We start from the raw sequence: 57,671 nt of genomic DNA, 5'->3' as shown, positions 1-57,671 counted from the left end.
GTTCTGGTACCAGAGCGGGATGACGGGCATCTGCGCCACCAGGACCCGCTCCGCGTCCTGGAAGGTCGAGACGGCCTTGGCCTTGTCGGACTCGGCGTTGGCCTTGTTGATGAGGCCGTCGAACTGCTTGTTGCTCCACTTGCCGTCGTTGGACGAGGCGTCGGTGTAGTACACCGGCTGCAGGAAGTTCTGGATGAGCGGGTAGTCCATCTGCCAGCCGGCCCGCCAGGCACCGGTCAGCTTCTGCTGGGAGACCTGGCTGCGGAAGTCGGCGAAGGTGCCGACGGGCCCGCCGACGCACGCATTGTTGTTGCCCATCACCTTGTTGATGCTGTTGCAGACGGCGTCGACCCACTCCTTGTGCGAGCCGGTGTCCGCGTTGTACGAGATCTTGAGCTGGCCGCCGGGGATGCCGCCGCCCTCCTGGATCAGCTTCTTGGCGTTCGCCGCGTCGTACTCGCAGGGCGCGCCGCACAGCCCCTTCTTGAAGCCGCCTGCCGCGCCGAGGACCGGGGAGGTCCAGTCGGAGGCGGGGGTGCGGGTCTTCTGGAAGATCTGGTCGGTGATCTGCTCACGGTTGATGGCCATCGACAGTCCCTGGCGGACCTTGATGCCGCCGGGGGTGTCCCACCTCTTGTCGTAGAAGGGGAAGGCGAGGGTCTGGATGATGCCCGCCGGGGTGTTGATGTACCGGTCGCCGAGGTCCGCCTTGACGTTCTTCAGCTGCGAGGCGGGCACATCGTCGACGAGGTCGAGGTTGCCGGCGGTCAGGTCGGTGTAGGCGGTGTTGTTGTCGGTGTAGACCTTGAGATCGATGCCACCGTTCTGCGCCTTGTCGGCCCCGGGGTACTTGTCCCACTTGCGCAGGCTCATCGACGAGCCCTTGGTGTACGTGTCGATGGTGTACGGGCCGTTGCCGATCGGCTTGGACAGCCAGGCGGCGTGGTCGGTGAAGAAGGCCTTGGGCAGCGGGGCGAAGGCCGGGTAGCCGAGGGTTTCGGGCCAGAGGGAGAACTTCTGCGACAGCTTGACCGTGAACGTCCTGTCGTCGACGAGCTTGAGGCCGGAGAGCGTGTTCGCCCTGGAACCGCCGGTGAGGGGGTGGACCTTGTCGTATCCGTCGATGTACCCGAAGAAGTAGGCGTTCTTCTGATTGTTCTTCAGCAGCGCCCCGTAGTTCCAGGCGTCCACGAAGGACTTCGCGGTGACCTTCTCGCCGTTGCTGAAGGTCCAGCCGTCCTTCACGGTGATCGTGAAGTTCTGGTTGTCCTTGGACTCGATCTTCTCGGCGAGCATGTCGATGGCCGCGCCGGTCTTCGGGTCGTACCTCTTGAGCCCCCGGAAGACCATGTCGAGGACCTTGCCGCCCTGCACCTCGTTGGTGTTCGCGGGTTCCAGCGGGTTCTGCGGGTCACCCCAGGAGGAACTCACGATTCCGTTGACCCCACCGCCGCCACCGCCGCCGCCCCCACCGCCACAGGCCGTCGCCGTCAGGGCGACGGCGACCGCGCATGCGGCCCACTTGGCCTGTGTGGCTCCGCGCATGGACTGCCTCCTCTTGGTGCTTCGTCTCACTTGGAGTCAAATATCACCGCATAAAGCGCATTGCGCATATTTTCTCCACCCATTCGGGCGCGAGGGAAGCGGTCCGAGTGGCGCGCGGGGACCGGATCCCGCAGGGATCGACTCCGCCGCCGCACAGCGACGCCCGACCGAACACCGCCCCGACGGACATCGGAGCGATAACGGCCCCGCATCGAATGCGCATCGACGAGGTACCCACCTGACCGGATGTACGAATTCCGAGACATCGCCGCCCGGATATCGAACTCATTGCCGGAATTGACCCCTTTGGCGGCGAACATTTCTTCGAAAATGAAGAAACGGAAGCAAGGATACGCCCATGTAAAGGTAATGGATTGGCCAAATCTCCAAAGAGCGGCTCAAGGGCGACAGACATTCATTGACCCTGCATGAATTGCGTTGAAAAAGTCCGGGTAGCCCGTAGGTGTGCCCTGCGGAGTCCTTCGACCCTCCGGGCCAGGAGCACCATGACGATTCCAACACCGCACGCAGCCACTCCCCTTGAGGTGGAGGACGCGAAGCCGCAGCAGGCACCGGACCCTTCGGCGCTCAAGGGCGGTGACGGCCGTTCACCGGGCAAACTGGCCTGGCGACGCTTCAAACGCGACCGTGCCGGCGTGATCTCGGCCTATGTGGTCATTTTCTTCTTCCTGGTGGCCATCTGCGCGCCGCTGATAGCCAAGCTGTACGGCAAGAATCCGTACACGACGTACGGCCAGGACCAGGACGGCCTGCTCAACGACTTCGGTTTTCCGATCAAGCCCAACGGCGGTATCAGCGGCGACTTCTGGTTCGGCATCGAACCGCAGCTCGGCCGCGACCTCTTCACCTTCCTCCTCTACGGCATACGCAACTCGCTGTTCATCGCGGGCGTGACGACGCTTCTGGTGACCGTCCTGGGCATCGTCATCGGCATCACCGCCGGGTACCTCGGAGGGAAGACCGACTACTTCATCGGCCGGGTCATCGACATCCTGCTGGCGTTCCCCTCGACGCTCTTCTTCATCGCGTTCTGGCCGGTGCTCATGTCGATCCTGGTCTCGCCCGAGGAGAACACGCCTACCTGGCTCGTCGTCACCAGTCTCATCCTGGTGATGACCGCGTTCGGCTGGGCGTCCATCGCGCGCCTGCTGCGCGGCGAGGTACTGGCCCTGCGCGAACGGGAGTTCGTCGAGGCGGCCAAGGTGACCGGCGCTTCCCCGACGCGGATCATCTTCAAGGAACTGCTGCCCAATCTGTGGACGCCGATCCTGATCCAGGCGACCCTCGCTCTCCCCATGTTCGTGACCGCGGAGGCCGGTCTCGCCTTCCTCGGTGTCGGACTGACGGCGAAGACGCCCGACTGGGGCGTGATGCTCCAACGCGGCGCCGACGTCTACCAGGACGACATCACCTTCATGCTCTTCCCGGGGGTGACGATGGTGGTCTTCGTCCTCGCCTTCAACCTCCTCGGGGACTCGGTCCGCGACGCTCTCGACCCGAAGACCAAGCGCTGACAGTTCCGCCCCGGCCCGGAGCGACGGGGCTCCGCCGGATCATTCGTCCCTCTTCATCGACCAGGGCAGGTTGCCATGTCTCTCTCCCGCAGAAACTTCGTCATAGCCACATCCGTCGCGGCGGGCGGCTCCTTCGTTCTCTCCGCGTGCAGCAGTGGTGACGCGGGCGGAGGCGGCGGCAAGGACACGCCGCACGCGGGCGCCACCGAGTACACCGGTGCCACCGTCAAGATCGGCACCAAGGAGGACTCGACCGGGCCCGCGCCGGAGGTCCCCGGCGCCAAGAAGGGCGGGACGATCTACGGCGTCTCCGAGGACGACTTCTCCCACCTCGACCCGCAGCGCATCTACTTCGCGTTCAACTCCAGCGGGGCGCTCATGTTCGCCCGTGGCCTCACCGGCTACAAGATCGACATGAAGGGTGCGATGACCCTGGTCGGCGACCTCGCCACCGACGTCGGCACCGCGTCCGCCGACAACAAGACCTGGACCTTCACGCTGAAGGACGGGCTCAAGTGGGAGGACGGCAGCGAGCTGACCGTCGAGGACGTCCGCCACGGCATCGAGCGCTCCTGGGCGCCGTTCATCACGGAGGGCGCCGCCTACGTCCAGCAGGCGCTCACCGGCAAGGGCGACTGGCGCAAGGGGTACGAGGGTCCGTACGGCGGCAAGCACCTGGACTCGATCGTCACCGACAAGGCGAAGAAGACGATCACCTTCAAGCTGGCGGAGGCCCGCCCGGACTTCAACTTCACGCTGGCCATGAGCTCCTACGCGGCCACGCCGGTGAAGCTGGACACCAAGGAGAAGTACGACAAGCAGCCCGTCTCCTGCGGCCCGTACATCGTCAAGCACCGCTCCATCGACAAGTCGATGACGCTGACGCGCAACAAGCACTGGGACCCGGCCACCGACCCGATCCGCAACGCCTACCCGGACAGCTTCGAGTTCGAGTTCGGCCCCACCTCGCTGGAGTCCGCGGACCGCTTCATCGCGGACCAGGGCAAGGACCAGCAGATGGTCTCCATCTACAAGTCCGTGCCGGCCGAGCGCATGCAGAAGGTGCTCACCGACCCGGAGCTGAAGAAGCGCACCTTCAACGGTCTGCTCACCGGCACGTACTACTACGCCATCAACTGCAAGCGCGTCACGGACCTCGAGGTGCGCAAGGCGCTCAACACCGCCTGGCCGCTGGAGCAGATCCGCAAGATCTACGGCGGTCCTTCCGCGGGCGACTACGCGACCACCATCCTCAGCCCCGACATCCTCGGCCGTGAGGAGTTCGACCTCTACGGCAAGCTGAAGGCGCCCCAGGGCGACGCGGAGGCGGCCAAGGCGATCCTCAAGAAGGCCGGGAAGCTCGGGCAGAAGGTCGTCTACAGCTACCCGCAGAGCCCGACCTACGACAAGACGGCCGTCGTCATCGAGAACGCGCTGAAGAAGGCCGGCTTCACGCCGGTCATCAAGCCCGTCGACTCGACGTCGTACTACGACCAGATCCAGCAGGTCGACAACAGCTTCGACGTCATGTGGTTCGGCTGGTCCCCGGACTGGCCCACCGCCTACACGATGATCCAGCCGCTCTTCGACAGCGCCTCGGTCGGCAACGGCCAGAACAACGTCTCCCAGGTGAAGGTCGACTGGATCGACGCCGCCATCAAGGAGAACGTCGTCATCGGCGACCAGAAGAAGGCCGGCGCGGCCTGGGCGGCGCTGGACAAGCGGATCATGGACGAGGTCGCCCCGATCATTCCGGAGACCTTCCAGCGGCGCTTCTACCTGTTCGGCTCCAAGGTCGGCGGCGCCATGATGGACCCGCAGTTCTCCGCGACGCTGCTCTACAAGACGTACGTCAAGGCCTGACGAACGGCCCCCGCGGGGACCGGGCGGCCCTCCACCAAAGGGCCGCCCGCTCCCCTCCTCCCTCTCGGCATCCGTCAGGAAAACCCACTGCCATGCTGCGCTTTCTTCTCCGCCGTATCGTCGGCGCCGCGGTCATCCTGCTGATCATCAGCGCCCTGGTCTTCGTCCTCTTCTACACCGCCCCGCGCGACCCCGCCCGGGTAGCCTGCGGCAAGGTCTGCACCCCCGAGACACTCGCGCTGGTACGGCACAACCTGGGGATAGCCGACCCGATTCCGGTGCAGTACTGGCATTGGCTGCAGGGGATCTTCGTCGGCCGCGAGTACCAGTCGTACGGGCACTGCCCCGCTCCCTGCCTGGGGTACTCGTTCATCAACCGCGAGCCGGTCTTCGGCACCATCGTCGACCGCTTCCCGACCACCCTCTCGCTCTCCGTCGGCAGCGCCGTCGTCTTCGTCATCTTCGGCGTCGGCACCGGCATGCTCGCCGCGGTCAAGCAGGGCAAGATGCTCGACAAGGTCGCGTCCTCCGCGTCGCTCGTCGCCTCCTCGCTGCAGATCTACATCGTCGGCGTGGTCGCCATGTACTTCCTCACCGACCAGTTGCACCTGCTGGACCGGCCGAGCTACACCCCGCTCAGCGAGAATCCGGGCGCCTGGTTCTCCGGACTCCTGCTGCCCTGGCTGGTCCTCTCGGTCATCTTCACGGCCAACTACACGCGTATGGCCCGGTCCCAGCTGGTGGAGTCGCTGAGCGAGGACTACGTGCGGACGGCGCGGGCCAAGGGCCTGTCCCGGCGGACCGTCTTCTTCAGATTCGCCTGGCGCGGGGCCATGGGCCCGATCGTCACCATCTTCGGCCTCGACCTCGGCGTCCTCCTCGGCGGCGCCATCATCACCGAGAAGACCTTCAGCCTCCAGGGCATCGGGGCGCTCTCGGTCAAGGCCGTCTCCACCAACGACCTGCCGACGCTCCTCGGCGTGATGATGGTGGCCGCCGTCGCGATCGTGGTCCTCAACATCGTCGTCGACGCCGTCTACGCCCTCATCGACCCACGCGTCCGCCTCGCCTAGGGAGAGATCCAGTGAGCACCCCCTTCCTCTCCGTACGCGATCTGCGCGTGCACTTCTCCACCGAAGACGGCATGGTCAAGGCCGTCGACGGGCTGTCCTTCGACGTCGAGCGCGGCAAGACCCTCGGCATCGTCGGCGAGTCGGGCTCCGGCAAGTCCGTCACCAACCTGACCATCCTCGGCCTGCACCACCCCGACCACACCGAGATCGAGGGCGAGATCCTGCTCGACGGCCAGGATCTGCTGGCCGCCTCGGAGCGGGAGCTGGAGCGGCTGCGCGGCAACAAGATGGCGATGATCTTCCAGGACGCGCTGGCCTCGCTCTCGCCGTACCACACCGTCGGCAAGCAGATCGCCGAGACGTTCCGCAAGCACACCGGCGCCTCCAAGCGGGACGCCAGGACGCGGGCCGTCGAGATGCTCACCAAGGTGGGCATCCCGCAGCCCGACCTGCGGGTGGACGACTATCCGCACCAGTTCTCCGGCGGTATGCGCCAGCGCGCGATGATCGCCATGGCACTGGTCTGCAACCCGGCGCTGCTGATCGCGGACGAACCGACGACCGCGCTGGACGTCACCGTGCAGGCCCAGATCATGGACCTGCTCAAGGATCTCCAGCAGGAGACCGGCACCTCGATCATCTTCATCACCCACGACCTCGGGGTCATCGCCGACATCGCCGACGACGTGCTGGTGATGTACGGCGGCCGGTGCGTGGAGCGCGGCACCAAGAAGGAGGTCCTGCGGGCGCCCCAGCACCCGTACACCTGGGGCCTGCTGGGATCCATGCCGAGCCTCGAAGGCCCGGTCGACGTACCGCTGTCGCCGATCCCCGGCTCGCCTCCGAGCCTCCTCAACCCGCCGTCCGGCTGCCGCTTCCACCCGCGGTGCTCCTTCACGGAGCAGGTCGGCGGCAAGCGCTGTGCGACCGACCAGCCGCCGCTGGAGCTGGTGGCCGGGCGCGGGGCCGCCTGTCACCTCACCGCGGAGCAGCGCACCGAGTTCTTCGCCGACTTCGCCGGCACCCGGCCCAACTGACGTACAAGAGACGGGACTTCCCTACGATGAGCAGCACAGATCCCCTCCTGGACGTCTCCGGACTCACCAAGCACTTCCCGATCAAGGGCGGCTTCCCCATCCGGCGGACGGTCGGCGCGGTGCAGGCCGTCGACGGGCTGGACTTCACCGTGCACGAGGGCGAGAGCCTGGGCCTGGTCGGCGAGTCCGGCTGCGGCAAGTCGACGACCGGCCGGCTGATCACCCGGCTCCTGGAGCCGACGGACGGCCGGATCTCCTACCGCGGGCGGGACATCACCCACGCCACGCGCAAGCAACTGGCGCCGGTCCGCTCCGAGATCCAGATGATCTTCCAGGACCCGTACGCCTCGCTGAACCCGCGGCAGACCGTCGGCAAGATCATCACGGCGCCGATGGAGATCAACGGCATCGACCCGGCCGGCGGCCGTGAGGCGCGGGTGCGGGAGCTGCTGGAGACCGTCGGCCTCAACCCGGAGCACTACAACCGCTTCCCGCACGAGTTCTCCGGCGGCCAGCGCCAGCGCATCGGGGTGGCCCGCGCCCTCGCCCTGGAGCCGAAGCTGATCGTGGCCGACGAGCCGGTCTCGGCGCTGGACGTCTCGATCCAGGCGCAGGTGGTGAACCTGCTGCAGAAGCTGCAGAAGGAACTCGGCATCGCGTTCCTCTTCATCGCCCACGACCTGGCCGTCGTGCGCCACTTCTCGCAGCGCGTGGCGGTCATGTACCTCGGCAGGATCGTGGAGATCGCCGATCGCGAGGACCTGTACGGCAACCCGCGTCACCCGTACACCAGGGCGCTGCTCTCCGCCGTGCCCGAGGCGACCGCCGACGAGGCACCGGCCCGTGAGCGCATCCGTCTGGTCGGCGACGTGCCCTCGCCGGTCAACCCGCCGTCGGGCTGCCGCTTCCGTACGCGGTGCTGGAAGGCGACGGACAAGTGCGCGAGCGAGACGCCGCCGCTGGTACGGGTGGAAGGCAGCCGGGAAGGCCATCTGACGGCCTGCCACTACCCCGAGGACTCCCAGGCCGTGCCGAGCGTCCCGAAGGCCCGTGAGGCCTCGCAGGGGCCGGAGGCCGACAAGGCCACCGACGACCCCGGAGCCGGGGCCTGACAGTCCACCGGCTCCGGCCCCGGGGCGCCGTCGCCGACACGGACCCGACCGGTCCGCGGACCGCGGGGCTCCCCCCGGCCCGAGGAACCGAGCCCGTGAGCCCCTTGACCCGAGCCACCCGCGAGCCCGGTTCCCGGACATACGGGAAGGGCGCCCGGAACCGACCGGTTCCGGGCGCCTCCGCCTCCGCGTCAGCGTCAGCGTCAGCGTCCGAACGGGCCGCCGGGCACGACGGTGCGCGCGGCCGCCGGGCACGGCTCAGGGCCCGGCACCTTGGCAGGTTCCGGGCCCTGAGTGTCACACGCTCCGTACTACGAAGCAGCGCGTCCTACGAAGCCGCGCCGACGACGTCCTTCTCCTCGGCGAAGTGGCATGCCGACTCGTGCGCGGCCGGCGTGTCCGAGCCCTTGAAGCGCTCGGGGATGGCCAGCAGCGGTATCTCCGTGGCGCACTTGTCCTGGGCCTTCCAGCAGCGCGTACGGAAACGGCAGCCCGACGGCGGGTTCGCCGGCGACGGGACGTCACCGGTGAGGATGATCCGCTCGCCGCGCTCGCGGGCCTCCGGGTCGGGGACCGGGACCGCCGACAGCAGCGCCTGGGTGTAGGGGTGCGTCGGGTGGTCGTAGATCTCCTCGTCGGTGCCGATCTCGGCCATCTTGCCGAGGTACATCACGCCGACCCGGTCGGAGATGTGCCGGACGATCGACAGGTCGTGCGCGATGAAGACGTAGGAGAGGTTGAACTCGTCCTGGAGCTTCTCCATCAGGTTGATGACCTGTGCCTGCACCGACACGTCGAGCGCGGAGACCGGCTCGTCGCAGATGATGATCTCCGGGTTGAGCGCGAGGCCGCGGGCGATGCCGATGCGCTGGCGCTGACCGCCGGAGAACTGGTGCGGATAGCGGTTGATGTACTCCGGGTTGAGACCCACGACGTCCAGCAGGTCCTGGACCTTGCGCCGCCGGTCGCCCTTCGGGGCCACCTCGGGGTGGATCTCGTACGGCTCGCCGATGATGTCACCGACCGTCATCCGCGGGTTCAGCGACGTGTACGGGTCCTGGAACACCATCTGGATGTTGCGGCGCACCGCCTTCAGGGCACGCCCCGACAGCCGGGTGATGTCCTGGCCCTTGTAGAAGACCTCGCCGGACGTGGCCGTCTCCAGCGTCATCAGCAGCCGCGCGACCGTGGACTTGCCACAGCCCGACTCGCCGACGATGCCGAGCGTCTCACCCTGGTAGAGGTCGAAGGAGACCCCGTCCACGGCCTTGACGGCGCCGATCTGGCGCTTGAAGAGGATGCCCTGGCTCAGCGGGAAGTGCTTGACCAGATTGCGCACCTGGAGGATCGGCTCACCGCGTTCCACCGGGGCCTCGATCGCCGCGACCGCCGCCGTCTCGTCGGCGGCCTCGACCTCCACGACGTCGGTGACGTTCGGGGTGCTGTCCAACGATCCGTCCGTCTTGTCGAGCTCAGCCATGGATCGTCTCCTTCCAGAAGTGGCAGGCGCTGCCGCGGCCGGGCAGTTCGCTGCCGTCCTGCTCGGAGACCGGCACCAGGGCCGGAATCTCCGTGCGGCAGATGTCCTCCGCCTTCGGGCACCTGGGGTTGAAGGCGCAGCCGGACGGAATCTTGAGCAGGTTGGGCGGCAGCCCCTTGATCGCGTAGAGCTCCTGGCCCTTCTGATCGAGGCGCGGGATCGAGTCGAGCAGACCCCGGGTGTACGGGTGCGCGGGCCGCTTGTAGAGCTCGTGCACCGGTGCCGTCTCGACGATCCGGCCCGCGTACATGACCGCGATCTTGTCCGCGACGTCGGCGACGACGCCGAGGTCGTGGGTGATCAGGATCAGACCCATGTTGAACTCGGTCTGAAGCTCCTTGAGCAGGTCCATGACCTGGGCCTGGACCGTCACGTCGAGCGCGGTGGTCGGCTCGTCCGCGATGATCAGGTCCGGCTCCAGCGCCAGCGCCATGGCGATCATGATGCGCTGGCGCATACCGCCGGAGAACTGGTGCGGATAGTCGTTGACCCGCTCCTTGGCGGCGGGGATCTTGACCCGCTCCATCAGCTCGATGGCCTTGAGCTTCGCCTGCTTCTTGGAGAGTCCCTGGTGGACACGGAACATCTCGCCGAGCTGGTAGCCGACCGAGAGCACGGGGTTGAGCGAGGAGAGCGCGTCCTGGAAGATCATCGCGATCTTCTGGCCACGGATCTTCCGCCGCTCCTCGTAGCCCATCGTGAGCATGTCCTGGCCGCGGTACAGGATCTGGCCCTGCGGGATCTTGCCGGGCGGCATGTCGAGAATGCCCATGATCGCCTGAGCGGTCACGGACTTGCCGGAGCCGGACTCACCGAGCACGGCCAGGGTCTCGCCCGCGTCGACGCTGTAGTTCACACCGTTGACGGCCTTGGCCACTCCGTCACGGGTGTGGAACTCCACGTGCAGGTCGCGCACTTCGAGGAGCGGGCTGTCGTCCGGTCCCCCGGCACGGGGCGCCGGGATGTCTGCTGTCTTGTCCATGATGGTCACGTCGTACGCCCTCCTCAGCGCAGCTTCGGGTCGAGGGCGTCGCGCACCGCGTCGCCGAGCATGATGAACGCGAAGACCGTGAGGCTGAGCATTCCTGCCGGGAACAGCAGCACATGCACGTTGTTACGGATCTCTTCGCTGCCCGACGCGATGTCGATGCCCCACGAGATGGTCGGGTCGGCGAGACCCAGGCCCAGGTAGGAGAGCGTCGCCTCGGCCGAGATGAAGCCACCGAGAGCGATGGTGGCGACCACGATGGTCGGTGCGAGGGCGTTGGGCAGAACATGGCGGAACAGCATCCGGCCGGTCCCCGCGCCGAGAGCGCGTGCCGCCGTCACGTAGTCCGCCTGCTTCGCGGTGATCACCGATGCACGCATCACACGGCAGATCGAGGTCCAGCCCAGGAAGGCGAGGGCCGCGATCACGACGTACACCTTGCGCTCGGAGAAGGCGTTCAGGACGACCATCGTGCCGAGCAGGAAGGGCAGACCGAAGAAGATGTCCGTGATGCGGGAGATGATCGCGTCGAGCCAGCCGCCGAAGTAGCCGGCGAGCAGACCCAGCAGACCACCGATGATGGTGATCGCCACGGTGACGCCGACGCCGACGAGGATCGAGGCGCGGGTTCCGTAGATCACCCGGGCGTAGATCGAGCGGCCCTGAACGTCGTAACCGAACCAGTCCGCCTGGAAGAGGTGCCCGAGCTCGGGCTTCGTCAGGTAGTGGTGCGTCAGGTCGCCGGCCCGCGGGTCGGCGCCGGTGAACAGACCGGGGACGATCGCGATCACCAGCAGCAGGGTCAGCAGGCTCGCCGACACCCAGAACATGGGGCGGTGGCGCAGGTCGAACCAGGCATCACCCCACAGGCCGCGAGGCTTGCCGGTGGATTCCCTGACGGGACTCTCCGCGTCCGCCGCCGCAGACGCGACCGCGTCCACTCCGGCGTCGTTGATGCTCTGGTCCTTGGTCACGTCAGGCATACCGGATCCTCGGGTCCAGGACCGCGTACAGCAGGTCGACAATCAGGTTGATCACGAGAATGATCAGAACGAATACGGTGACGACACCGACGATGGTGGAACCTTCACGCTGCTGGAGCGCCCGGTAGAGAAGGTTGCCGACACCCTGGACATTGAAGATGCCCTCGGTGACGACCGCGCCGCCGATGAACCCGCCGACGTCCGTACCGAGGAACGTGACCACCGGGATGAGCGAGTTGCGCAGCAGGTGCACCCCGACGATGCGACGTCGCGGCAGCCCCTTCGCGAGCGCCGTGCGCATGTAGTCCGCGCGCAGGTTCTCGGCGAAGGTCGTACGCGTCAGTCGGGCGACGTATGCCATGGAGAGCATGGCCAGGACGAAGCCCGGCAGGAACAACTGCGTGATGTCCATCGAGTCTTCGACGTTCGGCGCGACCCAGTGGAGTGTGTCCGCGAAGACGAACCGGGCCACATAGCCGAGGATGAACACGGGGATCGAGATGACGACCAGGGTGAAGATCAGCACGCCGGTGTCCGGCGCCTTGCCCGCCTTCAGTCCGGCCCACGCGCCGAGGCTGAGACCCACGATCATCTCGATGACCATCGCGACGATCGTGAGACGGATCGTGACGGGGAAGGCCCTCGTCATCTCGTCCCAGACCGGACGGCCGCCGAAGGTCTCGCCGAAGTCCAGCTGGAACAGGTCCTTCATGTAGTTGATGTACTGCATGGGAAGGGACTGGTCCAGCCCGAACTTGTGACGCAGCTCCGCGACCTGTGCGGGGTCCGCGGCCTTGTCGCCCCACATCGCCCGGATGGGATCACCGGGAAGGATGTGGACCATAAGGAAAATCAACAGAGTAGTCCCGATGAAAACCGGGATCATCTGGAGCAGTCGCCTAGCGACGTAACGCCCCATCATGCCTCCATGCCGTGAGGGGTCGGCGATGGCCTACACATGGTCTCCACCGCGGGGTTGTGGGGGGAGGTTGCCGGGCCAACGCCCGCGAGCCGGTGCCGCCATCCGTTCCGGAGGGCGGCACCGGCCGGCAGGTCCCGAAACTTACTTCTTCGACTTCACCTGAACGTCGGTGAAGATGGGGTCGCCGTCCTGACCGTAAACGATCTTGCCGAACACGTTCTTCGACTGGCCGGAGTTGACCTTGTAGAACCACAGCGGGATCGCCGGCATGTCCTTCGCCAGGAGCTGCTCCGCCTCCTGGTACATCTTCACGGTCTCGTCAAGGGTCTTCGCCTTGTCAGCCTTGGAGGTGAGCTCGTCGAAGGCCTTGTTCGAGTAGCCACTGGTGTTACCGGCGGCCGTCGTGCCGTACAGGTCGCGCATGAAGTTCGAGTTGACGGGGTAGTCGAGCACCCAGCCACCGCGGTACATGGACTTGACCTTCTTGCCGTCACGGGCGTTCAGGTCGGTCGCGAAGTCCGGCTTGGAGTCGCCGACGCACTCGACATTGGTGGCCTGGCGGATGCTGTTGCAGACCGCGTCGACCCACGCCTTGTGCGGCTGGTCGGCGTTGTACTGGATCGAGATCTTGTTGCCCGGGACACCGCCACCCTCGGTGATGAGGGCCTTGGCCTTGGCCGGGTCGTACTTCACGATGTCGCCGAGGGCGCCGGCCTTGTAGCCGAGCACACCGCGGGCGACGTACGAGTCGGCCGGGGTACGGGTGCCGTTGAGGACGGTCTTCGTGATCGTGTCACGGTCGATCGCCATCGACAGGCCCTGGATGACCTTGGGGTTGATGTTCTTGAACTGCTTGGTGTAGAACGCCGGGACGATCGACTGGACCGCGGAGTACTCCTGGTCGATCGCACGGTCGCCGAGGTCCTGCTTGTAGTTCTTCAGCGCGGTCACGGGGACCTGCTCGATCCAGTCGAGCTGGTCCGAGCGCAGGGCCGAGTAGGCGGCCTCGGCGGTGGTGTAGTTCTTGAAGTCGATGCCACCGTTCTTGGCCTTGTTCGGGCCCTGGTAACCGTCGAACTTCCGAACCTTGATCATCTTGTTGTGGTCCCACGAGACGAACTTGTAGGGACCGTTGCCGATCGGGTGCTGACCGGCGGCCTTCGGGTCCTTGAAGAAGGACTCGGGCAGCGGCGCCCAGACGTCGTAGCCCAGCTTGTACGCGAAGTACGAGACCGGACCGCTGAGGGAAATCGTGAAGGTGTTGTCGTCAACGACCTTCAGACCTTCCATCTCGGTCTTCTTCGGGTCACCCTTGTCCGGGTGGACATCGGAGTAGCCCTTGATGTCCTGGAACCAGCTGGAGTTGGTCTGGTTGTTCTTGACGTTGGCGGACCAGTTCCAGGAGTCCACGTAGGACTTGGCGGTGACCGTGGTGCCGTCGTGGAACTTCCAGCCCGGCTTGAGCTTGACGGTCCACACGGACGAGTCGGCGTTGGGCGTCACGGACTCGGCGTTGATGTACGTGAGCTTGCCGGTGCCGGGCTCGTAGCTGACGAGGCCGGAGAAGATGGCGCCCAGGACACGGCTGCCCTGGCTCTCCTTGGCGTTCGCCGGCTGCAGCGGGTTCTGCGGCTCGCTGAGCTGGGCGGTCAGGATCCCGTTCGGGTCCGCCTTGCCCGAGTTCATGCTGCTGTCGCTGCCCTTGTCGCTACCACCACAGGCGGTCGCGGCCAGGGCGATGACGGCCGCTCCCGCGACCCACTTGGCGCTCTTGGCACCACGCATGGGTTTCCTCCTCATGAGTCCACTTTTGACTACAAGAAGGGCACTGGAGTGATACACCGACACCCCTGACGGTGATCGTTTCAGTGCCCTGAGTGTGCTCGTGAGTCGGCACTCCCCACAGTGCGTGACCCATTGACCCGAGCTCAATGGAGCCAACTATTGAGTACGAGCGGGCCATAAACCACACTTAAAGGGTCTCGGTTTGACAACATCAGCGGGGCACCGTTGACCGAAATCCGGACAAAGCGATCCCAGACAGACACGCCCGAAACGGACCGTTAACACATGTTCCGGAGAGCGACGCTCGATAACCGGACACCTCGGGCAGGAAATCGAGTTGACGAAAAGACCGGGCCCCCACAGTGTCTGCGGGGGCCCGGGTCTCATGTCAATGGCTCGAACGGCTCTTGCCGAGGAGCCGTCGGCCTGTGCGGCGTCAGCGCTTGGCGCGGGACGCGGCGCGGCCGCGCTCCTTCTGGTCCAGGACGACCTTGCGGATGCGGACCGTCTCCGGAGTCACCTCGATGCACTCGTCCTCGCGGCAGAACTCCAGGGACTGCTCCAGGGAGAGCTTGCGGGCCGGGACCACGTTCTCCGTGGTGTCCGCGGAAGCCGCACGCATGTTGGTGAGCTTCTTCTCCTTGGTGATGTTCACGTCCATGTCGTCGGCGCGGGAGTTCTCGCCGATGATCATGCCCTCGTAGACCTCGGTGCCGGCCTCGGTGAAGATGACACCGCGCTCCTGGAGGTTGACCATCGCGAACGGCGTCACGGAGCCCGCGCGGTCGGCGACCAGGGAGCCGTTGTGACGGGTGCGCAGCTCGCCGAACCACGGCTCGTGGCCCTCGAAGATGGAGTGCGCGATGCCCGTGCCGCGGGTCTGGGTCAGGAACTCCGTACGGAAGCCGATGAGGCCGCGGGACGGAACGATCCACTCCATGCGGACCCAGCCCGAACCGTGGTTCGTCATCGTCTCCATACGGCCCTTGCGGGTCGCCATCAGCTGGGTGATCGCGCCGAGGTGCTCCTCGGGGGAGTCGATCGTCATGCGCTCGATCGGCTCGTGCGTCTTGCCGTCGACCTGCTTGGTGACGACCTCCGGCTTGCCGACCGTGAGCTCGAAGCCCTCACGGCGCATCTGCTCGACGAGGATGGCCAGGGCGAGCTCACCGCGGCCCTGGACCTCCCAGGCGTCCGGGCGCTCGGTGTCCAGGACGCGGAGCGAGACGTTACCGATCAGCTCGCGGTCGAGGCGGTCCTTCACCTGGCGGGCGGTGACCTTGTGGCCCTTGCCGCCCTTGCCGACGAGCGGCGAGGTGTTCGTGCCGATGGTCATCGAGATGGCCGGCTCGTCGACCGTGATCAGCGGCAGCGCGACCGGGTTCTCGGGGTCGGCCAGGGTCTCGCCGATCATGATGTCCGGGATGCCCGCGATGGCGCAGATGTCGCCGGGGCCCGCCTTCTCGGCCGGCTTTCGGGTGAGCGCCTCGGTCATCAGTAGCTCGGTGATGCGGACGTTGGACATCGTGCCGTCGCGCTTGATCCAGGTGACGGTCTGGCCCTTGCGCAGCTCGCCCTGCTCGACGCGGCAGAGCGCGATACGGCCGAGGAAGTTGTCGGCGTCCAGGTTGGTGACGTGGGCCTGCAGCGGGGCCTCGTCGTCGTACTCCGGGGCCGGGACGTGCGACAGGATCGTGGAGAAGAACGGCTCCAGGTTGTCGCTGTCCTGCGGGACGGTGCCGTCCTCGGGCTTGGTCAGCGAGGCCACGCCGTCACGGGCGCAGGCGTAGACGATCGGGAACTCGATCTGGTCCTCGTCCGCGTCCAGGTCCAGGAACAGGTCGTACGTCTCGTCGACGACCTCGGCGATCCGGGAGTCGGGGCGGTCCGTCTTGTTGATGCAGAGGATGACCGGCATCTTCGCGGCGAGCGCCTTGCGCAGCACGAAACGGGTCTGCGGAAGCGGGCCCTCGGAGGCGTCGACGAGCAGCACGACCGCGTCCACCATCGACAGACCGCGCTCGACCTCGCCGCCGAAGTCGGCGTGGCCGGGGGTGTCGATGATGTTGATCGTGATCGGGTCCCCGCCGTCCTTGGGGTGATACTTCACCGCCGTGTTCTTGGCGAGGATCGTGATGCCCTTCTCACGCTCCAGGTCGTTCGAGTCCATCATGCGTTCGTCGAGGTTCTCGGCGGCGTGCGCGGCGAAGGCGCCGGCCTGCCTGAGCATGGCGTCGACCAGGGTGGTCTTGCCGTGGTCGACGTGGGCGACGATGGCTACGTTACGGATGTCGTGGCGCGTGGGCATGGGTGGCTAGCGCTTCTCTCGGGTCGTGGGATCAGGCGTCTCAGTCGGTCTCGGGTCCTCGTACGCCCGCCGGGCGGACGCGCCACGGCTACCCACCATGGTACGGGGCTGGCGCCGTGGCGGCTTCCCGGGCGATTCCCGCCGGCCTCGGGACGGGCGCACGGCCGCGCGGGCGCGGGCTCGCGTGCCTGCGCGACGGCTCGTCGCGGTCGGGCATCGTGCCGCCCGGACCGCCCCATGTCCTCGCACGCCCGGCGGCCGGCTCCGGGTCGGCCCGGTGCGCTCCGCCCGGCCGTCGTCGAACCGGCCGTCCGCGGGCTCTCGCCGGTGATTCCGTCGCGGCGCACGGGCACTCGCACCCGGCCCCCGCACGGCAGCGAGGGCCGGGTGCGACGTGTCCGCCGCATGTTTCCGCCCCCGTGGTCATGTCTTCCGGCGAATTTCACCGGTGGCGGGACCACGGCCGCGGGAACGGGGACGGCGGACACGGGGCGTGCGCGACTTCGGAGGTGGGGCTCCGAAGCGGCGGCTCCGAGACGTGCCCCGGAGCCGGGGCTCCGGGGTGGGGGCTCGGAGGTGGGGGGAGTGAGCGGCCACCCGGGTCAGCGGGCAGGCACGACCTTGCCCGCCGGGGAGCCCGGCGGGCAAGGGACTTGAGCCAGTTCTGAGCTTCCGATTCGTTTCTGACCTGCTACTTCTTCTTGTTCGCCGGGGCTCCGGCGGCCTGCGGCTTCTTGAACCCGATGTCCTGGTAGCGGGGTGCCCCGAACCCGAAGGCGCCGACGTTCGCCAGCTTTCTGTTCGTCGCGACGAGCTGCGGACGCTGATAGAGAGGAATCGATCCTGCCGCGGCCCAGATCCGGGCGTCCGCCTGCTTCATCAGGTCCTGGGCGGCGCCCTCGTCGAGCTCCGACGCCGCCCGGTCGAAGAGCTGGTCGATGTGGTCCGTACCGACGCGGGTGTAGTTCTGCTCGACCAGCAGCGAGCCGTCGGTGGCGGGCACCGGCTTGGCGAAGATCGGGCGGTCGTCGGTGGCCGGGTAGGCGGTGGCCGGCCAGGAGTACAGCGCGAGGTCGTAGTCGCCGGAGGCGATGTGGTCCTTGAAGTAGCTGTCGTCGGAGACCTTGGTGATCGACGTGCCGATGCCGATCGAGTCGAGCATCGCGGAGATCCTCTGCCCGACCGCGCGCAGCGGCTCCGATCCCGGACCCGACGGCAGGACGAAGCGCAGGGTCAGCGGCTTGCCGTCCTTGCCGAGCGGGCCGCGGCGCGCCTCGGCGGCGTGGGCGGGGGCCGCGGTGCCCGCGGGGGCGTACGCACCGGTGGCGCCGCCCGGCCGCTGGTCCTGGGCGGTGACCTCGGAGACGGCGTCCTCGGAGGTGCCGGGCCCGGCCAGGTGTCCGGCCTGGCGCAGCAGAGCGGCGCTGTGGATCGCGGCGGCGGGCGCGGGAGCGAGGACCTGGCGGGCGTTCCGCGCTCCGTCACCGGGCTTGTCGTCGTCGCCCACGACGTACAGGCGGTCGTCGGCGGCGGGCTCACGCCGGTGGGCGGCGTTGCCGGCCTTGCCGTCGTCGCTCCCGGTGCCGGGGGCGACGGTGCCGGGGGCGACGGTGCCGGGCTTGTCGTCGCCGCCCCCGGTGCCGGGCTTGCCGCCGGGCGGGCCGGCCTTCTCGGGGGCGGTCGGCTTGTCGTCCTTCCCGGCGGTGGCCTCCTTGTCCTTGGTGCCCTTCTTCCCGGCCTCGCTGCCCGCCTTGGTGCCGTCCGGCTTCTTGACCGCACCCTCCCGCGTCCAGCCCGCATCGGCGAGCAGTGCCCGCGCCTCCTCGGTGTCCTGGCCGCCGAGCGCGCCGCTGCCGTCCTTGTACCCGGGCTGTCCGGCCAGGGCCAGGTGGCTGCCGAGCGGCGCGGCGGGCAGGCCGAGCGGTTTGAGCACGGTGTCGACGAGCTCCTGGCGGTTCAGGGCGCGGGCGACCGCCCGGCGCACCCGGTCGTCGGCCAGCGGCCCGGACTCGCCGTTCAGCGCGAGCTGGGTGTACGCGGGCTCCAGCGACTTGCGGACCACGTAGGAGCGCAGCTTGCCCTGCTCGGCGGTGTACGCCTCGGCCGCCGCCCTGGCCTTCTCCCTCGCCGCCTGCGCCGCAGCCGCCTCCTCCTCGTTCGAGCCGTGCGCCACGGCCCAGGAGCGCAGTGCGGCGGCCGGGCCGTCCGCGGAGCCGGGGCCCTGGGCGAGCGGCTGCCCGTTCGCGCCGCCGTCGCGGCCCGCCTGCGCGATCCGGTGCGCCGCGGCGGCGTCCACATCGGCGACGTCGACCTTCCCCTCGGTCAGCGCCTGGGCGCGGTCCTGCGGCTTGACGGCCCGGAAGACCAGCTTGTCGAGCTTGGCGGCCCCGCCCCACCAGCGCGGATTGCGGACCAGGGTGACCTCTGCGGCCTTCGTGTCCACGCCGCCCAGCCGGAACGGTCCGGCTGTGGCCTTGAGGGTGGTCCGTGCGCCGTCGTTGAAGGAGTTCGGGGAGCCGGTCACCTCCTTCGGGTACAGCGGGGAGAAGAGCGAGCGCCAGTCCGCGTACGGCTTGGCGAAGGTGACCCGGACCTCCTGGTCGTCGGCGCCCCGCTCGATCTTCTCGATCCGCTCGTAGCCGGCGTTGCGGGCGGTCCAGTACGCCGAGTCCTTGCCGCTCAGCGCCCGCCACTGGGCGACGAAGTCGGGCGCGCCGATGTCCCGTCCGTCGCTCCACACCGCCTGCTGGTCGAGCCGGTAGAGCACCACCTGTCTGGGCTCGCGCTCGACCACCTTCGCGGACTCCAGATAGTCCGGATTCAGCTGCGGCCTGCCCTTGGCGTCCAGGGGGAACAGTGTCGGCAGCAGAGCGCCGGTGATCCGGGTGGTGGCGCTGTCGGCGTCGGCCTGGAAGGCGTTGAGGGTGGTGGGCATGGTGTCGATCGCCCAGTTGACCGTGCCCCCCTGGGCGACCAGGTCCCGGCCCGCGACCGCGATGTCCTGGGGGACGACGGCACCCGTCGTGCCGCCGTCGTCGGAGCTGCAGCCCGCCAGCACGGGGAGCGTCAGCACGCCCGTCGTGAGGAGCGCGAGCGAGCGGCGCTTTCGGGCCGTCCCCCGCGGGACGCCGACGTGGGACATGGCTGATACCTCCGGGGCCGGACCGGCCCACCCGCACCGGAATGGGCTGGATTGTGCATTCTTGGTGTCATATGCAGCTGATCACACTGGTTTCGTTTGTCCACTGAAGGCGCCCCCGCGCGAGCGGCGGCGCAGACACGGCGCAGCGGCCCGCAACCTCACCCGGGCGGCGCAACGCCGAGCGGGACCGGGAAGGCCCGCACTCCTCACCGCACGGGTGTGACGCCCGCCGCCCTCAGGCGCAGGAACATGGCCGCCCACGAGTGCGGAAGTGGGAGCAAGTCATGTCGCTGAAATCGGAATTGACGGCCGTTCAGCGCTGCCTCGGCGATCTTGTCCGCACCGCCGAGGACCGGCTGGAGCGGAGCATCGCGCGGCCGTGCGGGACGCGGGCCGGACCGGCGCCGCTCCCGGTCGCCGAGCACGGCGAACTTCTCGACGTGCCCTGCCTGACGGAGAACCGGGGCAGCGCGGAGGTCTCCTACAGTAAGTGTTTGTGCTTTACGGAAGATCCGCGGAAATCAGCGCACTGGACGAGGTGATCGCGCGGGCTCGCGAAGGCTTCGGCGGCGCGGTGGTGTTGCGGGGTGAGGCAGGCGCGGGCAAGACGGCCCTTCTCGACGCGGCGGCCGGGCGGGGCGGGGCGATGCGCGTGCTGCGGACCACCGGCGTCGAGGCCGAGTCCGACCTGGCGTTCGCGGCGCTGCACCAGCTGCTGTGGCCGGTGACCGGCTCGCTGGACGCGCTTCCCGTACCGCAGCGCGACGCCGTGCGCGCTGCATTGGGGCTTGCCGTCGGGACTGACGGCGATCGGTACTTGCTGGGCGCAGGCGTGCTGTCGTTGCTGGCCGAGGCCGCCGCTCCGGACGGTTTGCTCTGCGTGGTCGACGACTTCCAGTGGACCGACCGGGCCTCGGCCGACGCACTGCTGTTCGCCGCCAGACGGCTGGGGACGGAGAAGATCGCGATGCTGTTCGCCGTGCGCGGGGACGCTCCGGTCAAGGGCGTGCCCCTGGCGGTGGAGGTGCGTGGCCTGCCCGCAGCAGCAGCGGCCGAGATGCTGGAGTCAGGCTGGGGTGTGCCGCCCGGTGTGGTGCGGGAACTCGTCGCACTGACCCGCGCGAACCCGCTCGCCCTGGGCGAGATCGCCGCCCGCCTGACACCGGCGCAGCTCGCGGGGCGCGAACCGCTGCCCGACCCGCTTCCCGGTGGTGTCCGGCTGTTCGGCGAGCGGGTGGCCGCGTTGTCCGCCTCTGCCCGGCGGCTCGCCCTGGTCGCCGCGGTGGAGGCCGACCTCGCCCTGGTTCTGCGCGCCACCGACCGGTTGTCCGCCGAGGAAACGGTAGGGCCCGCGGAGAACGCGGGGGCCGGGACGGGGCGGACGGCGCCGACCGAGCTGGAGGAGTCCGGACTCGCGGAGTTCTCGGGCGGGCGTGTGCGCTTTTGTCATCCGCTCATCCGGTCGGCGGTGTACGAGGCGGCCACCGCCACGGAGATCCGCCGGGCGCACGCCGTGCTGGCGGAGCTGGCCGAGGGTGACCGCCGCGCCTGGCACCTGGCCGGAGCCGCGATGGGACGGGACGAGCGGGTCGCTGCCGAACTGGTGACCGCCGCGGAGCGGGCGCGTGACCGTGGTGGGTACGGTACCGCCGCCACCGCCCTGGCCAGGGCCGCCGAGCTGACGCCCGAGCCGCATGCCCGTGCCGCCCGTCTGAAGGACGCCGCCGTCGTGGCCTGGCTCGGCGGCCGCCCGGGGCAGGCGGAGTCGCTGCTGGCCGAGGCCCGCGACCTGGCCGACGCCGATGCCGGCCTCACCATGGAGATCGCCCAGTTGCGAGGCCGGTTCGAGCTGAACTCGGGCAACGCCGCCGAGGCCGTGCGGATCCTGGCGGCGGGCGACAGCCTGGACATGCTGGCCGATGCTGTGGAGGCTGCCTCGTACGTCGGTGACAGGGTGGCTGTCGTCGAACTCGGGCGGAGGGCGGCAGCGCACCCCGAGGGTTTCTTGCGGGACACGGTGGCCGGGATCGGCCTGACACTCGACGGCGACGCCGCCGGGCCGGTCCTGTTGCGGCGGGCGCTGAAGCGGGTCGGCGAGCTGGGGGAGGCTGCGGAGTATCTGTGGGCGGCGGCCGCAGCCGGCCAGCTGGGCGAGTCGGATCTGGCGGCCGAGATGGCCGAGCGGGCCGGACGGGTGGCCAGGGTGTCGGGGATGACCGGGCAGTTGCCCGTCGTGCTGGAGTTCGTCGCGACGGCCGAGCGCATGGCGGGTCGGCTGGACCTCAGCCAGGCCGTCTCCGAGGAGGGCCTGGAACTGGCCCGCGAGGCCGGCTACGGGAACACGGTGGCCGCGCACCTGGCCAACCTGGCGGTGCTGGCGGCGCTGCGCGGCGAGGTGGAGACGTGCGAACGGCGGGCCCGCGAGGCGCTGGCCATCGCCGTGCCGCATCGGGTGGGTTTGCGGGCGGGGGTCGCCGCGTACGCGCTGGCACTGCTCGACCTGTGCCTGGGGCGCTACGTGGCGGCGCATGACCGCTTCACGGCCCTCGCCGCCGCGGGACCGGGTGTCGGGCATCCCGCCGTGGTGGGGCGGATGGCGCCGGATCGCGTGGAGGCCGCCGTGGGCGCGGGCGACGAGGTGGGCGCGCGGGCGGTGCTGGAGGCGTACGAGCGGTGGTCCGCGCACGCCGCGACGCCCGAGTCGCACGCCCTGCTGGCCCGTTGCCGGGGCCTGGCCGAGTCGTCCGAGGACGCCTTCGGCGAGGCGTTGCGGCTGCACACCAACCCGTTCGAGGCGGCCAGGACGGCTCTGCTGCTGGGTGAGCGCCTGCGCCGCGCGCAGCGGCCCGGCGAGGCGCGGGCGCATCTGCGGATGGCGTGGGAGACGTTCGAGCGGGCGGGCGCGGGACCGTGGGCGAGGCGCGCGCAGGATGAGCTGCGGGCGGCGGGCGAGAGCGGGCAGGCCGCACCCTCGGCCGTGCTCGACGCGCTGACCCCGCAGGAGCTGCGTATCGCGGGCCTGGTCGCCGACGGGTTGTCGAGCAAGCAGATCGCTGCCCAGCTGTTCCTGAGCCCGCGCACGGTCGAGTACCACCTGTACAAGATCTATCCGAAGCTCGGCATCGGCTCCCGCACGGAACTGGCGCGACTAGTAGTTCTACAGAAGGCGCCCGTAACGGAAGCGGACATGCTCTGAGGCATGCATGAAGTGAACATCTGGAGTGAAGAGTTCGGCGCCGTGACGGACGCACCGATCCTGTTGATCATGGGTTCGATGTCGCAGGGCGTCCTGTGGCCGGACGAGTTCGCCGGCCGCCTTGTCGCCGGGGGCCGCCGGGTGATCCGGTACGACCACCGTGACACCGGTATGTCGGGCACCGTCGACTTCGCGGCGGAGCCGTACACGTGGGGCGACATCAAGAACGACGTGTACCGCGTGATGGACGCCCACGGCCTGGAGAGCGCGCACCTGGTCTGCCACTCGGCGGGCGGGCTGCTGGGCCAGTTCGTCGCGGTGGAGCGGCCGGAGCGGGTGCGCTCACTGACCGTTATCGGCTCCTCGCCGCTGGGCGGCGGCGAAGGCCAGGTGATCATGCGGGCTCTGACGGGGCAGCCGCAGCCCGAGGGGAGTCTGCCCGAGCCGGAGCCGGAGTTCACGGGCTTCTACCGTGCACTCATGGCCGCCCCGGCGCCGGAGGACCGGCGCGCCCGGATCGACGGCATGATCGCCGAGCAGCGCGTGCTGCACGGCACCGGGCTGCCGTTCGACGAGGACGCGGCGCGTCGGCTGCAGGAACGGATCCACGACCGGGCCCGCGACCTGTCGGCGGTGGCCAACCACCGGCTGGCCGCGGTGGCCGAGCCGAACTTCGAGCCGGTGGGCGTGCTGCACCGGGTGAAGGCGCCCACGCTGGTCATCGAGGGCAGCCACGAGCCTGCCAAGCCGGGCCACAGCGCGATCATCGCCGAGCAGATCCCGGGGGCGCGGCTGATGATCGTGGCGGGCATGGGGCACACCCTGCCGCCGGAGGTGCACGAGGAACTGGCCGCCGCCGTCCTCGCACACACGGCTGGGTGATGCCATCCGCATCGAACCGGCCCACGCGCGCTGTCGGTGCTCGAGCCCGAGAAGGACCGGCTGCGCGAGCGCGTCGCCGAGGCCGGACACGCGCCCCCTGGACGCCGTCGCCGAGGCCGGACCCGACCGGACGGCGACGGCCCAGGTGGAACACGGGCTGAGGTACTGCGACATCACGGAGTGCTGCGCGCAGGTGTGCCCCGAGCACATCGAATTCACCGACGACGCACTGATCCCGCTGAAGGAACGGGCCGTGGACCGGAGGTACGGCCCGCTGGTGCGGCCGGGGAACAGGATCCGGCGACGGGAGACTCCCTGATCCCCTCAGCCGAGCAGCTTGACGATCGCCTCGGTGCTGTCCGTCTCACCGAGGCGCGGGAAGATCTTCTCGACGGCGTTGCGGTGGGCGTCGCCGTCCATGTCGGTCACCGCGTCCGTGGCGACGGTGACGTGGTAGCCGTGCTCGTACGCGCAGCGGGCGGTGGACTCGACGCCGATGCTGGTCGCCACGCCGGTCACCACGACCTGGGTGACGCCCCGGCGGCGCAGCTGGAGGTCGAGGTCGGTGCCGTAGAAGGCGCCCCACTGCTGCTTGGTGACGACGATGTCGCCCTCGCGCGGGCCGAGCTCGGGGATGATCTCGGCCCAGTCGGCGGGGAGCGTTCCGGAGTGACTGGGCGTCTCGGTGCGGCCGGGGGCGCCGCCGGTGACGCGGACCAGGACGACCGGGAGGCCCTTGGCGCGGAAGGCGTCGGCGAGGGTCGCGGAGTTCGCGACGATGTCGGCGGCGGGGTGGACGGTGGGCAGTGCGACGATGCCCTTCTGCAGGTCGACGACGACCAGGGCGGTCTTCGGGTCCAGGGTGGTGGCGGTCACGGTGGTGCTCCTGTGGCTCGGGAGTGGAAACGGCTCGGGAGTGGAAACGGTTCGGGGGAAACGGTTCAGGCACGTATGCGCAGGGCGCGGTCGGTGACGGTCAGGACGATCAGCAGCAGGCCGAGGACGACGGAGACCGCTGCCATGAGGTGGAGCCCGCCGTCGCTCGCCGACCGCCCGTAGGCGAGGGCGATCAGGCTGGAGGCGGTGATGGCCCCGATGTACTGGGCGGTGCGCTGGAGTCCGGCGGCGGAGCCGATGCTCTCGGGCGGGGCGTACGACTGGACGGCGGCCTGGTTGCTCGTACCGATCAGCCCCTGCGGTATGCCGAAGCAGGCCCCGGCGAGCAGCAGTACGGCAAGCGGGGTCGAGCCGGAGAAGAACGCCAGCACCCCGGCGCCGACGGTGAGCAGCACACAGGCCAGGGTGAGCGGACCGCGGATCCCCTTCGTACAGGCGCCGAGCAGCGAGCAGGCCAGCGCGGCGAGCGACATCGGCAGCATCAGCAGTCCGGTGTGCCCGGAGGAGTAGCCCCGTACCTCCTCCAGCCACTGCGTGTAGCCGTACATCACGCAGTAGATGAGCAGGTAGCTCACCCCGTGGCGCAGATACGTACGGGCGAGCGCCCCGTTGTCCGCGAGCATCCGCAGATCGATGAAGGGCCGGGGACTGCGCAGCTGCCACCACACCAGGCCGCCGGTCAGCACGGCGAACGGCGCGAGCAGCCACCACAGGGGATGGGAGAGATCGAGCAGGAAGACGACCAGCACGGTGAGCGCGGTCGAGAAGAGGCCGATGCCGAGCGGGTCCAGGTCGAGCTTCGGCACGCTGCCGTCGGCGGCGCGCCCGCGCGGCGGGTCCGCCGGGATCCAGAGCAGTGCGGACCCGAACGCGAGGAGCGCGACGGGCACGTTGACGGCGAAGATGCCGCGCCAGCCGACGGCCATGACGAGCAGCCCGCCGAGAGTGGGTCCGACGGCGGCGCTGCCGAGCGCGGCGAAGGAGAGCCGGGCCAGGACAGGACGCGGGGTCGCGCGGCCGATCCGCCGGGACTCGTCGCGCAGTACGGCCATGGCGGCCGGATACGCCGCCGACGTACCGATGCCGAGCAGCAGCCGGGAGACCAGGAGCTGCCCGAAGTCCGGCGCGAACGCGCCGACCAGGCCGGATGCCATCACGACGATCAGCCCGGCGAGGAAGACGCGGCGGGGACCGAGGACATCGGCGAGCCTGCCGAGTACGGGCTGGGCGACGGCACTGGCGAGATAGAGGACCGAGATCAGCCAGGCGGTGTCGGCGGCACCGATGCCGAAGTGGTGCCCGATCGCCACCAGGGCCGTGGAGATCATCGTGGTGTTGAGCGGGTTGAGCAGGGAGCCGATGAGGAGCGGGGCGGTGAGGCGGGCGCTGAATCCCGGGGCGGGTGTCGGTGTGGACGTCCGCGCCGGCGTGGGCGTCGCCGTCCCTGCCGGCGCCGGCACCGTCCCGCGTATCGCCGGCGCGGGCGCCTCGCGGCCGGTCGGCTCCCGGCCGGAGGGCCGGCCGGTCACTTCCCGACCAGTCGGTCGATCAGCTCGGCCGCCTCGGCGACCGTGCGGCGTTCGGCCCCGTCCAGCTCGGCGGCGATGGCCTCGGCGAGCCAGTTGTGCTTGGCGGCCCGGACCGCGGCGAGCGTGGTGCGTCCGGTCCCGGTGATCGATATCACCGACTTCCGGCCGTCGGCCGGATCGGCCGCCCGCTCGACGAGTCCCTGGCTCTCCAGCGCACCGAGAGTCAGCCGCATGGACTGCGGACGCACGTACTCGGCGCGGGCCAGCGCGGCCGTGGTGGCCGGGCCCTCGTCGTCCAGCCTGGCGAGCACCGAGCGCTGGGTCGGCGTGAGCAGGCTGTCCGACGACGTGGTGCGCAGCCGTCGCAGCAATCGGCTGACCGCGGCGGTGAGCTGCGTCGCCAATTGCTCGGCGGTCGGCTCGGCGCGAGGGTCCGCGGATCGGGCTTCGGTCGGTTCCGGCATGCCTTCATCGTAGAAGATGCACAGGCCACCTTGCAAGGTTACCTGTCTGTTTTTGCGTGGTCTTGCCCGTCGAGCAGCCAGCGATCTAGGGTGAATGCGCTTTCAAAAGAGGTTCGGTACATGCAACAGCAGGTACTTCGGTACGGAAGAAGAAGCGGACGGTCGGTCGAGTGAGCGCCCCAACGGTGTACGACGTCGCCGAGCGGTCGGGCGTCTCCATTGCCACGGTCTCGCGGGTCTACCGCACCCCCGATTCGGTGCGCGCCCAGACCCGTGAGCGGGTCCTCGAAGCCGCCCGGCAGCTCGGCTACGTGCCCAGCGGTAACGCCCGGGGCCTGGCCAGCCGGACCACCGGCGTGCTCGGCCTCTGCTTCCCCGACATGGCCGATCCCGACGCCGAGGCCGACGCGGAGGCCGACAGCGACGCCGACGACGCGGTGATGCTCTACTCCGACCAGATCATCCGCGGCATGGAGCGGGCGGCACGCCGGCACGGCTACGCGCTGCTGATCGCCGCCTCGCTGGAGGGCGGACCGGAGAGCGTGGCGAAGGTCGCGGGACGGGTCGACGGCTTCGCCGTGCTGGCGCGGACCGTGCCGACCGAGGACCTCGAAGTGATATCGCGCCGGCTTCCGGTGGTGATGCTCGCCGGACCGCGCGAGATCGACCACCTCGACCACATCGTCGTCGCGAACGCCGACGGGGAGCGCGAACTGGCCCGCCATCTGATCGAGGACCACGGGCTGCGCAGACTCGCGTTCGTCGGCGGCGAAGCCGACTCGCCGGACGCCGAGGCTCGCTTCCTGGGCTTCCAGGAGGCATGCCGCGACGCCGGACTGCCGGTGCCGGACGAGCCCGACCTGCGGGCCGAGCTGATGACGCAGGCCGAGGGCGCGCGGGCCGCGGAGGCGCTGCTCGACCGGCCCGGCGAACGGCCTCAGGGGGTGCTCTTCGCCAACGACCAGATGGCGGTGGGCGCGCTGCGCGCACTGGAGCGGCGCGGGGTGCGCGTCCCGGAGGACATCGCGGTGACCGGTTTCGACGGGATTCCGCTCAGCCGGATCGTACGGCCGCCGCTGACGACCGTACGCCAGCCGATCCGCCAACTCGGCGAGCAGGCCGTCGAGTTGCTGGTACAGCGCCTGGGCGACACCGGGCGCGAACCGGTGTCGCTCATGCTTCCGGTATCGGTGATCCGCCGCGCCAGCTGCGGCTGCGGCTGACGGGAGCGGCCCGCCCGGCGGCCCTCAGAGCCGGTCGGGTGACCTCCGACCGGGCGGCCACGCCCCGGCACACGCCTCCCGCGCTGTCGTCGGTCGCCGACGCTCCCTCCCCGAGCTCTCAGCCGCGTTCGAGCAGAGGAGACCCCGTCCGACTCCCTCCTCCGCCTCGAAACCACACGCACCGGACCACGCCCGCCATCCGATCCGAGGCCACCCGACAGGCCCTCAGGCCCGCCCCAGCCGCTCCCCGAAGAACCGCCGACGGGCCGCCTGGAGCCCGGCCACCTCCGCCGCCGTGCCCTCGTGCTCGAAGTGCCCCGCGCTCAGCACCAGCAGATCGTGCTCACCGGCCAGCGCGTTGTGCACGGCGAACTGTCCCGGCGGCGGCACCGAGGGGTCGAAGAGCGCCGCGGCCACAAGCGTGGGTATCTCCAGCCGCGTCGCGGCCGTGGCGGCGTCGAAGTACGACAGCACCTCGGTGACCTCGGGGTGATCCTGGCGGTACCCCCGCACCGACTCCCCGCTGCCGGTGCACGGCAGGGTGAGCCGCAGCGGATGGTTGCCGAAGGTCGGCACCGTCAGCTGCGCGGCCCCGAACCGGTCGTCCCAGGGCATCGCCAGCGCGCCGAGTCCGCCGCCGAAGCTCTCCCCGAGGTATCCGAGCCCCGGGCCGCCCGGCTCCGGCGCCAGTTCCGGCACCAGCTCGCACAGCGCCGACGCCGCGCACCACAGGTCCGCCACGCAGTCGCCGATGACATACGTGTCGCGCGACTCGATGCCGTGCAGCACATGCGCGGCGGACATGTCGGGGATGCCCGGGTGCAGGCCCCGCGTCCCCATGCCCCGTACACACGGCAGGATCGCCGCGGCCCGGGGCAGCGGCAGCGGCACATCGGGGCCCGGCTCCTGCCGGCCGCCGTAGCCGTGTCCGATGACGAATCCGTACTCCGCCGGGCCCTCGACGGGCAGTGCCACCCAGCCGCCGAGCCGCACCCCGCCCACCGAGGTGAAGGTCACACCGTGGATCCGCACCCCGTCGCGCTCCTCCTCCGGCGGCCCGAGCTCCGGCTCCGTGGCGACCTTGCGGGCCTCCGCGTAGCGGGCCTGCCAGAAGGTGTCGAAGTCGTCCGGAGCGGCGGGAGCGGGGACGTCCAGCAGGTCCTGGAGCGTGTGCCCGTACGCCGGGTCGAAGGGGAAATCGTGTTCGAACGAAGCCATGGACCCGACCGTATCGGCCGCGCCCGCGGCGGTACAGGCCGTTGATCATCATGTGGACCTCAGCGAAATCGGTCACATCATCCACAATTTCGCAAACAGCGCACTTACCGTGCCAAGTTGAACATTCAGATGTCCAGCACGTTGCACGAGTGTGACCTAGCACCCTCTTGCGGATTCCTGAATCTCTGTCGCAGAGTGATGTATGCGCTTACAGGCAGCGCATACATCCGGATTGCTCGAGGAGGAGCCCTCCATGTCCCGCACCGCCAGAAACGCCTCGATCGGTATCGCAGTCACGGCTGCGCTCACTCTCGGTCTCACCGCGTGCGGCAGCTCCGGTGGCGACGACGTCGCCGCGGACAAGAAGCAGACGATCACCGTCTGGGCCATGGGGGCCGAGGGCGAGAAGCTCGCGGATGTGGCCAAGGAGTACACCAGGGCCAACCCGAACGTGACCGTGAAGGTGACCCCGGTCGGCTGGGACGTCGCCCACCAGAAGCTGGTCTCCGCGGCCGCCGCCGGCACCCTGCCGGACGTGGCGCAGATGGGCGGCAGCTACATGGGCGAGTTCGCCGAGCTCGGCGTGCTGGAGCCGGTCGACACCAAGACGTTCGACGAGAAGGACTTCTTCCGGTCCGGCTGGCAGCAGGGCGAGGTGGACGGCAAGGCGTACGGCGTGCCGTGGTACGTCGACACCCGCGTCCTCTACTACCGCACCGACCTGGCCGAGAAGGCCGGCGTCAGCAAGGCTCCGACCAACTGGAAGGAGATGCAGGACCTCGCCTCGGCCTACCAGAAGAAGGCCGGAACCAAGTGGGGCCTGTCCATCCAGCCGAGCGGCCTGGACACGGTGCAGAACTTCTACTCCTTCCTCTACTCGGCCGGCGGCGAGATCGTCAACGACAAGGGCGAGGTCGTCATCGACAGCCCCGAGGCCGTCAAGGCGCTCAAGGAGTACGGCTCGTACTTCGACAAGGGGCTCTCCAACAAGTCCGTGCAGCCCGGCTACGACGTGGTGAAGGACTTCGGCAACGGCCGTGTCCCGATGTTCTTCGGCGGCCCCTGGCACGTCACCCTGCTGAACGAGGGCCAGCCGCAGATCAAGGGCAAGTGGGCGGTGGCCAACGTGCCCGCCGACAAGTCCTCCGTCTCCATGGCCGGCGGTTCCTCCCTGGTCGTCTCCAAGGACAGCAAGCACAAGGCCGCCGCCACCGAGTTCATCAAGTACCTGACGGACACCAAGGGCCAGGCCGACTGGTACAAGCGGACCAAGGACCTGCCCGCCAACACCGCCGCCTGGACCTCCGGCGACCTCGCCGACGACGCCAACCTCCAGGTCTTCAAGAAGCAGATGGACACCGCCAAGTCCTCGCCCTCGCTGTCCAACTGGACCGAGATCACCGACAAGGTCGACCAGGCCATCGCCAAGGTGACCCAGGGCAAGGCGTCCGCCGAGGACGCGCTCAAGACGGCCCAGTCCCAAATCGAAGGCCTCGTGAAGTAGGAGTCATGCGCACCATGACCTCAAAGGCCGCGGAGTCGGCCAAGGTGCAGGCCGGGCCGGGGGGCTCCACGCCCCCGGCCACCGGGCCCGCGGGTCGCCGGGGTGGCAGGAAGCCCTCGATGGGCGTGCAGAACGTGGCCGGCTGGCTGTTCTCCACTCCCTTCCTCGTCCTCTTCCTCGTCTTCATGGCGTTCCCGATCGTCGCCACGCTGGTGATGAGCTTCACCGACTTCGGGCTGCGCAACGTCACGCACCCGCTGGACGCGAACTTCATCGGCTTCGAGAACTACGTCAATCTCTTCAGCGACGACAAGTTCCTCAAGTCGCTGTTCAACACGGCGTACTTCGTGGTGATCGGTGTCCCCCTGACCATCTTCCTCGGGCTCGTCGTCGCCGTGCTGCTGAACAACGGCATCGACCGGGCACGGACCTTCTTCCGTGTCGGCTTCTACGCGCCGGTGGTCACGACCATCGTCGCGGTCGCCGTGGTCTGGCGGTTCGTGCTCGACCCGAGCGACGGGCTGATCGCGGGGCTCTTCTCCGAAGTGGGCCTCACCTCACCCGACTTCCTGGGCTCCGAGAAGCTCGCCATGCCGTCGATGATCGCGATGGCCGTCTGGCGCAACCTCGGGACGGTCATGGTGCTCTTCATCGCCGGTCTGCAGGCCATCCCCACCGAGGTGCGGGAGGCCGCGCGGCTGGACGGTGCCGGTGTCTGGCAGGAGTTCAAGGGCATCACCGTGCCCCTGCTGCGGCCCACGCTGCTGTACGCCACGGTGATCACCACCATCGGTTACCTCAATGTCTTCGAGGAGCCGTTCGTGATGACCCAGGGCGGTCCCTCGGACTCCACGCTCACCGTCTCGCTGAACATGTACCGCGAGGGCTTCAACTTCTTCCACATGGGCTATGCGAGCGCCATGGCGTATGTCCTCTTCGTAGTGATCATGGGCATCACGGTGCTGCAGCTCCGACTGCTGAAGGACAACACGAAATGAGCGCCACCAGTGCACCGGGCGCCGTCTCGACGGCGCCGTCGAAGGAGCCCGGGGACACGCGGCCGGCCGGGGCGCAGTCCAGGCCGAAGAAGGCCCGCAACCCCCGGCGCCCGCTCGTCTACGTCCTGCTCTCGGTCGGTCTGCTGGTCATGTCGGCGCCGTTCCTGTGGATGGCCCTCTCGGCCTTCAAAACGCCAGCGGAGCTGACGGCCAGCCCGCCCGTGTGGATCCCGACCGAATGGACCCTGGAGAACTTCCGGGACCTGCTCGACAAGCTCGACCTGCCGCTGTACTTCATGAACTCGGTGATCGTGGCGGTGCTGGTCACCGTCTCGAACCTGGTGTTCTGCTCGATGCTCGGGTACGCCCTGGCCAAGCTGAACTTCGCCGGCCGCAACAAGATCTTCGGCCTGGTCCTCGGCGCCCTCATGGTGCCCGGCAACCTGATGCTGCTGCCGCTCTTCGTGCTGATGAGCAAGCTGCACCTGATCGATTCGTACGCCGGTCTGGTGCTGCCGTTCGCCGCCGGGGCCTTCGGTGTCTTCCTGATGCGGCAGTTCATGCAGTCGATCCCGGACGAGCTGCTGGAAGCGGCCCGGATGGACGGCGCCGGTGAGTGGTACATCTTCTGGCGGATCGTGATGCCGCTGGTGAAGCCCGCGCTGGCGACGCTTTCGATCTTCACGTTCCTGGGGTCCTGGAACAACTTCGTCTGGCCGCTCATCGCGACCAACGACCCCGACAAGTACACCCTTCCGGTCGCCCTGGCCACCTTCGCCACCGACCCCAACAAGGCGGGCGGATCCAACGGCATGCTGATGGCCGGGTCCCTGCTGGTCGTCCTGCCCGTCGTGGTCCTGTTCATCGCGCTCCAGCGGCACTTCACCCAGGGCATCGCCACGGCGGGCATGAAGTAGGCCGCCCCACCGAAACGTACGAGGCCGCGCCCCGCACTCCGCCGGCCACACCCCTTCACGCACCAGAAAGACAGTTTGCGATGACTCACACCCAGGTCCCGTTCCCCGAAGGCTTCCTGTGGGGCGCCTCCACCGCCGCCCACCAGATCGAGGGCAACAACATCAACTGCGACTGGTGGGTCAAGGAGCACGCCGAGGGCACCCACATCCAGGAGCCCAGCCTGGACGCCTCCGACAGCTACCACCGCTGGCACGAGGACATGGACGCACTGGCCGGTCTGGGCTTCACCGACTACCGGTTCTCCATCGAGTGGGCGCGCATCGAGCCCGTCGAGGGCCGGTTCTCCCGGGCCGAGCTCGCCCACTACCGCCGGATGGTCGACGGCGCGATCGAGCGCGGCCTGCGCCCCATGATCACCCTGCACCACTTCACCGTGCCGCAGTGGTTCGAGGCGCGCGGCGGCTGGACCGCCGAGGGCGCGGTCGAGCTCTTCGCCCGCTACGTCGCGGCCTGCGCGCCGGTGATCGCCGAGGGTGTCAGCCACGTCTGCACGATCAACGAGCCGAACATGATCGCCGTGATGGCCGGCCAGGCCAAACGGGGCGACAACAGCTTCCCGCCCGCCGGGCTCCCGACCCCCGACGACGAGACGACCGAGGCCGTCATCGCCGCGCACCACGCGGCCGTCAAGGAGGTCCGGGCGATCGACGCCGGCATCCAGGTCGGCTGGACCATCGCCAACCAGGTCTACCAGGCCCTGCCCGGTGCCGAGGAGGTCGCCGCGGCCTACCGTCACCCCCGCGAGGACGTCTTCATCGAGGCCGCACGCGGCGACGACTGGATCGGGGTGCAGTCCTACACCCGGACCAAGATCGGCCCCGAAGGTCCCATCCCGACGCCGGAAGACGCCGAGCGCACCCTCACGCAGTGGGAGTACTACCCCTCCGCGGTCGGCCACGCGCTGCGCCACACCGCCGAGGTGCTCGGCAACGACGTGCCGCTGATCGTGACCGAGAACGGCATCGCCACCGACGACGACAACCGCCGCGTCGACTACTACACCGGCGCGCTGGACGAGGTCGCGTCCGCGCTGGAGGACGGCCTCAACATCCAGGGCTACCTGGCCTGGAGCGCGCTCGACAACTACGAGTGGGGCTCCTACAAGCCGACCTTCGGCCTGATCGGCTGGGACCCGGAGACCTTCGAGCGTCTGCCCAAGCCGTCCGCCGTCTGGCTGGGCGAGATGGGCCGCACGCGCGCGCTGCCGCGCATCGCCGACTGACGTCGGCCCCCCCGACCGGGAGCGACCTGACCGCTCCCGCCCGTACGGGAACCGGCGGCACCTGACGGGCGCCGGTTCCCGTACAGCCGGGCCCTGTCCGGCCCCGATCCGCCGGACAGGCCCTTCGCCCGCGTGGGCGCCGCACGTATCCAGCCCCGCCCACGTGCGGCACCCACGCGGGTGCCGTACGCACGGCACGGCGTCCCACGCCCTCGGAGCCAGTCGGGTGACCTCGGATCGGATGGCGGACGCGGTCCGGTGCGTGCGATTCCGAGGCGGAGGAGGGAGTCGACGCAGAGCGTCGGCGACCGACGACGACGCGGGAAGCGTGCGTGCCGGGGCGTGAACGCCCGGTCGGAGGCCATCCGACAGGCTCTCAGTCACGACCGACGAACGAAATCCGCCCACCGCCCACAGTCGGTGGCTCTTCTTCGAGGGGTTCTGATGGACCGTCGCACGTTTCTCACCGCCGCGGGAACAGGGGCTGCCGCCCTGTCCCTCGGAGCCGTATCCGTGCCTTCCGCAGGCGCCGCGCAGCCCGGACAGTCCGCGCAGGGCCCGGACACGGCACTGCTCCGGCGCTGGTTCCGCGACACATACCGTTCGATCGAGGCGATGACGACCGACTTCGGTCTCGCCGTCGACAAGATCGACGTCAGCGGCCCCGGCGCCCCCGTGCAGTCGCGCCAGACGTCGCCCACCAACATCGGCTGCGGCCTCTGGTCGACCGTCGCCGCGGCCGGGCTCGGCGTGATCGACGACGCCACGATGCGGCGCCGGCTGGAGCACACCGTCCGGGCCGTCGAGAAGCTGGAGCGCCACCACGGATTCTGGCTCAACTGGTACGACGCGCACGACGGTTCGGTCCTGACCGAGTGGCCCGGCACCGGCGACCCGGTGCGTCCGTTCCTCTCCTCCGTCGACAACGCCTGGCTGGTCACCGGTCTGCGCATCGCCGCCGACGCCTCCCCCGCCCTGCGTCCCCGTGTCGCCCGCATCCTGGCCACCGCCGACTGGTCCTATTACTACACGCCGTACGACCCGGCCGACCCGGTCGCCGGGCCCGGCCAGCTGCGCGGCGGGTTCTGGACCGACACCGAGGAGCCCACCGGCCACCACTACGGCGCACTCAACACCGAGCCGCGCATGGCCAGTTACCTGGGCATCGCGGACGGCTCCCTGCCCTCCGACCACTACTGGCACCTGCTGCGCACGATGCTCCCCGAGCACGGGCAGGAGCAGTACCCGCAGGGCAGTTACGTCGCCATGGACGGCGTACGCGTCTGGCAGGGGCACTACACCCACCGCGGCCGGAAGATCGTGCCCAGCTGGGGCGGGTCGATGTTCGAGGCCCTGATGGTGCCGCTGTTCGTGCCGGAGCCGGAGTGGTCGCCGCGTTCCTGGGGCCTGACGCACCAGCGCTATGTCCGCAGCCAGATCGAGCACGGCATGGAGGAGGCGCGGTACGGGTACTGGGGCTTCTCCCCCGCGAACATCCCCGAGGGCGGGTACCAGGAGTACGGGGTCGACGCGATCGGCATGCAGGTCGACGGCTACGCCTCCAACACCGACCGCACGTACACCACGGACGGCGCGCCGCTGCCGCCCCCCTCGGCGTTCACCAACGGTGTGGTCACCCCGCACGCCTCCTTCCTCGCCCTGCCCTACGCGCCGGACGAGGCGATCGCCAACCTGCGGGCACTCGACCGCGACTTCGGCGCCTACCACGACGGCTACGGATTCCGGGACTCCGTCAACGTCGGCACCGGCCGGGTCAGTGACTACATGCTCGCTCTCGACCAGGGCATGATCGCGGCGGCGCTGGCCCAGGCGATCCGCCCCGGCCTGCTGCAGAAGCCGTTCCGGACCGGCGGATTCCAGTCGAGGGTGCGTCCGCTGCTCGCCAAGGAGCGGTTCTCCATCTGATCCGCGTCGCGGCGACGGCCGCGCCGGCGTGCGCGGAGAGGGTCGGGCCCGTCCGGTACGCCGCCCGGTCGCCCTTCCGCCCCGCGGCGCCGGCGCGGAAGGGCGACCCCGCGCGGTTCCCGCGGCCCGCGCGGCCGGACCGCGACCGCGGCCGCGGCCGTCCGTGTTGTTGCCGGTTCCGGGGCGGGGCCCGGTCGCCGGGTCGCGGGCGACCGGGTGTGGACATAGCCTCGCAAAGGTGACGCCGCTCGTGACCCGCACCCGGCTGTCCCCACCGGGCCGGGCCCTTCTCGCCGTGCTGCTGACGGTGTGCTGGCCGGTCCTCGGCACCGCGTCGACCGCCCGCGCCGACGATCCCGTCACCCTGCCCCGGGAGGGACGGATCACCGGCCGGGTGGCGGCGCTCGGGGACCGCGAGGACCGGGTCACGGCGGCACTCGACCGGCTGCACGACAGCCGCACCCCGCTCTTCGTGGTGTACGTACGCGACTTCTCCGGCCGCTCCGCGCAGAACCGGGCCGACCGGACGGCCGACGGGAACGGCCTCGGCCGCGACGGCGTCCTGCTCGCCGTCGCCACCCACGACCGGCCGTACGCCCACACCGTCGACCAGGGCTCATGCCTCACCGGCACCCGGCTCCAGGACGTGGCGAGCACGGCCTTCGAGCCCGCGTTCGGGAAGCACGACCGGGCCGGTGCGGCGATCGGCGCCGCGAGCGGGCGCCTTGCCGTACCGGTCGGCAGGGCCGTGCCCACCCCGACGGTCACGCCCGGCGCCCCCGATCCGGGAACCGGGAATCCGAGCGGGACGAGTGCCGTGGACCTGATCCTGCCGGTGGTCGTCGTCGGCGGCGCGGCGGTGGTCGCCGCTTACGCGTACACCCGGCGCAGGTGGCGCGCCACGACCCGCACCACGCCGGGTGCGACCGGCCGGGGCCCGGGACCCGCCGGACCGGGCGGCCCGGCGGGCCGGCCGCCCCCGTTGCCGGAGCTGGACGGCCGGGCGCAGCGGACCCTGGTGGACACCGACGACGCGGTCCGCACCAGCGAGGAGGAACTGGGCCACGCCACCGCGCAGTTCGGCGAGGAGGCCACGGCCCCCTTCACCGAGGCCGTCGACTGTGCCAAGGGCGAGCTGACAGCTGCGTTCCGGTTGCGCCGGCAGCTGGACGACGCCCTTCCCGGGGACGACGCGACGCGGCGCCGGATGCTGGACGAGATCATCGGCCGCTGCACGGACGCCAACTCCCGCCTCGACGCCGTGTCCGAGGACTTCGACCGGCTGCGCGGGTTGGAACGCGACGCCCCGCAGGCCCTGGTCACGGCCGAGACCGCGTTCCGCGCGCTCGCCGCTCGCGTACCCGCCGCCGAGGCCGCTCTGACCGCGATGCGCGGCCGGTACGCGGACTCGGCCTCCGCGCCGGTCGGCGGCGCCGTCGAACAGGCCAAGGACCGGCTCGTCCTCGCCACGTCCCGTCTCAATCGCGCCCGGCAGTGCGTGGACACGGGGAACAACGTCGCGGCGGCGGGGCACGTACGGGCCGCCGAGGGCGCCGTCGACCAGGCGACCGTCCTCGTCGACTCCGTGGACCGGCGGAGCCGGGAACTCGCGGAGGCGGCGGACCGGCTGTCCACCGCGCTCTCCGGGACACAGACCGACCTGGCCGATGCGGGCGGGCTCCTCGAAGGCACCGCCGAGGGCGTCTCGACGGCGGACCTACGGGGCCGGATCGCGCGCGCGACATCGGTGCTCGACGACGTACGGGAGGCGATGGCGGCCGGTCCGTACGACCCCATCGACGCGCTGCGCAGGGTGGAGGAGGCGGACACGGCACTCGACGAGGCGCTGGCCGGTGCTCGCGAACGGGAGCGGGGCGACCGGCGGGCGCGCTCCCTTCTCGACCAGGCCACGTTCACCGCGCGTTCGACGACCGCCGCCGCCGCCGACTACGTCACCACCAACCGCGGAGCCGTGGGCAGCCGGGCCCGGACCCGGCTCGCGGAAGCCCAGCGGCGGCTCGACCGGTCCCGTGAACTGGCCGGAACCGACGATCCCCGGGGCGCACTGGCCCAGGCGCGGCAGGCCGACTCCCTGGCCGGGCAGGCCCGGAGCCTGGCCGAACAGGATGTGCGCGGGTACGGAGGCCGGGGCGGTGCGGGCGATGTGCCGGGAGGAGGTGGCGCGGTCGGTGGTGCGGTGCTCGCAGGCATCGTCCTCGGCGGGCCCCTGGGCGGCGGTCCGGGCAGTTTCGGCGGCGGGGGCACCCGCGGCCGACGCGCCGGCGGTGGCCTTTGAGGTGGCTGTCCGGGGCATTCGATCCCCGGTGTGGCCCGTCCGGCTCGCCCCGGGCCGGGCCGGGTGCTCACTCGCTTGCCCGTTCGTGTCAGCGGAACAACGGCATGCGGGCGTGGTGAGGTGGTGCGGGCGGCTGCGACAGTGGCCGGCGGTGTGACGCCTTCCGGTCAGGTCGAGATGGGGAGCATCCATGCACGGCGTGCTCAGATCCGTGGCAGTGGCGGCCAGTGCGGTCTGCGCGCTGCAGGGTCCTGCGGTGACTCCGGCCGGTTCCGCCGCTGTGCCTCGTCCCGCGCGGGCTGCCACGGACGCGCGCGGCGGGGGAGACGGCACCCCGATCACACGCCTGCACACACCCCCCACCGGCACGTCGCTCGCATCTCCCGCCCGCAACACCCTCTACGCCTGCCAAGGGGGGACCCTCACCCGGCCCGACCGCCCGTGGATCGACGCGCACGGCGTGATCGACGTGCTCAAGCGCCCTTTCGTGTCGGGGACCATGCACTGGCACCGCGCACTGCGGGTGACGACGACCGCGACCAAGAGGCGCTTCGAGGGGAACGGGCTCCCGGATCATTCCACCGGGCGCTTCCCCGTCCAGAAGGGCACCCCCGCCTACAAGTACTACGCGGAGATTCCCGCGCACGGGTACCCCAACGCCGCCGCGATCCCCATCAAGCCGTGGAACCTCGACGTCACGGTGCCGCGCGATCCGACCGTCGCGGCGAAGCCCACGTGCATCGACCAGCTGACGACCGGGATGGCTCTGGCCGGCGGCACCTTCCACCTGGAGGTGGCCACCGACGCCGAGGACCGCCCGGTCGACCCCAACGCGGCCCTGCCCCTCGACCGCTGCTGGGGCCATCCGTACCAGACGCAGTACCACTACCACGGCCCCTCGCAGACCTGCTTCGGCAAGGCTTCGAGGGGGCCCGCGAACGCCCGTGCCCGGCACTCACCGCTCGTGGGATACGCCATCGACGGCTTCGGGATCTACGGGCCGCGCGGCAGGGACGGAAGGATCGTCAGAAACAGGGACCTGGACGTCTGCCACGGTCACACACACGCGATCTCATGGGGCGGCAAGAAGGTCGTCATGTACCACTACCACCTCAACGGAGAGTATCCGTACTCCATCGGATGCTTCCGGGGGAAGCCGGTGACGGTCCCCGGGTCCGGGCACGGCTGGTGCCATCAGTGGAAACCGGCTCCGGCCGCCGCCGGGACCGGCGTGGGAAGCCCCGGCAGGCGGAGGGGTCGGCCGACGCCTGCCTCCTGACCCCTTCCTCAGAACATGCTCAGCAACTGCTCCACCGTGGGCTCGGCGGCCGGCTCCCCGTCGGGCAGCGCCAGTTCGAACCAGACGGTCTTGCCGCGCGGTGTCCGCCTCGACCCCCAGCCCACGCTCAGCAGCCCGACCAACTGCAGTCCGCGCCCGCCCTCGTCGGTGTCGCGGGCCCGCCGCCGCCGCGGCTGGACGAGCCCCGCGTCCCAGACCTCGCACACGAGCGTACGGTCGCGCAGCAGCCTCAGCCTGATCTCGCCCTCCCCGTACCGCAGGGCGTTGGTGACCAGCTCGCTGACCAGCAGTTCGGTGGTGTCCACCAGTTCGCCGAGGTCCCAGGCGAGCAGTTGGCCACGGGCCAGTTCGCGGGCGCGGCCGACGGAGCGGGGTTCACGGGGCAGCCGCCAGTCGCCCACCGCGTCGGCCGGGAGCCCCTGGATTCGGGCCATGAGCAGGGCGATGTCGTCCTCGCCGTGCCGGGTGTCGAGGGTGGTCAGTACGCGGTCGCAGACGTCTTCGAGCGGCCGTTCCGGTTCGACGAGCGCCCGGCGCAGGGCGGCCAGCCCCTCCTCGAGCGGATGGTCGCGGGACTCGACGAGGCCGTCCGTGTAGAGGGCCAGCAGGGAGCCCTCCTTCAGTTCGACCTCGACCTCCTCGAAGGGTTCGCCCCCCACACCTAGCGGCATCCCGGGCGGGACGTCGAGCATCAGGGCGGGTTCGCCCGGCTCGACCACGGCGGGGGGAAGATGACCGGCGTTGGCGAAGGTGCACCGCCGGGTGACCGGGTCGTAGACCGCGTACACACAGGTCGCCAGGTACACCTCGGAGAGGTCCACCTCGCGGGACTTGTGGGCGGCCCGCGAGGGCCACTGGGTGCCGCCGGAACCGCCGGAGGAGGTGCCGCCGGGAGTGCCGAGCCCTCGGGCGACCTCGTCGAGCGCGGAGAGCACCTCGGCGGGTTCCAGGTCCAGCAGGGCCAGGGTCCTCACCGCGGTGCGCAGTTCGCCCATGGCCACGGCGGCCCGCAGCCCGCGCCCCATGACGTCGCCGACGACGAGGGCGGTGCGGTGGCCGGGGAGCTCGATCACGTCGAACCAGTCGCCGCCCACCTCGGTGGCGGTGTTGCCGGGGAGGTAGCGGCAGGCGATGTCGAGGCCCGCGGCCACGGGGTCGCCGGGGGGCAGGAGGCTGCGCTGGAGGATCAGCGCACGCTCGTGTTCGCGCCGGTAGAGGCGGGCGTTGTCGATGCAGACCGCGGCGCGGGCGGCCAGCTCCGTGGCCAGCGCCCGGTCCCGCTCGCCGAAGGGTTCGCTGCCCTTGGTGCGGGAGAACTGGACGAGACCGACCACCGTGTCGTGGGCGACCATCGGCACGGCGAGCGTGGACTGCACGAAGCCGCGGTCGTCGCCGGGCACGTCCTCGACATGGCCGGTGCGCAGGGCGATGGCGCAGGGCGAGTTGTACGGGAAGCGGTGTACGGCGCCGAGCACGGGCGGCTCGCTGCCCGTGTCGCGTGCGCCAGTGCCCGCGGCGGCGGGCAGGGCGTCCGACACTGCGCTGGCGAGAGCGACGCGGCGCAGTTCGGCGGAGCCTCCGACGGACTCCTGGCGGAGCGAGTCCCAGCTGCCGGGAGGCGCGTCGTCGCCGGTGAGCAGCCCCTGGTAGAGGTCGACCGAGGCGAGGTCGCAGAAGCCGGGCACGGCGACATCGAGGAGTTCGCGGGCGGTGGTCTCCAGGTCGAGGGAGTTGCCGATACGGGCACTGGCCTCGTTGAGCAGGGCGAGATTGCGGCGGGCACTGGCGGCCTCGCGGGCGGCGATGTGCCGTCGGGTCACATCGGTGGCCAGTCCGGCGATGCCGATGGGGCGGCCCGACCCGCTGTGCACCCGGTAGAGGTTCATGGACCAGTGGCGGCTGACCGGGTCGCCTGGCGCGGTGCCGATGAGCTGGAGGTCGGTGACGGACGCGCCGGTCTCCAGCACGCGCTCCAGGGTGGCGGTGAGCCGGTCCGCCTCGGGACGGGCGAGGTAGTCGTCGACCGTACGGCCGCGATGGTCGGCTGCCTGCCCCCCGAAGACGGTGGCGAAGCGCTGGTTGGCGCGCACCACGGTGAGGTCGGTGCCGAACAGCACGAAAGCAAAGGGAGATTGGCCGAATATGGCCTGTGACGCGGCGAGATCCGTCTCGATGCGGCGCAGCGCGCGGACATCCACGACGATACAGATCGCGGCCCGTTCCCCGGTCTCCGTCCCGCTCGGCATCACATAGATCTCGGCGAGCCCGTGCACGGTGTCCTCGCCCGGCATCCGGAACGGGACGAGGCCCGTCCACTCCTTGCCGTCGAGGATCTCGCCGACCCGGCGGCGGCCGTCCACCCGCAGTTCGGCAGGCATGAACGCCTCGACCGGATCCAGGCCCACCGCTTCGTCCGCGGCAATGCCGAAGAGGCCGGCGGCCCGCCTGCTCCACTGCTCGATCAGGCCATCGGGGCCGATCGAGAAGGAGGCGACCCTGATGTAGTCATAGATCGAGCCAGGCGGGCTGCTCTGCCACACGATACTGCCCGCTGTCCCAGGTATTTCGCTCACGCGACCGTCCCCTCCAGCTCACACACCGGACCGGTCCTGCCCGCAGTATTCAGCACTACGGCCCCTACCGACACGGCGTTCACGATCACAGCACGGTCTCAGTCCCTTTCAGCCAGGTTCTGCCCGACCTCTGGTGATCGCTGTGCGTCCCACCCCACTCCTAACCAGGCAGGGCCAGCTCGAACCACACGGTCTTGCCGGTCTTTCCGCGTCTGGTCCCCCAGCGGCGCGCGGAACAGGCCACCAGCTGCAGCCCTCTGCCACCCTCGTCGTCCGGTCCCGCCATGCGTTCGGTGGGCGGATCCGGAAGCGGATCAGAGACTTCCACGAGCAGTCCGGGGCGGGTGGCGGGGCCGTCACCGTTGGGGTGGGGGCGCTGCAGCCGCACCCCGATGGGACCCGATGTGTACTGCATGGAATTGGTGACCAACTCGCTGACCAGCAGGACTGTCATGTCCCCCAGGGAGGCGTCGAGCCCCCAGCCGCGCAGCGCCTCATGGACGGCGTGCCGCGCGGAGCGCACTGCGCCCGGCTCAGCCGGAAAGGTCCACTCGGCGCAGTCGCCTTCGGTGTCGATCACGCCGATCACTTCCCAAGACCAGCAATGGGGAACGTCCTGTTTACGGGGGTTAATCAGCACATACCCGATATTTGGTGCGAACTATCGCGGCGACCGGCACGCGGGGCGTACGGGTGTACGGCCGCGCGCACGAACAGATGCACACGGGAAGAGGGGCGCACGGGGCGGCCGACACGCGCCGCCGGAATACATGTCAGCAGCACCGGGCCGGTGGGCACACCGACGCCCGGACCGGCTCATTCCAGCTCCCCCGACGCCTTCAGGTCATCGAAGAGCAGCTGATCGACCGGTGGAACCAGCGGGCGGTCCGCGTACGAGAACCAGGCCATCTCCTCGATCTCGCTGCTCACCGCCAACGTCCCCTCGTAGTCCGCGGTGTAGCAGCTCATACGGACCACGCCACCGCCCGGCAGATCGGGCACCTCGGCCTCGTAGGTGCCCACATGCACCGCGGTGCGCGGTTCGAGGAGCACGGTGAGCTCCTCCTTGATCTCACGGACCAGGGTCTCCAGATCGCTCTCCGCACCCTCCCGCTTGCCCCCGGGGATGTAGAAGACACCCTTCCCCCGTGGTCGCGCGCAGAGAATCCTGCCGCCCTCCACACGCACCCACGCCACCGTGTCGATCAGGACCGACATCACTCCACCTCCACCATCCGGAACCCACGCCAGGCAGGACCTTACGGCCTCGCCCACGACGGGCAGCGGCGTCGCGGCGCCTGGGACCTCCGCCTCCGGCGTTGTCGTCGGTCGCCGACGCTCCTTCCCCGAGCTCTCAGCTGCGTTCGAGCAGGGGAGACCCCATCCGACTCCCTCCTCCGCCTCGGATCCGAAGGCCCCGGACGCCGCTCCTACTCCCACTGCCCGTCGCGGGCGACGCCGTCAGCCATCGCGCCCCGCGGCGCCGGTGGCGCGAGCGGCGCGTGGCACGCCCAGGCGGAAGAGATCCGGCTCCTTCTCGGCCCGCACCGGCTCGCCCTCGCGACGGAAAAAGCCCGCCGGGCCGTCGAGGAAGACCCGCCGGCGGCGGAGTACGCCGGTCCGCTCGGCACGGCGGCGAGGTGGCACCCTCGCACGGATCACCACGTGCGGCACAGCGGCCCAACTCGCCCTCGCGTACGGCACGACGGGGTCGGGACCGCCCCGCATCCGCGCCGGAGCACCACGCCCCCGCCCACTCCCCCGCGAACGTTCTACGGCCGGGCCCGCGCCCCGACGCGCTCCACCCAGTAGAGCTGCTTGTGGCCATGGGTGTCGAGCTTGTCGGCGACCTTCTGGGCCTCGCCCTGTGTGGCATACCTGCCGACGCGGTAGCGGTTGCCGTTGTCGTCCTGCCGTATCACCAGCCATGGGAGATCGGCACCGTTGTCGGTCATTGCGCCCCTCCCGAGCATTGCGCCCCTCCCTCGAACGGCATGTACGTTTCTAAGGATCCCCAGGAAACCGCAGTACGCATATGCCGGACCCTACGCCTGACCTTCACGCAACGGATACGTAATTACACAAAGAGATACCGATCCGGCCATGAAAAAGGGGGCGCATCCAGCTGGATGCGCCCCCAGGGGGAGCCCTTCACCGATCAGGCGGGCGGGCACGAACGGCGATCAGGACCAGGACATGACAATCCCTGACGGTCGACGGTCGACTGCCGCTCGAGGCACCCGACGGGGCGTCGGTCCGTCGCACTCGAAGCCGGACCGCGCTCCTCGCACGCCGGTCACCTGACCGGAAGGTGGTAGGCGATCCGGAAGCGATCGGCGGGCACCACCACGTCCGCCGTCTCGACCGGGCGACCCGACGCGTAATACGTACGCTCGATCACCATCACCACATGGCCCGGAACACCACCGAGCGCCAGGAGCTCCTCCGCCAGCCCCGGACGCGCGCCGACCTGCTCGGCCACGTTGTCCACGACGACATCGATCGCGGCCATCCGCTCGACCACCCCGCATCCGCCCAACGGACCCTCCTCCGGCAGCATCACCGGCGTACGCCCCGTCACGGCGAGGGGTTCCCAGGAGGTGGAGAGCATCATCGGCTCCCCGGCCTCCCGGAAGGTGTACCGCGTACGCATCACCCGGTCGCCCGGTTCGATGCCGAGGCGTTCGGCGATCTCGGCGCTCGCGCCCTCCTGCTCACTGCGGGACTCCCACGTCCCGCGCACCCCTTCCGCCGTCTGCTCCTGACGGAACGGGCTGGCCCCGGCGCCCGGCCGGTAGCCGGAACGGGCGATCCGACGCGGGACCGGGCGCTCGCGCACATACGTGCCGGAGCCGGAGCGCCCCTCGACCAGCCCCTCGGCCATCAGCACCTTGCGCGCCTCCAGCGCGACGGTGTCCGAGACCCCGTACTCCTCGCGGATACGGGCCTGCGAAGGCAGGCGCGTATGCGGCGGCAGCGAACCATTGGCGATCTTCTCTCTCAGATCGCTCGCAACACGCAGATAGGCGGGCTGCTCACCGAAAGCCACAGGCCACTCCCAACAGATTGACAGTCTGCAACAGCCTGACAACCGTCGGTTGTGGATCGCAAGCACGGGCCAGAGTTTCACCCGAAGTGATGATTCGTCATGGCTGCGCGCATGTCCCGCCGACGGCGCCCGAGCCGCGCCCTCGGCACGGGCTTCGCCGCACCGACGGCCGGGCGCAGGCGTGCGGGGCGGCCACGGATGCGGCCGCCCCCCAATTGCCGGTCGGTCCAAGGGGTGTCCCGTGATCCCCGGTGGATCAGCGCGCGACGTCGAACGCGGTGCATCACAAGGCGGAGGGACGTCCGCACACCGGATGCATGCGGACGTCCCGACGACGCGGTGAGGTGCCGCAGCTGACGCTGCGCGCCCGCCAGGGGTTACGGGGCAGTCCTCAGAAAGCCGTCATCAGAACTGCAGGGCCCAGGAGTTGATCCGTCCGGTGTCGGCCGCCGCGTTGTCGCTGACCCGCAGCTTCCAGGTGCCGTTGGCCACCTCCGACGAGGCGTTCACCGTGTAGGTGGTGACCACGTCGTCGGCACTGCCACCCGTCCCGTAGGCCTTCAGGTTGTAGACCGAACCGTCGGGCGCGACCAGATCGATCTTCAGGTCGCCGGAGTAGGTGTGCGTGATGTCGACGGGCACGCTCAGTGCGGCCGGCGCGTTGCCGGTGACACCGGTGACGTTGATCGGCGATTCGACGGTGGAGTTGTCGCTGATGGTGTAACTCGTCGTGTTCTCGAACTTCTTGCCGGGCGGCGTGGTGGTGCCGCCGGCGACGTTCAGCAGCCGGTTCGGGGATCCCGTACCCGGGTTAGTCACCACTCCGGTACTGGCTGCGGCGACCAGTCCGGCGGAGACCTGCGCGGGGGTGTCGCTCGGGTGCTCGGCCAGATAGAGGGCCGCGGCGCCGGCGACGTGCGGGGTCGCCATCGACGTGCCGGAGATCGTGCTGGTGGCGCTGTCACTGCTGTTCCAGGCCGAGGTGATCGACGAACCCGGGCCGAAGATGTCCAGCACGCTGCCGTAGTTGGAGAAGCTGGAGCGGGCGTCCGTGCTGGTCGTGGAGCCCACGGTGATGGCCTCGGTGACCCGTGCCGGGGACTTCGTGGAGGCGTCGGTGGACTCGTTGCCCGCGGCGACGGCGTAGGTGATGCCGGACGCGATGGACTTGCGCACGGCGGCGTCGAGCACGGAGTCCGCACCGCCGCCCAGGCTCATGTTGGCGACGGCCGGCTTGACGGCGTTCGCCGTCACCCAGTCGATGCCCGCGACGACCTGCGCGGTCGTGCCGGAGCCGCTGTTGTCGAGGACCCGGACCGCGACGATCTTCGCCTTCTTGGCCACCCCGTACGCCGAACCGGCGACGGTGCCCGCGACATGGGTGCCGTGACCGTAGCCGTCCTGCGCGGTGTTGTCGTTGTCGATGGCGTCGTAGCCGTACGAGGCCCGGCCGCCGAAGTCGCTGTGGGTGATCCGGACACCGGTGTCGATGATGTACGCGGTGACGCCCTCACCCCCGTTGTCGGGGTAGGTGTAACTCTGGTTCAGCGGCAGGTTCTTCTGGTCGATCCGGTCCAGTCCCCACGAGGGCGGCGAGGGCTGGGTGCCGGAGACCGTGAAGGTCCGGTTCTGCACGACGGACTCGACGGCCGGGTCGGCGGCGAACTTCTTCGCCTGGGCGGCGGAGAGTTCGACCGCGTATCCGTTGAGGGCGGCGCGGTAGGTCTTCTTGATCTCGGCGCCGTACTGCTCGGCGAGCGCCCTGCCCCGCGCGGAGCCGGCGTCGGCCGCCGCTTCGTCGAGCGTGACGATGTAGCTGCCGCTGATGGTGCCCGGAGCACCCGCGTTCTCGATCCGGCCTTCCGCCGCCGTCCCGGCCGCGGTGGCGGGGAACGCCGCCGCGGTGGAGAGCATGAGGGCGGCACCGGCCATGACACTCGCCGCGGCGATTCTTCGACGCGCGTGGGGGGTGTGACGCATCACTGACATGTGAGGGGTCCTCCTCGTTTGCGGTGCTGGTGGGGGGTCCACCGGTGACATGGGTGGAGCGAGGCGGATCGAGGCGGAACGGGGCCGGCACGGTCCGGACCGGGTCGGGCCGAGCCGGACCGCATCGAGCCGCACCGATCACCATGGGCATGACAATCACTAACGTGGAATTCCGCGCCGCCCACGGCCCGTCCGACAGCGAAAGATTGACCGATCCTTGGCAATCCCACAAGGGTGCGTTGAGGTCTGCAATACCTTCGCCATCCGGCCGCCACACGCCTGACATGCTGGCGGGCATGACCATGTACATCTGCCCGCAGGACGGCACTCGCGCCGAAACCACCGCCCTCACCTGGTGTTGCCCGGTCTGCCGAGGTCCCTGGGACCTCGATTTCGAGGTCACCGATCCACCCCCGCTCAACTCTCTTGCGGAACGCGTCAATTCACTGTGGCGTTACGAAGAGGCGCTGCCCCTCGCCGCGCCCACGACCTCTCTCGGTGAGGGCCGCACCCCGCTCGTCCCGCTCACCGGCACGGTGTCGGCCAAACTCGACTTCCTGATGCCGACGCTCTCCTTCAAGGACCGCGGTGCCGTGATGCTCGTCGAACTGGCCCGCCGTCTCTCGCCCGAGCGTGTCGTCGCGGACAGCAGCGGCAACGCGGGCACCGCCGTCGCCGCGTACTGCGCCCGCGCCTCGCTCCCCTGCACGGTGTACGTACCCGAGGGGACGTCACCGAAGAAGACCGAGCAGATCCGGGCGCACGGCGCACAGCTGGAGATCGTCCCCGGCGACCGCGAGGCCACCGCGCTGGCGGCCCGTACCGCCGCCGACGCCCCGGGCACGTTCTATGCCTCGCACGTCTTCAACCCGTACTTCCTGCACGGCACGAAGACCTATGTGTACGAGCTGTGGGAGGACCTCGGCGGCCGGCTCCCGGACGCCCTGGCCGTACCGGTGGGCAACGGCACCCTGCTGCTCGGCGCGGCCCTGGCCACGGCCGAACTCCACGCCCTGGGCCTGATCGAGGAACGTCCGGCACTGATCGCCGTCCAGGCCGAGGCGGTGTCACCACTGGCCGCCGCCTTCCGCGCGGACGCGGACGCATTGCCCGACACCCCGCCCGGCGCGGCCGCCCCCACCCTCGCCGAGGGCATCGCCATCCCCCGCCCGCCGCGCGCTCGGGCCGTCCTGGCCGCGGTACGGGAATCGGGCGGCACCTTCCTCACGGTGACCGAGGATCAGATCCGGTCCGCGCAGCTGGACCTGGCCGCCCGCGGGTTCTACGTGGAGACGACGGGCGTCGCCTGCTGGGCCGCGGTCGGCGGCTGGAAGGACCGGAGCGTCGTCGTACCGCTGTGCGGCGCGGGCCTCAAGACGGGCCTCGCCGGCTGACGCGGGCCGCCCTCCCCGATCGGCCGTTCACCCGCGCGCCGCGCGCCGTGCCCCGTCGCCCGGCGCGCGCTTCCCTACCTTCGTACGGTGAGCCTCTCGCGCATCTGTCTCCTCACGTCCCTGACGTCCCTGACGTCTTTGGTCGCGGGCGCCCTGATCGCACCGCTGCCGCCCCTCTCGTACGCGGTCGCTCCCCTCCCGCCCACGTCCACCACCTGCGGCCGGGACACCGACCCCGCCTGGGCCCCGACCTCCACCCGGTTCGGCGGAGCCGACGGCTACGACCCCTACGTCGGCAACGGATATCTGGGACACCGCGTGCCCGCCGCGGGCGCCGGCTATGCCGCGTCGGGCGAGAAGACCGGCTGGCCGCTGTTCACTCCGCGCTACGACGGCGCCTTCGTCGCCGGCCTGTTCGGGCGCGAGAAGGACCTGGTGGCCGGCCGCGAGGTGATCGCCGCGCTGCCCAGCTGGACGACCCTCGACCTGCGCGTGGGCGACGAGACGTACGGCTCCGGCACCCCCACGGCCCGGATCTCGCGCTACCGCCAGACGGTGTTCCTGCGCTGCGGGCTGGTGCGTACGTCACTGCGCTGGACCACGGCCGACGGGCGCGCGACCGACCTCGTCTACGAGGTGCTCGCCGACCGCTCCGACGTGCACACCGGCGCCGTACGGCTGCGCATGACACCGCGCTGGAGCGGTACGGCGACCGTCACCGGCCGCCTGGACCCGCGGGGCGCACGCCGGATCACGCTCAAAGGCGACGGAACGTTCCGGACGCGGGGCACGGGAACGGCCGGCGCGATCGTCCAGACGCTGCGCACCGACGGACCGGGTCCGGCGCGCGGCAGGGCACCGGCACCCGGCACGCCCCGTCCGCACAGCGAGCTCCGGGTGCGCGCCGGGCGCATGTACTCCGTCGAGAAGTACGTCGGAGTCGACACCGCACTGACCTCGTCGGCCCCGCCCGCCGCCGCCCGTGAGGCGTCGGTGCGCGCGGCCCGGCGCGGCTGGTCCGGCGTCCTCGCGGCGAACGCCGCCGCCTGGCGGCGGGCCTGGGCGGCGGACATCTCCGTACCGGACAGTCCCGAGCTGCAGAAGTGGCTGCGGTCGGCGCAGTACGGACTGCTCGCCTCCACCCGGACCGGGTCTCGTGACAGCATCGCTCCGGCCGGTCTGACCAGCGACAACTATGCGGGCATGGTGTTCTGGGACGCCGAGATCTGGATGTATCCGGGGCTGCTCGCCACCCGCCCCGAGTCGGCCCGTCCGGTCGTCGAGTACCGGTACCGCACGCGCGGGGCCGCCCGTGCCAACGCCCAGAAGCTGGGATTCCGGGGGCTGTTCTACCCGTGGACGAGCGCGAGCAGGGGCGACCTCTGGTCCGAGTGCCAGAGCTGGAATCCCCCGCACTGCCTCACCCAGAACCATCTCCAGGGCGATGTCTCGCTCGCCGTCTGGCAGTACTACCTGGCGACCGGGGACCGCGACTGGCTGGCCGGTCACGGGTGGCCACTGCTCTCGGGCATCGCCGACTTCTGGGTCTCGCGGGCCACCGCCGACGACGACGGCAGCTACTCGGTCAAGGAGGTCGCGGGCCCGGACGAATACAGCAACGGTGTCACCGACGGGGTCTTCACCAACGCGGTCGCGGCCACCGCCCTGCGCAACGCCACGCGCGCGGCGCGGCTGCTCGGGCATCCCGCGCCGGCCAAGTGGACACGGGTCGCGGACGGCCTGCGCATCCCGTACGACCCCGAGCGGAAACTCTTCCTTCAGTACGCGGGCTACAACGGCTCGACGATCAAACAGGCCGACGCCGTGCTGCTGATCTACCCGCTGGAGTGGCCGATGGAGCCCGGCGCCGCGGCGGCCACGCTCGACTACTACGCCGTGCGCACCGATCCGGACGGCCCCGCGATGACGGACTCGGTCCATGCGATCGACGCCGCCGCGATCGGGGAGGCCGGCTGTGTGACGTACACCTATCTCCAGCGCTCCGTACGCCCGTTCATGCGCGGCCCGTTCGCCCTCTTCAGCGAGGCCCGGGGCGCGAAGTCCGGCGCGCAGGACCGGTTGTCGGGTCGCCCCGCGGACGATTTCCTCACCGGGAAGGGCGGATTCCTCCAGGTCTTCACGCACGGTCTGACGGGCCTGCGCCTGCGGGAGGACGGGGTGCGCCTCGACCCCCTGCTGCCGCCGCAGCTGGGCAGGGGCGTCACGCTGACGGCCCTGCGGTACCGGGGCAGTACGTACGACGTCGCGATCGGCCCGCTGACGACGACGGTCCGGCTGACCTCCGGTGCCCCGTTCACCGTCCACACCCCCACCGGTCCCCGTCTCCTCACCGGCACGCTGACCCTGCCCACCCGCCGCCCGGACCTCGCCGCGACGACGGACGCGGCCCGTTGCCGCCCGGCGACGGCGACCTCCGAGACGCCCGGCCTGTACGCGGCCGCCGCGGTGGACGGCAGCGCGGCCACGGCGTGGTCCCCGGACGGTGCGACGGGCGCGCTCACGGTGGACCTGGGGCGCACGGCCCCGGTGACCTCGATCGAGCCGGAGTGGACGGACGCCCGCTCGTCCTCGTACCGGCTGGAGACATCGGTGAACGGCACGGACTGGCAGCCCTACCGGTCGGGGGCGACGGCTCGTCGGGTGCGGCTGACGGTCACGTCGGAGGACGCGGAGAAGCCGGTGGGAGTACGGGAGTTGAGGGTCGCGCAGCCGTGACCGACGGCGCCCCGCGCGGTCGCCTCCCGGCCATCGGCCGTCCGAGCAGGATTCCGGCGAGGACCAGGACCGCCCCGCAGAGCTGCCTGGGGGTGAGCGCCTCGCCGGCGAGGGCGGTGCCGAGCAGTACGCCGGTCACCGGGTTGAGCAGTCCGACCAGTCCGACCGTGGCGGCGGGAAGGTGGCGCAGACCCGCGAACCAGGCGGCGAAGGCGAGCGCGGTCGCCACCACGGTGACGTAACCGAACCCGAGGACGGCCGGTCCGTCGAGCGCGGGCGGCGCGCCCTCGACCAGGGCGGCGAGAGGCAGCAGCAGGAGCCCTCCCGCGATCAGCTGCCAGGCGGTCGAGGCGAGTACGTCGACCTCGGCGCCCCACCGCTTGGCCAGGACGTAGCCGAGGGACGACATGAGCATCGCGGCGACGGAGGCGAGCACTCCGCGTACGTCGGTCGACGCCGTCCCGCCGAGCAGCATCAGGCACACCCCTCCCAGTCCGACGGCGGCGCCGGCCAGCGGCAGCAGGCGTGGGCGTTCGGCGAGCAGCGCCCAGGCGATCAGCATCATCACCATCGGCGAGGTCGCCATGACCGTCGACGCGGTGCTGGTCGGCAGCAACTGGGCGGCCACGTAGACGAGGGCGAAGAACCCGCCCATGTTGAGGGCGCCGAGAACGAGGGATTTCCACCACCAGGCACCCCGCGGCCGTTCCCGGCGCACGGCCAGGAGCAGCAGTCCCGCCGGCAGGGCCCTGATCGCGGCTCCGTACAGGGGGTGACCGGCGGGCAGATACGCGTGGGTGACGAAGTAGTTCGTACCCCAGGCAACGGGTGCGATCGCCGTGATCAGGACCCATCGAAAGGTAGCTTCCATGGAAGTTATTATGTCTTCCGAGGAAGCTACAGTGAAGTCATGCGCCCCGACACCACCGGACCCGCCTCCGCGCCCCCTCCCCCGCCGCTCGACCACATCGCCCGTATCCAGTCGGACTGGGCCAGGGAACGACCGGATGTCGACGTGAGCCCTCAGGGGGTGATCGGCCGGCTCCACCGCCTGGCCGGAATGCTCACCGAGCAGCTCTGCGTGGTCTACCGGAGGTTCGGGCTGAGCGAGGGCGAGTTCGATGTGCTGGCCGCCCTGCGCCGCGCGGGCGAGCCGTTCGAACGGGCCCCGGGCGAACTGGCGGTGCACACCATGGTCACGACAGGGGCGATGACCAAGCGGATCGACCGCCTGGAGCGCGACGGCCTCGTCACCCGCCGCCGCTCGGCCGGTGACGGCCGGGGCCGGGTGGTCGCACTCACCCCCGCGGGCCGGGAACTGATCGACCGGGCCTTCACCGAGCACATGCGCAACGAACGCCACCTCCTGGACGCCCTGCCCCCACAGGCGGCGGCACAGCTGGAGGGACTCCTGACCACATGGCTGGGCCACATGGAACCGCCGCACCGCGCGCGCGTCGCGACGGATCAGACGGATCCCGCGCGCCGGACCTCTCAGACCCCGGGCGGGTCGAGTCGGGTGTAGGGAAGGCCGATACTCGTGCCGCCGGGGGTGACGACCCTGACAGTGACCGCCCCCGCCGCCCCGGGCGGCGCCGTGGTGGTCAGTTGGGTGTCGGAGACCACGGTGAAACCGGCGGCCACGGCCGCGAACAGTACCGCGGTGGTGTACGTCAGCCCGATGCCGGTGAGCGTCACGGTTGTTCCGCCTGCCGACGGCCCCTGGGCGGGCGCAAGACCGGTGAGGACCGGGACGCCGAGATAGGAGTAGGCGACGCCGTTGCTGGTGCCACCGGGCGTGGTGACGGTGACCGGGACCGTGCCGGCGACACCGGACGGCACCACCACCCTGATCTCCGTGGCCGAAGTGATGGTGTAGGTGGTCGCCGCCGTCGCACCGAAGCGAACCGCCGTGGCCTGGAGAAGATTCGTACCGGTCAGCGTCACGGAGTTGGCACCGGCCACCTGCCCGGCCCCCGCGCTGATCGCGTTGAGAACCGGTGCGCCGAGGTAGTAGTAGAAGACGGGCTGGGTACTGGTCCCACCGGGAGTGGCGACCGTGACGGCAACCGGACCCGGGCCGCCGGTGGGTGCGGACGCGGTCAGCTGGGTCGGTGAGACGACGGTGAACAAACTCGCCGCGTTCACGCCGAAGCGCACAGAGGTCGCCCCGGTGAAACCGGTCCCTGACAGGGTGACGGTGTTGCCGCCCACGAGTGGCCCCTGGGCCGGAGCCACACCGCCCAGAACCGGACCGGCGACATACGTATAGGGAACCCCGGCGCTGGTGCCGCCCGGAGTGGTGATGGTGACATTGACGGTGCCGGCGGGCGCGGCGGGGGCGATCGCGGTGACCTGCGTCGCGGAGACGGCGATGAACGCGGCTGCGACGGTACCGAAAGCGACCGAGGTGGCACCGGTGAAGCCGGTTCCGGTCAGCGTGACCGTGTTCCCGCCGTCGACCGACCCCTGGTTGGGGGCGACGGAACCGATCGCGGGCGCCGCGAGCACGGGGGTGAAGTCGGCGCCCTCGTCGGTTCCATGGGGCGCGGTCACCGTGGTCCGTACGGTGCCCGCACCGGCCGGGGCGGCCGCGGCCACCGGCGGTTGCGTGACGTGGGGGATTGAGCTGTCGGGGCTCTCCACAGCCGTTCTCCTGTCGGGGTGATGTGGTGGGGGCGTGGTGGACGGGACGCCGCTTCGGAGCATGGCGGCCGGCGCGCCGCCCGGACCTCCTGGCCGGGCGGCGGTGAGCGAGTGACGTCGAGCGGTCCGCCCGCCCGGCCGGGCGCGGAACGTCCCTGGCCGGGCGGACATCACGCGTCCGGAGGCGGCACCGGCGCCGGAACTGTTCCGCCTCGGCGGTCGGTGCCGGTGCCGCGGTCGGTGTCGCAGCCGTGACGGATCAGATGCCGGGACCCGCCACATACGTGAAGGCGCCGACGTCCGTGGCCGTGCCCGCGGGGTTCGACAGACCGACGTCGACCGCGCCGAGGGTGCCCGGCGGGGTGACGGCGGACACCGTCGTCGCGTTGATGACCGAGAACGGTGCCGGCACCGAGTTGAACGTGACCTGACTCGTCGAGGTCAGGTTGGTGCCCGTGATGGTCACCGCGGTCCCGCCGGACGTCGGTCCGGAAGTCGGCGTGAGACCGGTGATGGTCGGAACGTCGATGTAGGTGTACGACAGACCGTTGTTGGTGCCTCCGGCGGTCGTCACACTGACCCCCACCGGTCCGGCCGCCGCACCCGCGGGCACGACGACGCTGATCTGGCTGTCCGACAGCACCGTCGGCGTCGCGGAGTTGGCACCGAAGGACACCGACGTGGCGGTGGACAGGCCGGTGCCGCTGATGACGACGTTGTTGCCGCCCGCGGTGGGTCCCGAGCTCACGCTCAGACCGGACTTGAACGGGGCACCGACGTAGAAGAACGGAAGCGGGTTGCTGGTTCCGCCCGGGGTGGTCACCGTCACGCCGACCTCGCCGGATCCGGCCGGTGAGACCGCGGTGACCTGGGTGGGCGAGACGTTGGTGACTCCGGTGGCCGGCTTGGTACCGAAGAGCACGGCGGTGGTGCCCGTGAGGTTGGTGCCCGTGATGGTGACGGTGGTACCGCCACCGGTGGAGCCCTGGTTCGGGCTGATTGGCATGGTCGTCCTCCGTGTGTGAACTGAACTCTCGAATAAGGGAGTTGGCTCAGAGCCTGGTCCGGGTCAGGCCCCGGGGGCATGACCTGGATCTCCGGGCCACCGCAGGGCCCGGCCGTCCTCTTTCACCTCCTCCTCGGCCCGTCCCGCGGGGTGCCGGGAGCACCCGGGAAGGCGTCAGGAAGTTGCCTGCTCGGGGAAGACACCGTCAGCGGATGTCGCGGCGCGGGGTGCCCGGAGCCGTGATGACCCTGTCGCGGGCCCGCCGCGCGCCGGATGTCGTGGCCGGCCCGCAGCGGGCGCCGCTCCGTACGGGCCGGAACCGTCCCCGCGGTCAGGAACCGATAGCGGTCGCACTGCCCTCGCCGTGCGGTCGAGGCGTTCACATGACCGGTGCGGGCTCGCTCACGGCGGCAACGGCCGCACGCGGGTCGCAGGGTCCGCGGCCAATCCCGTGGCCTCGACGACGAGGTACTCGGTTGTGCGCGGATGGCTCGCGCACCGCTCCCTTGCAGCGGCCGGGGGCTGTCCCATCGGTCCCTGCCAAGCCTGACAGGGGCGACTGGTCGGATCCACGTCCTCTACAGGGGCGCCCATCGCGGTCGTCCGGAGCAAACGATGCCGAGGTCCGTCACGCAGGGACGGGTCGGCGAACAGAACGGTTCCGCGCTCCCCCGGAGAGGGATGGGCGGCCCACCGGTTCGGTTACCCAAGTGACCCATACAAACGAAATATGACTCAAGCATCTTGAAGGCCAATCACCTGAATGGACGAGCGCGCGAGAGGCATACCGTTCAGTGCGCCGGAGGAAGGCGAATCCGCCACCCACCCCACTGCACGCCCCCCGTCTCACGCCGCGCAGGACCCGCCTCGCGCATCAGCCGCCCGCCGTCGCCACCCGGGCCGGCTCTGTGGGCCGTCGTGGCGAAAAAGGCCCGAGCCCGCTTGCGCCTGCCGTCGGGCTTCCGCACCGCACTGAACAATCGCCCTGGTCGAGAAGCATGGACACGTCCCAGCGGACCGAGGGGAACGACCGATGGACAGAGCGGGACATCCGGATCGCAGAGCCCTGCTCGCCGGCGGCCTCGCGGTCGCCTCGGTCACGCTCGCGGGATGCTCGTCGACGAGCGCCACCCCGTTGGCCGCAGACGCTTCGCCGGAAGGGCGGCCCCACACGCCCGTCGCGGCATTCACGAGGCTGATGGACGGCAACAAGCGCTGGGTGAGCGGAGACCTTCGGCATCCCGACCGGGATCCGGACCGGCGCCAGTTCGTGGCCCAGAAGCAGGAACCCTTCGGGTCGGTCCTCTCGTGCATCGACTCCCGGGTGCCACCCGAGCTCCTCTTCGACACCGGGCTGGGTGACCTCTACGTGATGCGCACCGGCGGGGAGGCGGTCGGCCCCGTGGTCACGGGGTCCGTGGAGTACGGACCCATGACGAGCGGTACTCCGCTCGTCGTGGTCCTCGGGCATCAGCGTTGCGGCGCCGTCGCGGCGGCGTACAAGTCCATCCGCGACGGCAAACCGTTGCCGGGAAACCTGGAGGCGATCGCCAAGGCTCTGCGGCCGGCGTACGAGCAGGCGGTCCGGAAAGGCGGTGCGGACCCGGTCGAGACCATGGCTCGCGCCCAGGTCGAGCTGACCGCCGCCGAGCTGCGCTCCAACGAGGATCTGGCCCCGCTCGTGAAGAAAGGCGCCCTTGCCGTGGTCGGCGCCTACTACTCGCTCGACACCGGCAAGGTGGAGGTCCTGGCCGGTGCGCCTTCCTGACCGGCCGGACGCGACGGACGGACGTCTTCCGGCCCGAGGCGCGGGCCGGACCTCGGAAGATCCCCCGCGACGTGTGTCAGAACACCCAGCACCCGCCCAGAACGGAAGCACAGAGCTGCCACCCGAAGCGATGCCGTTCTGACGCGGGCCGCCCCAGTACCGTCCCGGCGCGGTGCGTCCCGGCCCAGTACCGTCGTCCCGGCGCGGTGCGTCCCGGCGCGGTACCGTCCCGGCGCGGTGCGTCCCGGCCTCAGGAAGGAAGCGAAGAAGGCTCACCTGAAGGCGTGGCGGCCCGCAGGCGGAGCAGGACGGTTCCGATGAGCTTGTCCTCGGGGCAGTAGCCCAGCTGTTTGGAGTCCATCGAGCCCGGCCTCTCGCCCAGGAGGACGAGCATGCCCGGCGGCACATGGGTACCGGGGCATCGGCCGGCCCAGTGCGGTACGGGCTCTCCGGCGACGGCGACGATGCGTTTGACGTACCACGAGTCGGGCGCGGTACTCGTGGGGCAGTTCCAGCCGTGTTCGGGGTGGGGTGCGACGACGACGGCCACCCGGCCCGTGGCGACACGGCGTCCGCCACGGAGCATGAGGATCCGGTCGCCCGGCATGAGGGTCGGCGCCATGCTGTACCCGCGGACGGTCACGGCCACCAGCCGCCCACGCGCCAGGAACAGGGCTGCGGCGAGGACGAGGAGTCCTGCGAGTGCGAGGAGCACCGGGGCTGCGGCGGTCACCGGACGGTCTCCTCGTAACCTTCGGCCTGCGTGGTGAAGAGCTCGGCATAGGTGCCGTGGGCGGCCATGAGCTGTTCGTGGGTGCCTGTCTCCTGCACCGTTCCGTCGGCGATGACGACGATGACGTCCGCGGCGCGGACGGTGTTGAGGCGGTGGGAGACGAGGATGCTCGTCGCGCCCCGGCGCAGTGCGGTGAGCCGGTCGTGGACGTGGCGTTCGGCGACCGCGTCGAGGCCCGTGCTGGGTTCGTCGAGGATCATGAGATCCCGTTCGGAACGCATCAGGGCCCGGGCGAGCGCGAGGCGCTGCCA

The 57,671-nt window shown here is 70.2% G+C and carries 42 protein-coding genes and 1 pseudogene (2 of these 43 only partly in view); 20 read left to right on the top strand and 23 right to left on the bottom strand.

Annotated elements, in window-relative coordinates:
• A protein-coding gene (locus ACIQCZ_RS04665) for an ABC transporter substrate-binding protein (RefSeq protein ID WP_402279704.1) crosses the window boundary here: on the bottom strand, nt 1-1,545 show its 5' portion. The gene continues 87 nt to the left of window position 1, outside the view; 1,545 of the gene's 1,632 nt are visible here — the first part of the coding sequence; the start codon lies at nt 1,543-1,545; its stop codon lies beyond the left edge, outside the window.
• Nucleotides 1,546-2,051: 506 nt separating this feature from the next.
• Between ACIQCZ_RS04665 and ACIQCZ_RS04660 the strand changes: the two genes are divergently transcribed.
• The 5 genes from ACIQCZ_RS04660 (at nt 2,052) to ACIQCZ_RS04640 (ending at nt 8,165) form a co-directional block, all read left to right on the top strand.
• Nucleotides 2,052-3,080, top strand: a complete 1,029-nt coding sequence (locus ACIQCZ_RS04660) for an ABC transporter permease (RefSeq protein ID WP_402279702.1) — start codon at nt 2,052-2,054, stop codon at nt 3,078-3,080.
• Between the two features lie 75 nt (nt 3,081-3,155).
• A complete protein-coding gene (locus ACIQCZ_RS04655; RefSeq protein WP_402279700.1) occupies nt 3,156-4,943 on the top strand; it encodes an ABC transporter substrate-binding protein in 1,788 nt (595 codons plus the stop codon).
• Between the two features lie 92 nt (nt 4,944-5,035).
• Nucleotides 5,036-6,016 carry an ABC transporter permease gene (locus ACIQCZ_RS04650; RefSeq protein WP_402279697.1) on the top strand — a complete coding sequence of 327 codons (981 nt, stop codon included), beginning with the start codon at nt 5,036-5,038 and terminating at the stop codon, nt 6,014-6,016.
• 71 nt (nt 6,017-6,087) lie between these two features.
• The gene (locus ACIQCZ_RS04645; protein WP_402280221.1) at nt 6,088-7,053 is read left to right on the top strand and encodes an ABC transporter ATP-binding protein; all 966 of its coding nucleotides are present in this window, start codon (nt 6,088-6,090) and stop codon (nt 7,051-7,053) included.
• A gap of 26 nt (nt 7,054-7,079) precedes the next feature.
• Complete coding sequence (locus ACIQCZ_RS04640) at nt 7,080-8,165, top strand: ABC transporter ATP-binding protein (RefSeq protein WP_402279694.1); 1,086 nt, start codon at nt 7,080-7,082, stop codon at nt 8,163-8,165.
• A 328-nt stretch (nt 8,166-8,493) separates the two neighbouring features.
• Here the strand turns inward: ACIQCZ_RS04640 and ACIQCZ_RS04635 are convergent, their stop codons facing one another.
• The 7 genes from ACIQCZ_RS04635 to ACIQCZ_RS04605 form a co-directional block, all read right to left on the bottom strand.
• Nucleotides 8,494-9,645, bottom strand: coding sequence for an ABC transporter ATP-binding protein (locus ACIQCZ_RS04635; RefSeq protein ID WP_402279693.1), 1,152 nt, complete (start codon nt 9,643-9,645; stop codon nt 8,494-8,496).
• Nucleotides 9,638-10,696, bottom strand: a complete 1,059-nt coding sequence (locus ACIQCZ_RS04630) for an ABC transporter ATP-binding protein (RefSeq protein ID WP_402279690.1) — start codon at nt 10,694-10,696, stop codon at nt 9,638-9,640. The genes ACIQCZ_RS04635 and ACIQCZ_RS04630 overlap by 8 nt, the downstream gene beginning before the upstream one ends.
• A gap of 14 nt (nt 10,697-10,710) precedes the next feature.
• Entirely contained in the window at nt 10,711-11,676 is a 966-nt protein-coding gene (locus ACIQCZ_RS04625) for an ABC transporter permease (RefSeq protein WP_402279688.1), read from the bottom strand.
• Complete coding sequence (locus tag ACIQCZ_RS04620; protein WP_376286485.1) at nt 11,669-12,595, bottom strand: ABC transporter permease; 927 nt, start codon at nt 12,593-12,595, stop codon at nt 11,669-11,671. The genes ACIQCZ_RS04625 and ACIQCZ_RS04620 overlap by 8 nt, the downstream gene beginning before the upstream one ends.
• 144 nt (nt 12,596-12,739) lie before the next feature.
• On the bottom strand, nt 12,740-14,383 hold the full coding sequence (locus ACIQCZ_RS04615; protein WP_402279686.1) for an ABC transporter substrate-binding protein: 1,644 nt from the start codon (nt 14,381-14,383) through the stop codon (nt 12,740-12,742).
• A 436-nt stretch (nt 14,384-14,819) separates the two neighbouring features.
• Nucleotides 14,820-16,691 carry a translational GTPase TypA gene (gene typA, locus ACIQCZ_RS04610; RefSeq protein WP_402279683.1) on the bottom strand — a complete coding sequence of 624 codons (1,872 nt, stop codon included), beginning with the start codon at nt 16,689-16,691 and terminating at the stop codon, nt 14,820-14,822.
• Nucleotides 16,692-17,382: 691 nt separating this feature from the next.
• The gene (locus tag ACIQCZ_RS04605; protein WP_402279681.1) at nt 17,383-19,833 is read right to left on the bottom strand and encodes an ABC transporter family substrate-binding protein; all 2,451 of its coding nucleotides are present in this window, start codon (nt 19,831-19,833) and stop codon (nt 17,383-17,385) included.
• A gap of 496 nt (nt 19,834-20,329) precedes the next feature.
• On the opposite strand from ACIQCZ_RS04605, the gene ACIQCZ_RS04600 reads away from it, so the two are divergent.
• The 3 genes and pseudogenes from ACIQCZ_RS04600 to ACIQCZ_RS04590 all read left to right on the top strand — a co-directional run.
• Nucleotides 20,330-23,029 carry a LuxR C-terminal-related transcriptional regulator gene (locus ACIQCZ_RS04600; protein ID WP_402279678.1) on the top strand — a complete coding sequence of 900 codons (2,700 nt, stop codon included), beginning with the start codon at nt 20,330-20,332 and terminating at the stop codon, nt 23,027-23,029.
• Between the two features lie 3 nt (nt 23,030-23,032).
• Nucleotides 23,033-23,911, top strand: a complete 879-nt coding sequence (locus tag ACIQCZ_RS04595; protein ID WP_402279676.1) for an alpha/beta fold hydrolase — start codon at nt 23,033-23,035, stop codon at nt 23,909-23,911.
• Nucleotides 23,912-23,996: 85 nt separating this feature from the next.
• Nucleotides 23,997-24,230: pseudogene (locus ACIQCZ_RS04590) on the top strand (succinate dehydrogenase/fumarate reductase iron-sulfur subunit); the annotation flags it as partial.
• A gap of 5 nt (nt 24,231-24,235) precedes the next feature.
• Here the strand turns inward: ACIQCZ_RS04590 and ACIQCZ_RS04585 are convergent.
• From ACIQCZ_RS04585 to ACIQCZ_RS04575, 3 genes are all read right to left on the bottom strand, one after another.
• Nucleotides 24,236-24,787 (bottom strand): isochorismatase family protein, encoded by a 552-nt coding sequence (locus ACIQCZ_RS04585; protein WP_376286158.1) that lies wholly within the window; start codon nt 24,785-24,787, stop codon nt 24,236-24,238.
• 65 nt (nt 24,788-24,852) lie between these two features.
• On the bottom strand, nt 24,853-26,268 hold the full coding sequence (locus tag ACIQCZ_RS04580; protein WP_402279673.1) for an MFS transporter: 1,416 nt from the start codon (nt 26,266-26,268) through the stop codon (nt 24,853-24,855).
• Between the two features lie 65 nt (nt 26,269-26,333).
• Nucleotides 26,334-26,801 carry a MarR family transcriptional regulator gene (locus tag ACIQCZ_RS04575; protein ID WP_351079370.1) on the bottom strand — a complete coding sequence of 156 codons (468 nt, stop codon included), beginning with the start codon at nt 26,799-26,801 and terminating at the stop codon, nt 26,334-26,336.
• A gap of 170 nt (nt 26,802-26,971) precedes the next feature.
• Between ACIQCZ_RS04575 and ACIQCZ_RS04570 the strand changes: the two genes are divergently transcribed.
• Complete coding sequence (locus ACIQCZ_RS04570; protein ID WP_402279670.1) at nt 26,972-28,024, top strand: LacI family DNA-binding transcriptional regulator; 1,053 nt, start codon at nt 26,972-26,974, stop codon at nt 28,022-28,024.
• Nucleotides 28,025-28,249: 225 nt separating this feature from the next.
• On the opposite strand, the gene ACIQCZ_RS04565 is transcribed toward ACIQCZ_RS04570, so the two are convergent.
• Nucleotides 28,250-29,242: an acetylxylan esterase gene (locus ACIQCZ_RS04565; protein WP_402279667.1), complete on the bottom strand. Its 993-nt coding sequence runs from the start codon at nt 29,240-29,242 to the stop codon at nt 28,250-28,252.
• Nucleotides 29,243-29,495: 253 nt separating this feature from the next.
• Between ACIQCZ_RS04565 and ACIQCZ_RS04560 the strand changes: the two genes are divergently transcribed.
• The 7 genes from ACIQCZ_RS04560 (at nt 29,496) to ACIQCZ_RS04530 (ending at nt 39,445) form a co-directional block, all read left to right on the top strand.
• Nucleotides 29,496-30,746, top strand: coding sequence for a sugar ABC transporter substrate-binding protein (locus ACIQCZ_RS04560; protein WP_376286146.1), 1,251 nt, complete (start codon nt 29,496-29,498; stop codon nt 30,744-30,746).
• Between the two features lie 5 nt (nt 30,747-30,751).
• Nucleotides 30,752-31,744 carry a carbohydrate ABC transporter permease gene (locus ACIQCZ_RS04555; protein WP_402279664.1) on the top strand — a complete coding sequence of 331 codons (993 nt, stop codon included), beginning with the start codon at nt 30,752-30,754 and terminating at the stop codon, nt 31,742-31,744.
• On the top strand, nt 31,741-32,661 hold the full coding sequence (locus ACIQCZ_RS04550; protein WP_402279661.1) for a carbohydrate ABC transporter permease: 921 nt from the start codon (nt 31,741-31,743) through the stop codon (nt 32,659-32,661). Before ACIQCZ_RS04555 ends, ACIQCZ_RS04550 begins: the two co-directional genes overlap by 4 nt.
• Nucleotides 32,662-32,741: 80 nt before the next feature.
• Nucleotides 32,742-33,944 carry a glycoside hydrolase family 1 protein gene (locus tag ACIQCZ_RS04545; RefSeq protein ID WP_402279658.1) on the top strand — a complete coding sequence of 401 codons (1,203 nt, stop codon included), beginning with the start codon at nt 32,742-32,744 and terminating at the stop codon, nt 33,942-33,944.
• Nucleotides 33,945-34,388: 444 nt separating this feature from the next.
• Complete coding sequence (locus ACIQCZ_RS04540; protein ID WP_402279655.1) at nt 34,389-35,870, top strand: glucoamylase family protein; 1,482 nt, start codon at nt 34,389-34,391, stop codon at nt 35,868-35,870.
• Nucleotides 35,871-36,120: 250 nt separating this feature from the next.
• Nucleotides 36,121-38,166 carry a TPM domain-containing protein gene (locus tag ACIQCZ_RS04535; RefSeq protein ID WP_402280219.1) on the top strand — a complete coding sequence of 682 codons (2,046 nt, stop codon included), beginning with the start codon at nt 36,121-36,123 and terminating at the stop codon, nt 38,164-38,166.
• 190 nt (nt 38,167-38,356) lie between these two features.
• Nucleotides 38,357-39,445: a YHYH protein gene (locus ACIQCZ_RS04530; protein ID WP_402279653.1), complete on the top strand. Its 1,089-nt coding sequence runs from the start codon at nt 38,357-38,359 to the stop codon at nt 39,443-39,445.
• An 8-nt stretch (nt 39,446-39,453) separates the two neighbouring features.
• Here ACIQCZ_RS04530 and ACIQCZ_RS04525 read toward each other — a convergent pair whose 3' ends face one another.
• The 6 genes from ACIQCZ_RS04525 to ACIQCZ_RS04500 all read right to left on the bottom strand — a co-directional run bounded on the left by ACIQCZ_RS04525 (nt 39,454) and on the right by ACIQCZ_RS04500 (nt 47,077).
• A complete protein-coding gene (locus ACIQCZ_RS04525; protein ID WP_402280217.1) occupies nt 39,454-42,006 on the bottom strand; it encodes a SpoIIE family protein phosphatase in 2,553 nt (850 codons plus the stop codon).
• 193 nt (nt 42,007-42,199) lie between these two features.
• Nucleotides 42,200-42,628, bottom strand: coding sequence for an ATP-binding protein (locus ACIQCZ_RS04520; protein ID WP_402279651.1), 429 nt, complete (start codon nt 42,626-42,628; stop codon nt 42,200-42,202).
• A gap of 227 nt (nt 42,629-42,855) precedes the next feature.
• A complete protein-coding gene (locus ACIQCZ_RS04515) occupies nt 42,856-43,257 on the bottom strand; it encodes an NUDIX domain-containing protein (RefSeq protein WP_402279648.1) in 402 nt (133 codons plus the stop codon).
• Between the two features lie 554 nt (nt 43,258-43,811).
• Nucleotides 43,812-43,994 carry an SPOR domain-containing protein gene (locus tag ACIQCZ_RS04510; protein WP_351079398.1) on the bottom strand — a complete coding sequence of 61 codons (183 nt, stop codon included), beginning with the start codon at nt 43,992-43,994 and terminating at the stop codon, nt 43,812-43,814.
• Nucleotides 43,995-44,335: 341 nt separating this feature from the next.
• Nucleotides 44,336-45,088 (bottom strand): GntR family transcriptional regulator, encoded by a 753-nt coding sequence (locus tag ACIQCZ_RS04505; protein ID WP_376218232.1) that lies wholly within the window; start codon nt 45,086-45,088, stop codon nt 44,336-44,338.
• Between the two features lie 405 nt (nt 45,089-45,493).
• Entirely contained in the window at nt 45,494-47,077 is a 1,584-nt protein-coding gene (locus ACIQCZ_RS04500) for a S8 family serine peptidase (protein WP_402279644.1), read from the bottom strand.
• 296 nt (nt 47,078-47,373) lie between these two features.
• Here ACIQCZ_RS04500 and ACIQCZ_RS04495 point away from each other — a divergent pair, with 296 nt between their 5' ends.
• A complete protein-coding gene (locus ACIQCZ_RS04495) occupies nt 47,374-48,471 on the top strand; it encodes a threonine synthase (RefSeq protein WP_402279641.1) in 1,098 nt (365 codons plus the stop codon).
• An 87-nt stretch (nt 48,472-48,558) separates the two neighbouring features.
• A complete protein-coding gene (locus ACIQCZ_RS04490; protein WP_402279639.1) occupies nt 48,559-51,207 on the top strand; it encodes a discoidin domain-containing protein in 2,649 nt (882 codons plus the stop codon).
• Here ACIQCZ_RS04490 and ACIQCZ_RS04485 read toward each other — a convergent pair.
• Nucleotides 51,146-52,078: a DMT family transporter gene (locus ACIQCZ_RS04485; protein ID WP_402279636.1), complete on the bottom strand. Its 933-nt coding sequence runs from the start codon at nt 52,076-52,078 to the stop codon at nt 51,146-51,148. The two genes, ACIQCZ_RS04490 and ACIQCZ_RS04485, sit on opposite strands and share 62 nt — an antisense overlap.
• Nucleotides 52,079-52,117: 39 nt before the next feature.
• Here ACIQCZ_RS04485 and ACIQCZ_RS04480 point away from each other — a divergent pair, with 39 nt between their 5' ends.
• Nucleotides 52,118-52,732 carry a MarR family winged helix-turn-helix transcriptional regulator gene (locus ACIQCZ_RS04480; protein WP_402279634.1) on the top strand — a complete coding sequence of 205 codons (615 nt, stop codon included), beginning with the start codon at nt 52,118-52,120 and terminating at the stop codon, nt 52,730-52,732.
• On the opposite strand, the gene ACIQCZ_RS04475 is transcribed toward ACIQCZ_RS04480, so the two are convergent.
• Both ACIQCZ_RS04475 and ACIQCZ_RS04470 read right to left on the bottom strand, forming a co-directional pair.
• Nucleotides 52,702-53,853 carry an IPT/TIG domain-containing protein gene (locus tag ACIQCZ_RS04475; protein ID WP_402279631.1) on the bottom strand — a complete coding sequence of 384 codons (1,152 nt, stop codon included), beginning with the start codon at nt 53,851-53,853 and terminating at the stop codon, nt 52,702-52,704. The genes ACIQCZ_RS04480 and ACIQCZ_RS04475 overlap by 31 nt on opposite strands.
• A gap of 259 nt (nt 53,854-54,112) precedes the next feature.
• Nucleotides 54,113-54,859 (bottom strand): IPT/TIG domain-containing protein, encoded by a 747-nt coding sequence (locus tag ACIQCZ_RS04470; RefSeq protein ID WP_402279628.1) that lies wholly within the window; start codon nt 54,857-54,859, stop codon nt 54,113-54,115.
• A gap of 1,033 nt (nt 54,860-55,892) precedes the next feature.
• Here ACIQCZ_RS04470 and ACIQCZ_RS04465 point away from each other — a divergent pair.
• Nucleotides 55,893-56,627 (top strand): carbonic anhydrase, encoded by a 735-nt coding sequence (locus ACIQCZ_RS04465; protein ID WP_402279625.1) that lies wholly within the window; start codon nt 55,893-55,895, stop codon nt 56,625-56,627.
• Between the two features lie 250 nt (nt 56,628-56,877).
• On the opposite strand, the gene ACIQCZ_RS04460 is transcribed toward ACIQCZ_RS04465, so the two are convergent.
• Both ACIQCZ_RS04460 and ACIQCZ_RS04455 read right to left on the bottom strand, forming a co-directional pair.
• Entirely contained in the window at nt 56,878-57,360 is a 483-nt protein-coding gene (locus ACIQCZ_RS04460) for a S26 family signal peptidase (RefSeq protein ID WP_402279622.1), read from the bottom strand.
• Nucleotides 57,357-57,671, bottom strand: partial view of an ABC transporter ATP-binding protein gene (locus ACIQCZ_RS04455; RefSeq protein ID WP_402279619.1) — the 3' end only. The gene runs 1,518 nt beyond the window's last position; 315 of the gene's 1,833 nt are visible here — the last part of the coding sequence; its start codon lies off the right edge, out of view; its stop codon occupies nt 57,357-57,359. The genes ACIQCZ_RS04460 and ACIQCZ_RS04455 overlap by 4 nt, the downstream gene beginning before the upstream one ends.

This window comes from Streptomyces sp. NPDC093149 (genome assembly GCF_044754145.1).
Taxonomy (GTDB): domain Bacteria; phylum Actinomycetota; class Actinomycetes; order Streptomycetales; family Streptomycetaceae; genus Streptomyces.
The sequence above is the reverse complement of the archived record's forward strand: the minus strand, read 5'-3'. Positions and strand labels throughout refer to the sequence as shown.

Coding starts and splice junctions, on each gene's coding strand:
- ACIQCZ_RS04660 (WP_402279702.1), top strand. CDS start 2,052: ATGACGATTCCAACACCGCACGCAGCCACTCCCCTTGAGGTGGAGGAC.
- ACIQCZ_RS04655 (WP_402279700.1), top strand. CDS start 3,156: ATGTCTCTCTCCCGCAGAAACTTCGTCATAGCCACATCCGTCGCGGCG.
- ACIQCZ_RS04650 (WP_402279697.1), top strand. CDS start 5,036: ATGCTGCGCTTTCTTCTCCGCCGTATCGTCGGCGCCGCGGTCATCCTG.
- ACIQCZ_RS04645 (WP_402280221.1), top strand. CDS start 6,088: ATGGTCAAGGCCGTCGACGGGCTGTCCTTCGACGTCGAGCGCGGCAAG.
- ACIQCZ_RS04640 (WP_402279694.1), top strand. CDS start 7,080: ATGAGCAGCACAGATCCCCTCCTGGACGTCTCCGGACTCACCAAGCAC.
- ACIQCZ_RS04635 (WP_402279693.1), bottom strand. CDS start 9,645: ATGGCTGAGCTCGACAAGACGGACGGATCGTTGGACAGCACCCCGAAC.
- ACIQCZ_RS04625 (WP_402279688.1), bottom strand. CDS start 11,676: ATGCCTGACGTGACCAAGGACCAGAGCATCAACGACGCCGGAGTGGAC.
- ACIQCZ_RS04620 (WP_376286485.1), bottom strand. CDS start 12,595: ATGGGGCGTTACGTCGCTAGGCGACTGCTCCAGATGATCCCGGTTTTC.
- ACIQCZ_RS04615 (WP_402279686.1), bottom strand. CDS start 14,383: ATGCGTGGTGCCAAGAGCGCCAAGTGGGTCGCGGGAGCGGCCGTCATC.
- typA (WP_402279683.1), bottom strand. CDS start 16,691: ATGCCCACGCGCCACGACATCCGTAACGTAGCCATCGTCGCCCACGTC.
- ACIQCZ_RS04605 (WP_402279681.1), bottom strand. CDS start 19,833: ATGTCCCACGTCGGCGTCCCGCGGGGGACGGCCCGAAAGCGCCGCTCG.
- ACIQCZ_RS04595 (WP_402279676.1), top strand. CDS start 23,033: ATGCATGAAGTGAACATCTGGAGTGAAGAGTTCGGCGCCGTGACGGAC.
- ACIQCZ_RS04575 (WP_351079370.1), bottom strand. CDS start 26,801: ATGCCGGAACCGACCGAAGCCCGATCCGCGGACCCTCGCGCCGAGCCG.
- ACIQCZ_RS04565 (WP_402279667.1), bottom strand. CDS start 29,242: ATGGCTTCGTTCGAACACGATTTCCCCTTCGACCCGGCGTACGGGCAC.
- ACIQCZ_RS04560 (WP_376286146.1), top strand. CDS start 29,496: ATGTCCCGCACCGCCAGAAACGCCTCGATCGGTATCGCAGTCACGGCT.
- ACIQCZ_RS04555 (WP_402279664.1), top strand. CDS start 30,752: ATGCGCACCATGACCTCAAAGGCCGCGGAGTCGGCCAAGGTGCAGGCC.
- ACIQCZ_RS04550 (WP_402279661.1), top strand. CDS start 31,741: ATGAGCGCCACCAGTGCACCGGGCGCCGTCTCGACGGCGCCGTCGAAG.
- ACIQCZ_RS04545 (WP_402279658.1), top strand. CDS start 32,742: ATGACTCACACCCAGGTCCCGTTCCCCGAAGGCTTCCTGTGGGGCGCC.
- ACIQCZ_RS04540 (WP_402279655.1), top strand. CDS start 34,389: ATGGACCGTCGCACGTTTCTCACCGCCGCGGGAACAGGGGCTGCCGCC.
- ACIQCZ_RS04530 (WP_402279653.1), top strand. CDS start 38,357: ATGCACGGCGTGCTCAGATCCGTGGCAGTGGCGGCCAGTGCGGTCTGC.
- ACIQCZ_RS04515 (WP_402279648.1), bottom strand. CDS start 43,257: ATGTCGGTCCTGATCGACACGGTGGCGTGGGTGCGTGTGGAGGGCGGC.
- ACIQCZ_RS04510 (WP_351079398.1), bottom strand. CDS start 43,994: ATGACCGACAACGGTGCCGATCTCCCATGGCTGGTGATACGGCAGGAC.
- ACIQCZ_RS04500 (WP_402279644.1), bottom strand. CDS start 47,077: ATGTCAGTGATGCGTCACACCCCCCACGCGCGTCGAAGAATCGCCGCG.
- ACIQCZ_RS04495 (WP_402279641.1), top strand. CDS start 47,374: ATGACCATGTACATCTGCCCGCAGGACGGCACTCGCGCCGAAACCACC.
- ACIQCZ_RS04485 (WP_402279636.1), bottom strand. CDS start 52,078: ATGGAAGCTACCTTTCGATGGGTCCTGATCACGGCGATCGCACCCGTT.
- ACIQCZ_RS04480 (WP_402279634.1), top strand. CDS start 52,118: ATGCGCCCCGACACCACCGGACCCGCCTCCGCGCCCCCTCCCCCGCCG.
- ACIQCZ_RS04470 (WP_402279628.1), bottom strand. CDS start 54,859: ATGCCAATCAGCCCGAACCAGGGCTCCACCGGTGGCGGTACCACCGTC.
- ACIQCZ_RS04465 (WP_402279625.1), top strand. CDS start 55,893: ATGGACAGAGCGGGACATCCGGATCGCAGAGCCCTGCTCGCCGGCGGC.